General features: G+C 58.4%; 43 protein-coding genes and 1 pseudogene (1 of these 44 running past the window's edge). 14 read left to right on the top strand and 30 right to left on the bottom strand.

Features of this window, described 5'->3' with window-relative positions; translation table 11 throughout:
* From AC5ZFO_RS38915 to AC5ZFO_RS38925, 3 genes are all read right to left on the bottom strand, one after another.
* On the bottom strand, positions 1-5,222 hold a 5,222-nt coding region (locus AC5ZFO_RS38915; protein WP_496123490.1), incomplete at its 3' end, for an amino acid adenylation domain-containing protein.
* Positions 5,223-5,806: 584 nt separating this feature from the next.
* Complete coding sequence (locus AC5ZFO_RS38920) at positions 5,807-6,193, bottom strand: ectoine synthase (protein WP_282525242.1); 387 nt, start codon at positions 6,191-6,193, stop codon at positions 5,807-5,809.
* 812 nt (positions 6,194-7,005) lie between these two features.
* Positions 7,006-7,215 carry a hypothetical protein gene (locus AC5ZFO_RS38925; protein ID WP_496123491.1) on the bottom strand — a complete coding sequence of 70 codons (210 nt, stop codon included), beginning with the start codon at positions 7,213-7,215 and terminating at the stop codon, positions 7,006-7,008.
* 382 nt (positions 7,216-7,597) lie between these two features.
* Here AC5ZFO_RS38925 and AC5ZFO_RS38930 point away from each other — a divergent pair, with 382 nt between their 5' ends.
* Positions 7,598-7,801: a hypothetical protein gene (locus AC5ZFO_RS38930; protein ID WP_496123492.1), complete on the top strand. Its 204-nt coding sequence runs from the start codon at positions 7,598-7,600 to the stop codon at positions 7,799-7,801.
* 397 nt (positions 7,802-8,198) lie between these two features.
* On the opposite strand, the gene AC5ZFO_RS38935 is transcribed toward AC5ZFO_RS38930, so the two are convergent.
* Positions 8,199-8,399 carry a hypothetical protein gene (locus tag AC5ZFO_RS38935; protein WP_164939567.1) on the bottom strand — a complete coding sequence of 67 codons (201 nt, stop codon included), beginning with the start codon at positions 8,397-8,399 and terminating at the stop codon, positions 8,199-8,201.
* A gap of 1,297 nt (positions 8,400-9,696) precedes the next feature.
* Between AC5ZFO_RS38935 and AC5ZFO_RS38940 the strand changes: the two genes are divergently transcribed.
* Positions 9,697-9,900: a hypothetical protein gene (locus AC5ZFO_RS38940; protein WP_496123493.1), complete on the top strand. Its 204-nt coding sequence runs from the start codon at positions 9,697-9,699 to the stop codon at positions 9,898-9,900.
* Positions 9,901-10,140: 240 nt separating this feature from the next.
* Here AC5ZFO_RS38940 and panC read toward each other — a convergent pair whose 3' ends face one another.
* From panC to bioB, 8 genes are all read right to left on the bottom strand, one after another.
* Entirely contained in the window at positions 10,141-10,992 is an 852-nt protein-coding gene (gene panC / locus AC5ZFO_RS38945; protein ID WP_496123494.1) for a pantoate--beta-alanine ligase, read from the bottom strand.
* Between the two features lie 13 nt (positions 10,993-11,005).
* Positions 11,006-11,878, bottom strand: a complete 873-nt coding sequence (gene panB, locus AC5ZFO_RS38950) for a 3-methyl-2-oxobutanoate hydroxymethyltransferase (protein WP_496123495.1) — start codon at positions 11,876-11,878, stop codon at positions 11,006-11,008.
* Between the two features lie 862 nt (positions 11,879-12,740).
* Positions 12,741-13,025: a hypothetical protein gene (locus tag AC5ZFO_RS38955; RefSeq protein ID WP_496123496.1), complete on the bottom strand. Its 285-nt coding sequence runs from the start codon at positions 13,023-13,025 to the stop codon at positions 12,741-12,743.
* A gap of 145 nt (positions 13,026-13,170) precedes the next feature.
* Positions 13,171-14,436 (bottom strand): adenosylmethionine--8-amino-7-oxononanoate transaminase, encoded by a 1,266-nt coding sequence (locus AC5ZFO_RS38960; RefSeq protein ID WP_496123497.1) that lies wholly within the window; start codon positions 14,434-14,436, stop codon positions 13,171-13,173.
* Positions 14,433-15,068 carry a dethiobiotin synthase gene (bioD, locus tag AC5ZFO_RS38965; protein WP_496123498.1) on the bottom strand — a complete coding sequence of 212 codons (636 nt, stop codon included), beginning with the start codon at positions 15,066-15,068 and terminating at the stop codon, positions 14,433-14,435. The genes AC5ZFO_RS38960 and bioD overlap by 4 nt, the downstream gene beginning before the upstream one ends.
* A complete protein-coding gene (locus tag AC5ZFO_RS38970) occupies positions 15,068-16,219 on the bottom strand; it encodes an 8-amino-7-oxononanoate synthase (protein WP_496123499.1) in 1,152 nt (383 codons plus the stop codon). The genes bioD and AC5ZFO_RS38970 overlap by 1 nt, the downstream gene beginning before the upstream one ends.
* Before the next feature lie 76 nt (positions 16,220-16,295).
* Positions 16,296-16,649, bottom strand: a complete 354-nt coding sequence (panD, locus tag AC5ZFO_RS38975; protein WP_183246843.1) for an aspartate 1-decarboxylase — start codon at positions 16,647-16,649, stop codon at positions 16,296-16,298.
* A 50-nt stretch (positions 16,650-16,699) separates the two neighbouring features.
* Complete coding sequence (bioB, locus tag AC5ZFO_RS38980) at positions 16,700-17,695, bottom strand: biotin synthase BioB (RefSeq protein WP_496123500.1); 996 nt, start codon at positions 17,693-17,695, stop codon at positions 16,700-16,702.
* 111 nt (positions 17,696-17,806) lie between these two features.
* Here bioB and AC5ZFO_RS38985 point away from each other — a divergent pair, with 111 nt between their 5' ends.
* The 4 genes from AC5ZFO_RS38985 (at position 17,807) to AC5ZFO_RS39000 (ending at position 21,037) form a co-directional block, all read left to right on the top strand.
* The gene (locus AC5ZFO_RS38985) at positions 17,807-18,442 is read left to right on the top strand and encodes a GntR family transcriptional regulator (RefSeq protein ID WP_496123501.1); all 636 of its coding nucleotides are present in this window, start codon (positions 17,807-17,809) and stop codon (positions 18,440-18,442) included.
* A gap of 135 nt (positions 18,443-18,577) precedes the next feature.
* Entirely contained in the window at positions 18,578-18,895 is a 318-nt protein-coding gene (locus tag AC5ZFO_RS38990; protein WP_496123502.1) for a Dabb family protein, read from the top strand.
* A 154-nt stretch (positions 18,896-19,049) separates the two neighbouring features.
* Positions 19,050-20,444 carry an aminodeoxychorismate synthase component I gene (gene pabB, locus AC5ZFO_RS38995; RefSeq protein WP_496123503.1) on the top strand — a complete coding sequence of 465 codons (1,395 nt, stop codon included), beginning with the start codon at positions 19,050-19,052 and terminating at the stop codon, positions 20,442-20,444.
* The gene (locus tag AC5ZFO_RS39000) at positions 20,441-21,037 is read left to right on the top strand and encodes an anthranilate synthase component II (protein WP_496123504.1); all 597 of its coding nucleotides are present in this window, start codon (positions 20,441-20,443) and stop codon (positions 21,035-21,037) included. The genes pabB and AC5ZFO_RS39000 overlap by 4 nt, the downstream gene beginning before the upstream one ends.
* Positions 21,038-21,135: 98 nt before the next feature.
* Here AC5ZFO_RS39000 and AC5ZFO_RS39005 read toward each other — a convergent pair whose 3' ends face one another.
* Positions 21,136-21,504, bottom strand: a complete 369-nt coding sequence (locus AC5ZFO_RS39005) for a hypothetical protein (RefSeq protein WP_282525256.1) — start codon at positions 21,502-21,504, stop codon at positions 21,136-21,138.
* Positions 21,505-22,224: 720 nt separating this feature from the next.
* Here AC5ZFO_RS39005 and AC5ZFO_RS39010 point away from each other — a divergent pair.
* Positions 22,225-23,176 (top strand): annotated as a pseudogene (locus AC5ZFO_RS39010) (IS5 family transposase); the annotation flags it as partial.
* 539 nt (positions 23,177-23,715) lie between these two features.
* Here the strand turns inward: AC5ZFO_RS39010 and AC5ZFO_RS39015 are convergent.
* Together AC5ZFO_RS39015 and AC5ZFO_RS39020 are read right to left on the bottom strand one after the other, a co-directional pair.
* Positions 23,716-24,876, bottom strand: coding sequence for an IS110 family RNA-guided transposase (locus AC5ZFO_RS39015; RefSeq protein ID WP_496123505.1), 1,161 nt, complete (start codon positions 24,874-24,876; stop codon positions 23,716-23,718).
* 294 nt (positions 24,877-25,170) lie between these two features.
* A complete protein-coding gene (locus AC5ZFO_RS39020) occupies positions 25,171-27,429 on the bottom strand; it encodes a T3SS effector XopP-like protein (protein ID WP_496123506.1) in 2,259 nt (752 codons plus the stop codon).
* A 979-nt stretch (positions 27,430-28,408) separates the two neighbouring features.
* On the opposite strand from AC5ZFO_RS39020, the gene AC5ZFO_RS39025 reads away from it, so the two are divergent.
* Both AC5ZFO_RS39025 and AC5ZFO_RS39030 read left to right on the top strand, forming a co-directional pair.
* The gene (locus AC5ZFO_RS39025; protein WP_282525258.1) at positions 28,409-28,723 is read left to right on the top strand and encodes an IS1096 element passenger TnpR family protein; all 315 of its coding nucleotides are present in this window, start codon (positions 28,409-28,411) and stop codon (positions 28,721-28,723) included.
* Positions 28,724-28,762: 39 nt separating this feature from the next.
* Complete coding sequence (locus AC5ZFO_RS39030) at positions 28,763-28,999, top strand: hypothetical protein (RefSeq protein WP_496123507.1); 237 nt, start codon at positions 28,763-28,765, stop codon at positions 28,997-28,999.
* A gap of 495 nt (positions 29,000-29,494) precedes the next feature.
* On the opposite strand, the gene AC5ZFO_RS39035 is transcribed toward AC5ZFO_RS39030, so the two are convergent.
* From AC5ZFO_RS39035 to AC5ZFO_RS39060, 6 genes are all read right to left on the bottom strand, one after another.
* The gene (locus tag AC5ZFO_RS39035; protein WP_496123508.1) at positions 29,495-30,832 is read right to left on the bottom strand and encodes a glutamine synthetase; all 1,338 of its coding nucleotides are present in this window, start codon (positions 30,830-30,832) and stop codon (positions 29,495-29,497) included.
* Entirely contained in the window at positions 30,832-32,118 is a 1,287-nt protein-coding gene (locus AC5ZFO_RS39040) for an ATP-grasp domain-containing protein (protein ID WP_496123509.1), read from the bottom strand. Before AC5ZFO_RS39040 ends, AC5ZFO_RS39035 begins: the two co-directional genes overlap by 1 nt.
* Positions 32,115-33,017 carry an EamA family transporter gene (locus tag AC5ZFO_RS39045; protein WP_282525262.1) on the bottom strand — a complete coding sequence of 301 codons (903 nt, stop codon included), beginning with the start codon at positions 33,015-33,017 and terminating at the stop codon, positions 32,115-32,117. Before AC5ZFO_RS39045 ends, AC5ZFO_RS39040 begins: the two co-directional genes overlap by 4 nt.
* A 126-nt stretch (positions 33,018-33,143) precedes the next feature.
* The gene (locus AC5ZFO_RS39050; protein WP_496123510.1) at positions 33,144-33,929 is read right to left on the bottom strand and encodes a gamma-glutamyl-gamma-aminobutyrate hydrolase family protein; all 786 of its coding nucleotides are present in this window, start codon (positions 33,927-33,929) and stop codon (positions 33,144-33,146) included.
* A gap of 29 nt (positions 33,930-33,958) precedes the next feature.
* Positions 33,959-35,017, bottom strand: a complete 1,059-nt coding sequence (gene rtxC, locus AC5ZFO_RS39055) for a dhydrorhizobitoxine desaturase (protein WP_496123511.1) — start codon at positions 35,015-35,017, stop codon at positions 33,959-33,961.
* 31 nt (positions 35,018-35,048) lie between these two features.
* Positions 35,049-37,460: a 2-aminoethylphosphonate--pyruvate transaminase gene (locus AC5ZFO_RS39060; RefSeq protein WP_496123512.1), complete on the bottom strand. Its 2,412-nt coding sequence runs from the start codon at positions 37,458-37,460 to the stop codon at positions 35,049-35,051.
* A 1,267-nt stretch (positions 37,461-38,727) separates the two neighbouring features.
* On the opposite strand from AC5ZFO_RS39060, the gene AC5ZFO_RS39065 reads away from it, so the two are divergent.
* Positions 38,728-38,928 carry a hypothetical protein gene (locus AC5ZFO_RS39065; RefSeq protein ID WP_496123513.1) on the top strand — a complete coding sequence of 67 codons (201 nt, stop codon included), beginning with the start codon at positions 38,728-38,730 and terminating at the stop codon, positions 38,926-38,928.
* A gap of 802 nt (positions 38,929-39,730) precedes the next feature.
* Here the strand turns inward: AC5ZFO_RS39065 and cysN are convergent.
* From cysN to noeE, 3 genes are all read right to left on the bottom strand, one after another.
* A complete protein-coding gene (gene cysN / locus AC5ZFO_RS39070) occupies positions 39,731-41,608 on the bottom strand; it encodes a sulfate adenylyltransferase subunit CysN (RefSeq protein ID WP_496123514.1) in 1,878 nt (625 codons plus the stop codon).
* Positions 41,608-42,564 (bottom strand): sulfate adenylyltransferase subunit CysD, encoded by a 957-nt coding sequence (cysD, locus tag AC5ZFO_RS39075; protein WP_282525287.1) that lies wholly within the window; start codon positions 42,562-42,564, stop codon positions 41,608-41,610. The genes cysN and cysD overlap by 1 nt, the downstream gene beginning before the upstream one ends.
* A gap of 220 nt (positions 42,565-42,784) precedes the next feature.
* Positions 42,785-43,885 (bottom strand): nodulation protein NoeE, encoded by a 1,101-nt coding sequence (gene noeE, locus AC5ZFO_RS39080; protein ID WP_496123515.1) that lies wholly within the window; start codon positions 43,883-43,885, stop codon positions 42,785-42,787.
* A gap of 864 nt (positions 43,886-44,749) precedes the next feature.
* Between noeE and AC5ZFO_RS39085 the strand changes: the two genes are divergently transcribed.
* Entirely contained in the window at positions 44,750-44,977 is a 228-nt protein-coding gene (locus AC5ZFO_RS39085) for a helix-turn-helix domain-containing protein (RefSeq protein WP_282525267.1), read from the top strand.
* Between the two features lie 884 nt (positions 44,978-45,861).
* Here the strand turns inward: AC5ZFO_RS39085 and AC5ZFO_RS39090 are convergent.
* From AC5ZFO_RS39090 to AC5ZFO_RS39105, 4 genes are all read right to left on the bottom strand, one after another.
* The gene (locus tag AC5ZFO_RS39090) at positions 45,862-46,239 is read right to left on the bottom strand and encodes a hypothetical protein (RefSeq protein ID WP_404979901.1); all 378 of its coding nucleotides are present in this window, start codon (positions 46,237-46,239) and stop codon (positions 45,862-45,864) included.
* Positions 46,240-46,799: 560 nt separating this feature from the next.
* Entirely contained in the window at positions 46,800-47,111 is a 312-nt protein-coding gene (locus AC5ZFO_RS39095; RefSeq protein ID WP_496123516.1) for a hypothetical protein, read from the bottom strand.
* Between the two features lie 1,325 nt (positions 47,112-48,436).
* Complete coding sequence (locus AC5ZFO_RS39100; protein ID WP_282525269.1) at positions 48,437-48,655, bottom strand: hypothetical protein; 219 nt, start codon at positions 48,653-48,655, stop codon at positions 48,437-48,439.
* A 771-nt stretch (positions 48,656-49,426) separates the two neighbouring features.
* Positions 49,427-49,654: a hypothetical protein gene (locus tag AC5ZFO_RS39105; protein ID WP_496123517.1), complete on the bottom strand. Its 228-nt coding sequence runs from the start codon at positions 49,652-49,654 to the stop codon at positions 49,427-49,429.
* 1,328 nt (positions 49,655-50,982) lie between these two features.
* On the opposite strand from AC5ZFO_RS39105, the gene AC5ZFO_RS39110 reads away from it, so the two are divergent.
* Positions 50,983-51,321, top strand: coding sequence for a hypothetical protein (locus tag AC5ZFO_RS39110; RefSeq protein WP_282525271.1), 339 nt, complete (start codon positions 50,983-50,985; stop codon positions 51,319-51,321).
* Between the two features lie 331 nt (positions 51,322-51,652).
* Here AC5ZFO_RS39110 and AC5ZFO_RS39115 read toward each other — a convergent pair whose 3' ends face one another.
* Entirely contained in the window at positions 51,653-51,931 is a 279-nt protein-coding gene (locus AC5ZFO_RS39115) for a hypothetical protein (RefSeq protein WP_282525291.1), read from the bottom strand.
* A gap of 135 nt (positions 51,932-52,066) precedes the next feature.
* On the opposite strand from AC5ZFO_RS39115, the gene fixJ reads away from it, so the two are divergent.
* The gene (gene fixJ, locus AC5ZFO_RS39120) at positions 52,067-52,672 is read left to right on the top strand and encodes a response regulator FixJ (protein WP_282525272.1); all 606 of its coding nucleotides are present in this window, start codon (positions 52,067-52,069) and stop codon (positions 52,670-52,672) included.
* 1,232 nt (positions 52,673-53,904) lie between these two features.
* Entirely contained in the window at positions 53,905-54,504 is a 600-nt protein-coding gene (locus tag AC5ZFO_RS39125; RefSeq protein ID WP_282525273.1) for a hemerythrin domain-containing protein, read from the top strand.
* 1,199 nt (positions 54,505-55,703) lie between these two features.
* Here AC5ZFO_RS39125 and metE read toward each other — a convergent pair.
* A protein-coding gene (gene metE / locus AC5ZFO_RS39130; protein WP_282525274.1) for a 5-methyltetrahydropteroyltriglutamate--homocysteine S-methyltransferase crosses the window boundary here: on the bottom strand, positions 55,704-57,671 show its 3' portion. It continues 378 nt past the right edge of the window; only the last 1,968 of its 2,346 coding nucleotides appear in the window; its start codon lies off the right edge, out of view; the stop codon is at positions 55,704-55,706.

Below are 57,671 nucleotides of genomic sequence, written 5' to 3' on the forward strand. Positions count from 1 at the left end.
TACAGCCGATCGCCCTCGACAAAGGGACTGGCGATGAACCGCTCCGCTGTCAGCTCAGGGCGGTTCAGGTAGCCCCGCGCCACCCCCGCCCCGCCAATGTAGAGCTCGCCTGCCGCGCCGAACGGCACCAGCTCGCCGTGACCATCCAGCAAGTAGACCCGCGTGTTGGCGATTGGACGACCGATCGGGACCAACGACCCATTGAAATCAGTCGGGCAAGTCCAGATCGTCGCACAGACTGTTGCCTCGGTCGGGCCGTAAGCATTGACAATTGATGCTGGAGCCAGACTTCGGATGAGTTCTGGCTTCGGCAGCTCTCCAGCAAGAATGAGAACTTGCACAGCCAAACCTTCCGGATCCTTGCGTGGCTGAAGCAACGCTGGGGGTAATGTCGCGTGGGTGATGGCTTCGCTTTGGAGATAATCCGATAGCTTGTTACTTGCTTGACGTATCTCTTCCGCAGCCAAGTGCAAAGCGGCTCCGGAGCCAAACGCCATAACAAGCTCCCAAGCGCTTGCATCAAAAGCAATGGAGGCGAACTGCACGACGCGGCTGTTGGAAGAAGCGCCAAAGAGGCCGACCTGAGCCGACAGCAGATTGACCAACCCCTGATGCTGGACCATGACCCCCTTTGGGGTTCCTGTTGAGCCTGAGGTGTAGATCACATAAGCGAGATGGCCCGATGTGAGGCCAAGGGTGCGCCGGTCAGGGTTTGAAGCCGCCCGTTCGGCCCAGGCGGCCGTGGCCGTCTCCAGATCGATGACCGTCACATCGGTCAGCAACTCGGGGCCGAGTGCTGCGCGACCGATGACGTCGCAAAGCAGCAGCCGCGGCGCGGCATCGTCGACAACCTGATGCAGCCGCTGGCTGGGATAGGCTGGGTCCAGCGGCAGATAGGCACCGCCCGCTTTCAGGATCGCCAAGACACCAACCACCATCGCCGGACTGCGTTCGAGGCAGATCGCAACCGGCTGGTCCGGCTTGACCCCGAGCTCGATCAGATGATGCGCCAGGCGGTTGGCCCGCGCGTTGAGCTCGCCATAGCTCAGCCGCTCATTTTCGCAGACCAGCGCCACCGCCTCCGGCGCCTTTTGCACCTGCGCCTCGAACAGCTCATGGACGCACAGGTCCGATGGATAGGCCTCCGCCGTCCGGTTCAGATCCTCCAGCAGATAGGTGCGCTCCTCAGCCGGCAAGATGTCCAGCTCGCGTACCGGCGTATCCGGCGCATTCTCCAGCGCCTTTGCCAGCTGCTCGAGCCCCCGCTGCATGTAGCCGCAGATCCGATCCGCCGAGATTGGCTCCGCCACCTGCACAGTGAGGCCCAGCGCCTCGCCAAAATCCTCCACGGACAGGGTCAGGGGATAGTTGGTGCGTTCCTCCCCACCCAGCCATTCCATGCCCGACAAGACATCATTCGTCCCGGAGCCGGGCACAGCCGGCGCCGTGTTGTGACGGTAGTTCAACAGCGTGCTGAACAGCGGTGCCGACGCCGCAACAGCGCTGCAGCGCTGTGCCAGCGCTAGCGAGGCATGCTCATGTGCCAGTAGGTCGGCCAGCCGGGCGTGCGTCATCCGCACGCTCGCCTCGACGGCGGTCTCATCGAGATCAAGCCGCAGCGGCAGGGTGTTGATGAACAGCCCCATGGCGCGGTCGGCGCCAGCGCTGCCCTGCAGGCGGCCTAACAGCACCGTGCCGAACACCACCTGCTCGCGGCCGCTGCTGCGCGCCACCACCTGTCCCCACGCCAGATGGCACAGGCTCGCCGGACTCACGCCCAGCCGCCGCGCCTGTTCGCGCAGCCGCTCATGGAGCGCTGACGGCAGCATCCGATGCGCCTCTCGAACCCCGCCGCCGTCGCCACGCACCTCGCTCAAGTCGAAGGGCGTGGTCGGCTCGTCGATGTCGGCCAGCAGCTCCCGGAAGAACGCTTCATCGGCCTTGGCATCACCGCGTAGATGCGCCTGGGCCACCAGATTGCGGAATGGCTGCGGCGCGGTCAGCTCATGCTGGCGCCCCTCCAGCTCGGCCCGGACCTCAGCATGCATCACGTCCCGCGTCGTGTGATCCCCGATCAGATGATGCTGCAGCTCCAGCAGCAGCCAGCGCGCGCTGCCGGGCTCGCGCGCAATCACAAACCGCAGCAGTGGCGCCCGGCCAAGCTCGATGCGGTGCCGACGTGGGTCAAACCGCTCCCTGAGCTGCTCGGCTCCAGCGCCATGAGCGCCATCGAGCTGGACCTCTATCACCTCCAGTCGCGCCTCCCGCCACACTACCTGGGCCGGCCGCGACAAGCCCTCCCAGACAAACGAGGTACGCAGGATGTCATTCCGATCCACCACCCGCTGGACCGCGGCAAGATAGCGATCGAGCAGCCCACGCTCGGCAAACGCCATCTGCGACACCAGTAGGTATGGATCGCCCTTTGCCGCTAGCAAATGATGGAACAGGATGCCGTCCTGCAGCGGCGACAGGCCGTAAATGTCCTGAATGTTGCAAACCCCGCCGGGTACCGTGGCGATGATCCGGTCGATCTCGTCCTGCGTCAGCTCGATCAGCGGCAACATCTGCGGCGTGATCGCCGCACTCCGCTCGGTGATCAGGTTGGCCGGGACCGCCACCTCGTGATGGCGGCCCAGGCTTGCTGCCAGATCCGCCAGCACCGGCTTGACGAACAAGGTGCGCACCTCGATGCGCAGTGACCGCCGCCGTAGACGCTCGATCATCTGCACCGCCAAGAGCGAGTGCCCTCCTAGTTCGAAGAAGTTGTCGTCCCGTCCGACCCGCCCCAGCCCCAGCAGCTCGGCCCAGATCTGCGCCAGCACTGTCTCCATCTCGCCCTGTGGCGGCGCGTAGGTCCGGCGCGCATACGCCTCGTCGCCTGGGGCCGGCAGCGCGTTTCGATCGAGCTTACCGTTCAGCGTCAGCGGAAGCGCCGCCAGCCGGACGAACGCACTCGGGACCATGTAGTCCGGCAGCCCCGCACTCACATGCGCCCGCAAACCGCCTGCAAGATCAGATTCCTCAGCCTCTGTGGCAACGACATACGCAACGAGGCGCTGCTCGCCGCGACCATCCTGGCGCGCCACCACCACCGCCTCGCGCACCCAGGCGTGCTCGCAAAGCCGCGCGACGATCTCGCCCGGCTCGATGCGATAGCCGCGGATCTTCACCTGATCGTCGTTGCGGCCCAGGAACTCAAGATTGCCGTCCGGCAGATAACGTGCAAGGTCGCCGGTCCGGTACAGCCGATCGCCCTCGACAAAGGGACTGGCGATGAACCGCTCCGCTGTCAGCTCAGGGCGGTTCAGGTAGCCCCGTGCCACCCCCGCCCCGCCAATGTAAAGCTCGCCCACCGCGCCGAACGGCACGGGCGCGCCATGGCCATCCAGCAGGTACACCCGCGTGTTGGCGATTGGACGACCGACGTGAGGCATCTGGGGCCAACATGACGGATCAGCTGCAAGGTGGTGTTCGGAAATGACGCTGATTTCCGTGGACCCATATTGATTGATCAACCTCGCGTTCGGGTGTGCTTCGAAGAACGCCCTAAGCAGTGGAGTGGCCTGCAATCGCTCGCCGGCTGTATAAAGCTCTCTTAAAGAGGGCAGCTGCGCGCGCTGCGTGCTCCAGACTTCCGCAAAATGATTCAATGCCACGAACGGGAGGAAAAGCCGCTCGATCGCCTCCCGCTCTACAAATTCCAGCAGGTCGGAGAAGCGCCTCCGGGTCTCTTCCCGCACGAGCACAAGCGCTCCGCCGTCCTTCCAACAGATGAACAATTCCTGGCAGGACACATCGAAGTTCAGGGTCGCGAATTGAAGTGTGCGCAGTTTTGACGTGCCAATCCCCGCAAGCGAATTCACAAGCGCGCCATGGGACATTTCAACGCCCTTGGGAATTCCGGTTGAGCCGGAGGTATAGATGACATAGGCGAGATGGCGCGATGTGAGGCCAAGCGTGACTGGGTCCGGGTTCGAAGGCGGCCGCTCGCCCCAAGTCGGGGTCGCCGTCTCCAGATCGACCACCGTCACATCGGCCACGGCTTCGCCGCCCAATGCGGTTCGACCGGCGACATCGCAAAGCAGCAGTTTCGGTTTTGCATCGTCGACAATCTGCCGCAGCCGCGCTGACGGATAAGCCGGATCTAGCGGCAGATAGGCGCCGCCAGCCTTCAGGATCGCCAAGACACCAAACACCATCGCTAGGCTGCGTTCCAGGCAGATCGCCACCGGCTGGTCCGGCTTGACCCCGAGCTCGATCAGATGATGCGCCAGCCGGTTGGCCCGCGCATTGAGTTCGCCATAGCTCAGTCTCTCCTTCTCATGGACCACCGCCACCGCTTCCGGTGCCTTTTGCACCTGCGCCTCGAACAGCTCATGGATACATCGCTCAAACGAATAAGGCGCCGCCGTCCGATTCAAATCCTCTAGTAGATACGCGCGCTCGTCAGTCGGCAGAATGTCGATTCGGCCGACAGGCTGCCCCGTATCGTCCATCACGCCGCGTAACAAAGCTTGCAAATGCTGCGTCATGCGGTCGATCTGCTTGGGCGCTAATCGAGTGGCATCAAAATGCCAGCGGAAGCTCCCGTCCAGAGCGCGAACCTCAAAGGTCAGCAAATCGCCGCATAAGGCTTGGCCAGCCTTGTGGCTTGTCGTCAGATCGTCGGCGACGGAGCAGCTCTCTGCGGTGATTGCAATGCCGATCGGCCAAGGCCGGCGCGCCCGTAGCGCCTGCACACTTCGCAATGTCGGGCAGCGCGCGATAAGATCTCGGGCAAAGCTAGCGTGCGCCCTCAGCTGAGCGATTTCGGCCGCTACGGTTTTGCGCACTTCCTCAAAATCGAGACCAAGCTCAATGCAAACATCCATCGGCACGACGCAGGCGATCAACACCTCGTCGAGTTTGGAGCCAGTTTGCAATCCATCCCTTGCAGGCTTCCATCCCAGTTGAAACTCTTTTTCCCCCGTCATCCGAGCGAGATAGATCAGCCAAGCCGTTACCAGATATTCCGACCGATCTTGTGGGGAAAGTTTAGCCAAAGCGCTTGGGCTGAACCACGAACTCGACTGCCATCGGGAAGGCGCCGCAGCCACGGACGATGACACGAAAGGAGGATGCAATATTCTAAACTGCTCGAGCCGCCGTCGCCAAAACTCCTCCCGGCGCGCCAGCAGTTCATGTGCGGCAGATATGCTCTGCACCTGTTCATCGCTCAAGATCGGAAGGCGACTTCCTTGATTCACGCAAATCGCTCACACTGGTTCGAATCTGTTTTGGGGCTTAGGCTGGTCTGCATTGATGTGGCGAAACCCGCCGAAGCAGATCACGCAATCTTCCAACCCGCCGCATCACCAAATATGGTGCCGGCAGTATCGCAGCTGCCACTCAACCGCGTCAGAGTTTCTGGTAAGCGTTCCCATCGAACGACTTCTCCTCTATGGCGCTCTTTAGAGGATTACGCATGTATCGTGCCAAAGGTGAAATCGAGTGCAATCAATGCGATAGCCACAGCAGAGCTATGTCAGCTGTCCAACAGCGTCGCCAGACATCGTACAACTGAGCGCGCTATCAATCGGCACAAGCCTCCGCTCGCCTGGTCTTCCGGACAGGGGAAAATGGATCTGGAATGCCAAAGCAATTTGTAATCAGCCGAAGCGCATCGCGTGCGCCTTTGGTAAAACCGTGACAAAGACTTTTTCTGAGGTCCGCGCGTGCGGTACCAGGCAGTGCTGGATCGCTCGAGTAAATGTCTCTCGGAATTAGCGGCAGTTCATGCTGGATTGGCGTTTATTCGAATCGCTCAATATGTGGAGCCTGCCGGGTCGTCGAGCTTGTGGCGCTCGGTTCCGGTCAGGGGCGGGTTGAAGATGCTAACGAGGATCATGTCCTTGTCCCGTCCCCCGCGCAGGAAATGCTTGTCATGCTTGTCAAGCACATACATGTCACCCCTGCGAATGGGAAAGACATTGCCGTCCATGTCCTCGACCTCGCCCTCTCCGCCGATACAGTAGCAGGCTTCGAGATGATTCCGGTATTGCAGAAGCGAAACGGTGTTAGCGCGCACCACGGTGTGGCAGATGCTAAAACCCATGCCGTCCTTATCCGTCAGAAGGCGGTGGCTAGTACCATTGCCCCAATCGACGAAGTGATCGGTTGCTTCGAGGTCGTGCAGGCTACGCACAATCATAGTGTTCGATTGCCCGGTGCAGGTTGAAGTGATTGATCCAAAAGCTGGAGGCCGTTGTTCTGCCTCGGAACTGCGACTTCCCTGCCGCGCAGCCGACGGCGGGGTCCGTCGAAACAACCAACAGTCGGTCGCGGAGAGCCCGTGCAGTAGTCCTATGGGATCGGCTACACGCAAAAGGCCTGCCATTTGCCCGACGGCGACTAGTGAAAATATCGGCGCGAGGGTATTTCGCAGCCGAGCCCGATCGGCGCGTACCAAATTGATGTTCCACCTTTCGCGTGGTGCCGCCGCTTACCGTTGTATTCCCCAGAATGCTGATGGAGATATTGCCGGCGACATAAACTGTCTCCAGTGGCAGATTTGGCAAGTCGTTTCCCTTCCTTGCTGTGCCTCTCGCCGCGAATACGGTTCCGCAGCGTCTCAGCCAGTAGAGCAAATCTCATGCCGCGGTCGCAGACCGATGAAAGATGAAGTCGTGGCTGTCTCAGCTGGCTAGCGAGTGAGAACGATTGGCTGGGCGTGTAGCCAATCTAACAAACTGCCGAGATATGGCCGAATACAAACAGGTCCGCGAGCGAGAACCGGTCGAACAGTCCGGCTTTTTAATCTCGCTATGGGCAAATGCCGATACAGATTGAGAACCTGATACCCGAGCCGAATGAACTCACGTGCAGGTCAGCAGATCAGGTCCTCCGGGCTAGGCCAACAGCGGGCGGATATCATCGATTATTTGCCGGGCCGCGAGCTAATGATGATGCCGTCGGCGAGAAATCGCGTGGCCCCGAATGCGCGCGTCGTTCGCGGCTCCGCGCCTAGCTTGCCGACATGTCCGCCCCCTTCCGAAGGCTAAACGCGAGCGGAAAGGTCTCGGCCGAAAGAGACTCGAGCGCGGTCTGCTCTTCGGTGAGGCGTCTTTCGATGAACTGACGTTCGACATCCGACATGTTCGACTTCAGCAGGCGACGATAGCGGTGGATGTTGTTACGGTGAGCACGAATGCGGGCCAAATATTCATCGAGCATCCTGGACACGCTCCTGAGGTTGTCGCAATCTCTACGAAGAGATATTCAGGCGAGCATGTCGTCGATGAACGCGCCGCCTGTCATCGCACCTCGGAAGCAGCTCGGTAGGCGGATAAGCACCATGGCAGCTCGTGATATTATTCGTTCGCCTTGCCTAGCATTTCCATCGCGACGATCCGCAGCGTTTTTGGCTCGCCATACGCCGTCTTTCTGCTCGGCTAGTCGCTCAAACAGAGCTGGACGCTCGTAAGGCGCAAGGAATAGTCGGTCACGCCCCGCTTGTCCCGAACAAGCTCGCCCGTCAGTATTCTTTCCCGACGAGCTGAACATCATTTGCCGATGTGCTATACGGATCTTCGAACAGCTTTGTTTGAGAGTTTCGATGTCTCTTTCGATTGGATTGATTGTCGACGGCTATGTGAAACTAAACGACCGCAGCGCGCTGGAGGACCTTCTGGCGCATCGGCGGGAGCTACTGCAGCAGTTGAACTGCGTTACCGGAATTGATCCGAAGCCAGCGATCGCTCAGGTCAGGCAAGACATCACAGTGATCGAAAGGGCACTTGCGGCGCTCGCACAGGAGTAAACAGCAACGGCGCACCGGCTCGCTTGAGTTGATGGCGCTCCGGCGCCGAACACTGAGTTCGCCCCGTCTCCGGACGAAGGTTATTAGCGCGACGCCTCACCGGCATCGTGGCGCGCAAGGGTGCGTGCGCCAAGGCTTGGATGCGCTGCCTGTTGTGCGAGCTTCTCTCTCGTTTCAACGCTCGGCCTCGCAGCGAGCAACGCGCCAACCGGTTCACATCGGATAACGCCGGGTCTTGGGTGACGTTAGGCCGCCATCGATTTGCGACCACGATACACCTCTGCGAGCTGGCCGGATCGCTATGCCGCAGGCGACGCGACGGCGCGCGCGTTAGCAGGCCAGGATCTTCAGCACCGTGACTTGGAAATTCACCTCAAGGACAAGCCATGTCCTAAATCTATCGCCACATCGTTGGTGCTCTGGAAAGAGCTTCCTGACCGATCTGTTTAAGCAGATCGGGGCGCGTCTCACCCCTGGTGGCGGCCTCCAGGATTTTGGAGGCAACGTAGGCGCGGACGCCCGCGTCATACGGTGAGACGCTCTCGCAAACCTCATCCAGGATCGTGCGCAGAAGCGCGGTCGTGGCACCGTCCAGCATTGGGAGATCTCCCTCATACCATCGAGGAAGATAATGGGCACTTGCTGGACCGCAACTCAAGTACATCAGATCGTATGAGCCTCCGCGACTGCCGGTCAGCAGATTTCCAGCGCGGTCCAATGTCCAGCACCTCTGCGATCGCTGATCCATTGCGGCAGCTCGCTTGATCGGCCTGCTTTTGTCTTCTCGTCGGCCGTCTCGGCTTAACAGACAAGCTTGCTAGAGCTCGGAGGCCAATGTGACGTCCTGCGATCATGCTCTGCGATTATGCACGGCATGCTCGGCCATCTATTGCTCGCCGGACTGATTGGGCGGATGCGGCAGGCCAATGCTCGGACGGTGCTAGTTCGTTGCAGCCTCATGAGGTTCAATTGCGGCAGAGGATTTGCCGTTTATCGCGCCCGCCGCGTCCAACCAATGCTTCGGCATACCTGCCCAGATGGAGTTGGTAGAGATAGCTTGCCACTGCCCTGCTCCGATGTCGTTTCACAAGACGGCACCTATCGGCTCCAAACCCGATCGGTTCGCATCCTGCACTGTAAAGGGACATCGGATCAATTCTTGCCGTGAAGCATATCTTTGCGTCAAAAGCCAGCGCCCGTCCACGTCTGGCGACGAAATCGGCCCAGGATCCGGCGCCCGCGCTCAGTGCCCCTTGACTCGCCCCCTGGCCGCTCTTGAGGGAACTTCGGCTTTATGCAGCTTAGGAAGTTGTCTGCGCGATCGTGACGTAATTTCATGGTCATGGGCGTGTGGTTATTGATCCATAATCGCATCGTATTGGCAGCACAGGATTTTGAGCGAACCTCCTTTGGCAATGCCCGCTTGCAGGCGGATGATCTCGGTAGCGACTTGCGTTTTGGACATATAAGCCTGGTGTAGCTGAAGGACCCCAGCACGGACACACGAACGTCGCGTTAAAATTCATCGGGGGCGCTGTCGTAATGCAGGATTTGAGCGCGAGAGCGCGGCTCGTTGCATTAATCGATATTGCCATTTTGTTACGGTCTCCGCCCAGAGCAATCACATGCAGCCGGAGGGCGGCATATTCCGCGGCAACATTGTTGGGGCCATTACTGCAACTGAGCATGAGCGACGAGCGAGATAGCGTCGCCAAAAGTGCCGTCGCATCTGGGAGATGGGCGCGAGCCCTTTGCAGGGAGGGAGCTAGCAACCAGCGCACCGCGGGCTGCGTGTGAAACGCTCCGATCTGACGCCGAGGCGCCTCGTTCAGGGAGAGAAGCGACTGGGCTGTTCAGATTATCTGCTGTGTTTGTCGAATCGGAAAGGGAGCTACATGAATCATCTCGGCAGCAGCCATCGTCGCACAACATCTGTGATGACAGACGAACAGCACGAGCTGGAGCGCTGCAAGGAGGAGATTGCGCGCCTCAAACAGCTGGTTGTACGACTTTCTGAAATTGTTTTGCGCTACGTCGTAAAAAGCGCGCCAAGCGGTCGGAATGTCCCGGAGCGCTTGAGCGAGCCGCCGAAGTCATAATGCGGAAAGTGAACTCGCACTTGGCTGCTCTTGGCAGCGTGGGAGCAGCCCCGCCTCGCTCCACCCCGTCAGCGGCAGAGCCAATCTCCGACCGACATCATGAGCTCGAGCGTGGGGCAGTTGTTCAGAACGCAAAGGGCAGTTCCGGATCGCCTTCGAGAGTTCTTCCAGGATGTTGAGGATTTCAGGGCCAATCCATCCGGTTCGACTGGTTCTGAGCGCAATCACTTGCGGATCTGGCTACGATGGCGACCAGGACAAGGCTACATTGTCGATCAACCGAGTCGAGCCGACGTACGCTGCGACACAAAGCACCGCCGGATAGCGCAGAGGGCTCTCGGCAATCCTTAGGGTCCCAGTGTCGACAAGCTCAAGGTACTGCAGTCGATCGACCCTTTCCAAATGCTTTCTTGCAAGCGCAATCAGCGTTGCCGCGTCGCGCTCCCCTGAGGCAAACTCTTGCGCTGCGGCGAACAAGCCACGGCTGATCGCAAGGCTTCGACCACGTTCTTCCGGGCCCAGATAACGGTTGCGACTGCTCATTGCCAGCCCATCTGGCTCCCGCACGGTTGGCACAGTGACGATCTCGATCGGAAGATTCAGATCAACCGTCATGCGGCGTATCACGGCGCATTGCTGAAAATCCTTCTGTCCAAAGTACGCGACGTCCGGGTGCACCATGTTGAATAGCTTGCAGACGACAGTCGCTACACCACGAAAATGTCCAGGCCTGAAAGCTCCGCAGAGCGGTTTTGCGAGTTCGCCCGGCTCGACAAAGCTCTCAAATTGAGCCGGATAGATCTCCTCTGCACTTGGCGCGAAGATGATGGAGACCCCGGCCCTGCGGCACAACGCTTCATCGCGCGCGAAGTCGCGAGGGTACCTGCTGAGATCCTCATTTGGGCCGAACTGAGTGGGGTTGACGAAGATGCTAACGACAGTGACGTCGCAGCGTCCCCGGCTAGCCGAGATCAGGGCCAGGTGGCCGTCGTGCAGGTATCCCATCGTCGGAACGAATCCGATGCGCTTATCGGCATTGCGAACGTCTGCAAGGGCGCGACGCAGCTCAGCGACCTTCGTAATTACTTGCATTTCTTACCTTGATTCAGGTTGAATTGGAGGGCACCCAGTCGGCGATGGCATGCCGAAGCTGATCAGGAAGCCGATAGCACTCCTCTGAGCCCGGGAATGCACCTTTGCGGATATCGGCAGCCCAGCGCGACAGCGCCTCCTGGAACAGCTGGAATCCGTTTGTATAGGCACGAACGAATTTGGGACGATGGCCTTCGGTTAGCCCCAAGACATCATGAAACACGAGCACTTGGCCCGAGCAATCGGGTCCTGCTCCGATCCCGATGGTGGGTATCGTTAGAAATTCAGTCGCTCGCGCCGCGAGCTCGGCAGGAATGCCCTCCAGGACCAGCGCGAAGCAGCCGGCTTCCTGCAGACGGTGCGCGTCATCGAGCAGCCGCAAGGCGGTATCCGTTGTCCTTCCCTGCACCTTGAATCCACCCATGACGTTGACGCTCTGCGGGGTCAGACCGAGATGTCCCATCACAGGAATTTCGCAATCGACCAAGGCACGTACCATCTCGATGCGTTTGGCGCCACCCTCGAGTTTCACAGCATCGGCGCCACGCTGCAGAAAACCTCCTGCATTGCGAATCGTATCCTCAGAACCGACATGAAAGCTCAGAAAGGGCATGTCGGCCACAAGCAGGGCATGAGGCCTCGTGCGCGCAACAGCCTCCAGGTGATGATTCATCATGGCCACGCTGACGGGCAGCGTGTTGTCGAATCCCAGGCAGACGTTTCCAACGCTATCGCCGACCAAGATGATATCGACAATGGGATCTGCGATGCGCGCCGCAACCGCATCGTAGGCGGTGGTCATCACGACACGCCGCCCTTTATCCTTCCACTGCTGCAGTGCCGGAATCGTGACACGTTCTAGAGGCTGCTCTGAACTGTGGCTCATATTGGATCCGCTCCCCACACACCGTCGGCGCTTCCTAGAGAAGGCGGGAGAAACCTGTCAATGGCATGGAGGATGGAGATCCCAGTTCTCTAGAATTGGAGAACAACGCAAAAAACAGTCCAACGGTCGCGCAACCATGAGGCAAGACCTTCCTCATCGCGATTTCACCACCCGATGGCTCGTCTTCCCCTGGAGTTTCAGCGGCTATGCCGGCCGCGGCCTCAACCGAGGAGCGGCGCTCGCGACGTCCCACCATCTGCACGCGTTTCTGGGCTGATTGCAGTCTCTCCAAACGGTGACGGCTCGACCGGACCGAGCTGCAGATGCACGCAGTGGGGACTTCGTCTTTAGGACACATCTCCGTGTCTGCCCCCTAGGGGTACTCGTGAGACTTCTGCTTCGGCGCTGGCGCAGCGAGCAAAGCAAACGGATGGCAGGCCAGGAACGTCCAAACGTGACAGGCCGCTGTAAGGGCAGCGAGAATCGCGGTCGAGTAGATGTCGTCGTGAAGGCGCTCAGACCGAGCCAGCCTGCCGGCCCTGTAGGTCCTGAAGTCGATTATTTTTGCCGATGTTTCTGTCACTTGATTTCCACGCGCTCTAGAGGGCCACTCGAAGCCGCAACAAGTCTGACCAGGGCGGTACCGGCACAGCTCGGTCTAGTGCTAAGCCGCTCGCAACCATCGAAGCCATTTCTGATCGGCCTCCCGCCGCACCTTGAAGCGGTTGACGCATTTCGTGGAGCAAAGGGCCGTTCGCCAGCAGTAATGGCGGATCAGCCCAAACTTTCCGCCGCATATGGCGCAGCATGTGGCTGAATGGTCGAGGGAATTACGGAAGCCAATCTGCATTCTCGCCTCCTGTCAGACATTTACTTGGGAAGCCTCGCTGCCCTCTGAGCACAGCACCACGCCCGCACCGAAGGTGCGGTCGCACGGCGGTCCGTCTTCCTGGTTCTTGCAGCCATCAAGAGCCTTGACTCTGATGTGCGGCTGCCTCGCGAAGCAGTACTTTCCGCAGAAGGCCTCGCCGAGAGTTTGCTCAAGATAATGGATTTCTCTAATCGTGATTAACGCAATTGGCTCGACATTTCGGCCAAATGCTGCGCCTTTCTTGGCTAGCCCGCAGGATTGCTGCGGCAGTTGCATCGGGAGCGCTTAAAGCAAGTGCTTGGAGCACGATCAGCCTGCGAGCCGTGGGTGCTGCATCCTCGTCGCACTCAAGCGGCAGCAATACGGACATTTTGCCTTGCAAGATGCTGTCACTGCAGACGATTGCACAGTCTGATGCAGCTCACATCAGCAAGTCAGCAGCGTCACGTATGGCAGCATAGATTTCATCCAGGTCGGCGGCCGTAACGCAGTAAGGCGGCATCACATAGATCGTGTTACCGAGTGGGCGTAACAGCAGATTCCGCGCTTGGAAGAAAGCCAACAGCTTCAGCCCGATGTCCGCGAGATAGCCGGCATCGCTCGTGTTGAGTTCAAGCGCCGTGACTGTTCCTGTGCGTCGGACGTTTGCGAACCGCGAATCGGCACGCAATGGGGCGAGTGCCTGTTCTTGCATACTGGCCAAGGATGCCAGCCGCCCGCGATATTCCTGATCCTGCCATAGCTCCAGATTAGCCTTGGCCGCGGCACAGGCCACTGGATTGGCCGTATATGAGCTCGAATGAAAAAACGTACGCGTGCGATCTTTAGAATAATGCGCATCGAAAATATCGGCACGACAGAGTGTGACGGCGAGCGGCAGCGCCCCAGCCGTGAGGCCTTTCGAATAGCAGGCAATATCGGGCGTGACATCGGCCTGCTCACACGCAAACAAGGTACCCGTCCGGCCCCAGCCGGTCATGACCTCGTCCGCAATGAACAGGACGTCGAAGGCTTCGCAGATCCGCTTCATCTCTCTTAGCACCGAGGGAGAATACATCAGCATTCCACCGGCGCCCAATATCAGGGGTTCTACGATAAAGGCTGCCGGATGTTCGTTTCGGCACGCGTTTTCAAGCGCATCGAGCGTTATCTGCTCACGATCTCTTGCCGGGAACGGAATCGAGGCCACCTCGAACATCAGCGCCCCGTAGGCCGCATTGAAGACGCCACGGCTACCTACCGACATCGCCCCGATCGTGTCGCCATGGTACGAGTGCTGCATCACCACAATTTGGGTTCGCTGTCTTCCGGTGTTGTGCCAGTAGCCGAGCGCCATTTTCAGCGCAACTTCCACGCTGGTCGACCCGCTATCGGAGAAGAACACATGCTCGAGCGCCGGGGAGGTGACCTTCAGTAGTTCCGTCGCAACTTGCTCAGCCGGCTCGTGAGTGTACCCGGCGAAGATGACCTGGTTGAGCTTGCCTGCCTGTTCTCGGATCGCGTTCACGATGCATGGATGGCAATGGCCGTGGGTCACGACCCACCAGGAGGAGATTGCATCGATAAGGCGTCGGCCATCTTCGGTGTAGAGACAAGCCCCCTCTCCCCGCAGCACCTTCGTCATGTCCCGCTGTAGAGCATGCTGTGTGAACGGGTGCCAAATCGGCGACCTCTTGGCTATCTTCATAGGTTCAGGAAATCACTGCTAACAAAGCAGTCTTTGAAAGCTGCCTGCAGCCTTTCGTCCGTGAGGGGAACAAGCCACGGGAGCCGTCCCAACCAACGCACTCTCCCGATCTCGCAAATTGCGCTTTCAGTTTCGGCGTTTCTTTCGCCAATGAACGCAATTCCAAGGATTCGAATCTGACGCTTCCGCAGAGCCTCTATGGAGAGCAGGGAGTGATTGATTGTGCCCAGTCCCGTCCTTGCGCAAAGCACGACGGGAAGCTGCCAGCGCTCGAAAATGTCGATGTAAAGAGTTCGCGCTGTCAGCGGCACCATGAGTCCGCCGGCGCCCTCGATCACGAGTTGCCGCTCGCCGCTGTCCGGCAGTCGAAGCGTCTCTGTATCTACGCGAATGCCGTCGATCTCCGCAGAGTAATGGGGCGACGCAGGCGTCCGAAGTCGATAGAGCTCCGGGACAATTCGATCGGACGAGAGGCCGCCGAGGCGGCGGACGCACTCGGAGTCGGTCTCTTGTTCGAGTCCCGCCTGGACCGGCTTCCAGTAACTCGCGCCGAGAAGGCCAGCGAGCCCTGCGGAAAATACCGTTTTGCCGACCCCAGTGTCCGTACCAGTCACAACGATCCGCGTACTCATCAAAACGAGCCCCTCGTCACCTCAACCAGCGCATCGAGCATTGAGCGCACGTCCGCTTCCCCGACATTGAGTGTCAATGAAATTCGCAAGCGGGCGGTGCCTGCAGGGACGGTTGGCGGCCGAATTCCGCGGATATCGAAGCCGCGCGCCTGCAGAGCAGAGGCAAGTCGCATTGCGTGAGCATTGTCACCTACGATGTACGGCACGATCTGAGAGGTCGATGGTGTGCGCAAACCGAGCGAGGTGATCTGCCGATGCGCAAAAGCAACGAGTTTGGCCAGCTGTCGCTGCCTCTCCGGCTCTTGCTGCAGGATGAGGAGTGCCTCTCGAACGGCGACGGCCATCAATGGTGATGGGGCGGTGGCAAAAATAAACGGACGGCAGCGGTTGACCATGAAATCGCGCAAGATGCCGGAGGCCGTAACAAGTGCACCCGCCGCACCGAGAGCTTTGCCGCAGGTATGAACGACGATGAGATTTTCGCGCCTGTCATAAGGGGCCGTGAGCCCTCGTCCCTGATACCCGTAAGCGCCTGTGGCATGAGCCTCATCCACGATCAGAAACGCGTCTTGGCGATCGGCGATTGCCACCAGCTCTTCGAGTGGAGCGAAGTCGCCATCCATACTGTAGAGACTTTCCGCCACAATCCAGACGCGGCCCGCCCCACCTTTGGTTCGCCAGTCGCGAATTGCGTCTTCGACCGACTGGGGATCATTGTGCGCGTGAATTCGACACTCTGCGCGGCCGGCCCGCGCCCCCTCGTGAATACTAGCGTGCACGAGCGAATCGAGAACCAGCAGATCGCCGCGCTGCGGCAGCGTTGTCAGGAGGGCAAAATTTGCGATATAGCCGCTTCCAAAGAAAAGCGCTGCCTCCGCGCCAAAGAACTGAGCCGCTTCCGTTTCGAGCCGTTCGTGCTCCTCGCAATTGCCGCGCAGAAGTCGCGATCCCCCGGCTCCGACCGGAGTGCCCGCCTCGAGCGCGGCGACCATCGCCTTTTTGATGCGCGGGGCGCTCCCGAGCGCCAGATAGTCGTTCGATGCAAAATCGATCCCCACGCGCGGCTTGAGGCAGCGCAGCCGCTTATCTTCGTTCAAGGCATTCAACGCTGTGACATAGGGACTAAGTCTAGCTGTTTGGATTGACCGCATTCACCACTCCCATCGATCGCATCAAATCACGAAACACTGCGTTGGCCGTTTAAGAAGGAAGGATGACCCGTTAGGATCAACTTGCCAGGATGCGATTGTCTCCGTCCACACGCACAATGCGTGGCTTGAATATCTTTGCTTCGGCCTCGTCGAATGAGGCATATGCAACGATGATTATTTTGTCTCCGGGCATCGCAAGTCGTGCGGCCGCACCGTTCAGGCTTATCGTGCCAGACCTCGGCGGCGCCTCGATCACGTAGGTGGCAAAGCGCATTCCTGTTTCCACATTGTAGATTTCGACGCGCTCGTTGATCACCATTCCTGCTGCCTCCAGGAGCGTACGATCTATTGAGATCGAGCCTTCATAGTGCAGATCAGCTTCGGTCACCGAGGCGCGATGGATTTTGCCCTTCATCAAAGTTATCTGCATTTCTCACCTAGGCTGGATGTAGGGGCAACATATTGCGCGCACTGCTTTCGTCAGGCGAGCCCGGACGAGATGCCGAGCCGGGCCAGCAGATCCGCATCGCGATCAACTTTCGGGTTTTTGGTGGTCAAGAGCACGTCGCCGATGAAGATTGAATTTGCGCCGGCCAAGAAGCAAAGCGCCTGCAATTCATCGGTCATGTATTGCCGCCCGGCGGACAAGCGAACCACACTCTTCGGCATCATGATCCGCGCGGTCGCCAGCAGCCGGACCAGCGCGATCGGATCGGGAGGCTCCGCGGTGTCTTCCACCGGCACGCCCTCGATCTTGTTCCACAGGTTGATCGGCAAGCTTTCGGGATGGTTGGGTAGATTGGCGAGCACCACGAGCATACCTAGGCGGTCCTCGACGCGCTCGCCCATGCCGATAATCCCGCCGCAGCAGATCTTGATGCCGGCGTCGCGCACATGCGCCAGCGTATCGATGCGGTCCTGCAGGCTGCGGGTGGTGATGATCTTGCTGTAAAACTCGGGCGATGTGTCGACGTTGTGATTGTAGAAGTCAAGGCCGGCCTCGGCGAGGCGCGCGGCCTGCTTCGGCGTCAGCATGCCGAGCGTCACGCACGTTTCCATGCCGAGTCCTTTGACCGCGTTGACCATGTCGCAGACGGAATCAAGATCGCGATCTTTTGGCGTACGCCAGGCCGCGGCCATGCAGAAGCGCGTGGCGCCGGCATCCTTCGCGCGCTGGGCGGTCGCAATCACATCGGCGCAACGCATCAGACGGGTCGCTTTCAGGCCGGTCTCGTAATGCGCGCTTTGCGAGCAGTAGCCGCAGTCTTCCGGACAGCCGCCGGTCTTGATGCTGAGCAGGCTCGCAGTTTCGACGTGGTTTGGATCGAAGTTCTTGCGATGAGCGCGCTGCGCCTGAAGCATCAGGTCGGCAAAAGGAAGGTCGTAGAGCGCCTTAGCCTCTTCGACGTTCCAATCGTTACGAGCTTGCGCCCCGTTGCTTGCTTCCTTCCGTTGGACTTTCGCAGCAGCATCCATCACCCAACCCCCAATTATAGATAATCGCGTGAATTATCTATAGTCATTGCCGTCGAAGAGATGCTAATCGAGCTGTCTCGCAAATGCATCGGTTATTGCGGTAGATAATCTATGATCACTGCTGACAACGTTACGACGGTGGCGCGCATCGCGGACTCAATCGCTGAGCGCATTATCAGCGGCGCCTTAGGGCCAGGCGCGCCACTCCGTCAGGATCACGTTGCTCGAGAATTCAATTCGAGCCACGTCCCCGTGCGCGAGGCCTTTCGGCAGCTGCAGGCACAACATCTTGTTGTCGCTGTGCCGCGTCGCGGTGTTCGGGTTGCCCCGCTCGATACCCGTTCAGTGAAGGAGATCGCCGAAATGCGCGCCGCGCTCGAAGTGGTGGCATTGCGCCATTCGGCGCCAAGGCTCACGACAGCTCATTTGGCTCGGATCGAGCTCGCCTTGATCGAAGGAGACAATGCAAAGACGATCGAGGAGTTTGAGACGGCCAACCGCGCTTTTCACCAAGCCTTGGTCGCGCCGTGTGCAATGCCGCGTCTGCTCGCGAGCCTCGATGGACTGCAGCTTGCCAATTCTCGTTTGGTGTTCGCGATGGCGCGAACGGTGGGCTGGCGACCGCGCTCCAATCAAGATCACCGCCTGATTCTGCAAGCCTTGCGAACGCGCAACATCGATCAAGCCTGTAACCTGCTTACGCGGCACATTCAAACCATTGAGCGCCTTGCCCTTCCGGCGTCTTGAGCAAATCTGGCAAGCTTCATTGCGGATCGCTGACGATCGCAAGCGACGATCATGCGCCAAGCGACTAGCCTCATTGCAACGGACTCTATTCCCAGATAGTTATGGCACCCGCTAGCGACATCTCCACGGACAGCCATGATTCGTCACATCGTCTTCTTCAGCGCCAAGGACGAGGCGCATATCGACCAGATCATCGAAGGTCTTTCGCTTCTCACCACGATACCACATGCGCGCCGGCTTGAGGTTGCCCGCAACCGCAAGACCGATCAGCTCGGCAACGATATCGACATCGTGGTCTATGGTGAATTCGACAGCGAGGCGGAGCTCGCAGCGTACAAAGCGCACGATCTCTACCAGGAGTCGATTAAACGGGTCCGACCGCTCCGCGAGCTGCGGTTCGCGGCCGACTACAATGTATCAACAGATACCCCTTTCGCCTCCACGGCAGGATGATCCAGGTGCTGTCGCAGCAAAAAGTCCACGGCCGGGTTAACTTGGCAATGGGCCCCAAGTTTCGGTCCATCGCAGACAAGCGTCGTTCTCATCGGGTGGGGCAACAGATGGAACGGCACTTTCACGACGTCAGCCGCCGGTGACCGATAACCAGATGTACGTTCGCGAGTTGCAGTGGGTTGAACCTGTCACAGCGATGCGACGTCTTGGGCATCGATCCCATCTCACGTTTCTCGATAGCGCAGCAAGGCACGAGCTGCTTGGGCGCTACTCATATCTAACGTGCGATCCGTTCAGCACCTATAGGGTCGCGAACGGCCAAGCCAGTTGGAACGGACTGACTCTCGAGGCCGATCCATGGAAGGTCCTTCGCACGCTACTCGCGAAGTACCCGCAAGAGCATCGTCCCGATCTCCCGCCGTTCCAGGGAGGAGCGGCAGGCTACGTTGCCTACGACATGAACAGGACATTGGAGCGATTGTCTGCGCCGGCAATTGCCGGTCTGGGTTTGCCCCAATCCATCCTGCATTTCTATGACGTGGTCATCAGCTTCGACCACCGGGATAGCAAATGCTGGATCGTCTCAACCGGATGGCCGGAGCAGGATCGCGTGCGACGGAGCGAACGAGCGCGTCGTCGAGCCGACGAGTTCGCAGCATTGCTTGCCGGTCCAAAGGCGCCACAGAATGGTTCTCCCAGCAAAGCGGGCGCATGGCGCTCGAACTTCAGCCGCGAGGGCTACATCGCGGCGGTGCAACGCGTAATCGACTTGATCCTGGCGGGTGACGCGTTCCAGACGAATATTGCGCAGCGTTTCAGCACCCGCCTGTCGACATCGTTTGATCCGCTCGCCTTCTATTGCCAGCTACGATCATTGAATCCGGCGCCTTTTGCGGCCCTGCTGCGATGGGGAAAGCTGACCGTCGCATCAAGTTCGCCGGAACGATTCCTGAAGCTTGAGGGGCGACAAGTCGAGACACGCCCCATCAAGGGCACGATCGCGCGTTCGCCTGATTCCAAGGAAGACCACCGCCGTGCGGCTGTTCTCCTCGCTTCCGAAAAGGATCATGCCGAGAACACGATGATTGTCGACCTTTTGCGAAACGATCTGTCACGCGTTTGCACTGCGCATTCGGTCGAGGTTCCGGCCCTGTGTAATCTCGAGTCCTATGCCTCGGTGCACCATCTCGTGTCGATCGTTACGGGGGAACTTGCCGGAGAGGAAGATGCCGTTAGCCTGCTCCGTGCTTGCTTTCCCGGCGGCTCCATTACGGGAGCGCCAAAGCTGCGGTCGATGGAAATTATTACAGAAATCGAGCGCATAGCGCGAGAGGTCTATTGCGGGGCGGTCGGCTTCATCGGCTTCAATGGGCACATGGACACAAACGTTGCGATCCGCACTGCCACGATCGATGGCGACCTGGCTGTGTTTCATGCGGGCGGCGGTATAACGGCCCTGTCGGAGCCCGAGGCCGAATACGAGGAAACGCTCGCCAAGGCAGAGCGAATCTTTGATGCATTTGGTTCTGAGCCAGCTGGTGCATTTTGATTGTCATCATCGATAATTACGATTCCTTCGTGTTCAACATTGCCCGCTATTTCCACAAGCTCGGTGAAGCAACGGAAGTGATCCGCAACGACGCTATCAGCGTCAACGAGCTCCTTGGTCTCAACCCGCGCGCGGTGGTGATATCGCCCGGCCCCTGTAGCCCAACTGAGGCAGGAATATCGACAGCAGTCGTCCGCGAGCTTTCAGGACGGGCAACAATTCTCGGCATCTGCCTTGGCCATCAGTGTATCGCGAGCGTTTTCGGAGGACGGGTGGCACGCGCGCAACGGCCCATGCACGGTCGGCGCTCATCCGTTGCGCATGACGGCCGAGGGTTATTCAAGGGGCTGCCAAACCCGCTTGACGTCGGACGCTACCATTCTCTTATCGTCCAGCTTGATCAGTCATGTGCGCAGAACCTCATAGTGACAGCGCGTTCGGAGGAAGGCGAGATCATGGCCCTCACGCACGGCTATTATCCAACCTTAGGGGTCCAGTTCCATCCCGAGTCGATACTTACCTCACAGGGGCACGTCCTGTTTATGAACTTCTTGCGACTGACAGAGCATTTCCGAAACCACGCGGAGCAATGAGAGGTTCGGCCTGCCGATCAAGGTGGTGCACCGTTGGTTTCCAACGTGGTTGGAAGGTGCAGCGTCATAATGGCAAGTATTTTGTGGCAATATCAGCGCTATTCAGTCAGCGGCCCGCCTCCGACAGAAACCGGACCTTGCGGCTTCAAGGGCCGGACGTCTCTCTTAACCGGCTTGGATGTGGTGCGCACGGGTGGCGAAGAAGCAGCAGGAGCAGGAGAAGCAACAGGCGCCGGATTCTGCAGGCCCTCGATTCTTTGGGTCAGGGCTGCGATCTGATCCGAGATCCGCTTTAGCTCGACTTGCTGCGCATCGACGTTTCGATTGAGCTCGGCAATTTCATCGGCTGTCTTCTGCTGCCCCGTTTGGATCCCTAAAAGGACGTCCCTATCCTCAGGTGACAAGCCAAGCGTGGGAGGCACGACTTCATGCGCCGACGGCGCCTCGGCAAACGTTTCGATATTCATCAAAAAATAGGCTCCTCCGGCACAAAGAACCAGCAATCCGGCTAGAAGAGCAAAGATCCACCGAAAGCCTTTCGACGGTCTCTGCAGGACCGGCGGCAACTCCGATGCTTGGGATTGATCCGTCACAGCCACACCCCGCTCTCATCATCTCGATCTGCTTTGGTTGTTCTCGTTGCCGCGATAGCAGAGGATGGTCAAGAGCTGCCGCGAGCCGCACCCCCCCACTGCATCATTTTCAGCAATGTTGTCCCCAAGGCCGGGTCTTGATTGCATCAGGGTTTTTACGAGCTACGCACTGCGCTGCAGGTGGTGAGTTAAATAATGAGGCCCGGTAGAGGGGATTACCCGTGAAGCAAATTCATACCTGCTTGCTCTCGAGAGTGCCGCCTCACGTAAAGGCTGCGCGCGTCGGGGATTTGCTAGGTGACGCTTTCAGCGCGCCTGTGCCTGATTATTTTAGGATCGATAGTTGTACGCGCCGAAGTTCACTTGGCTCAAAATACTGCGCACGCAAAAAGCCCGTGATGGGAGCGCAACCATAAGACTAATTATATCGTTCGATGGAGCGGGATTGCGTTTTTAGTGGGCAACTGCACGAAGCCCAGCCAGGAGATCAGGTCGGCCGTTCAGAAAGACGGGCACTACATGCGAACGACGAAACAATTAGAAGAAGCGGATCTACCGATGCCTGAGCAGTGCGACCGCTGAGTTCACGACCTAGAGTTCTTCCAGCACGCTTTCACGCACGAGCGCTCGGACCTGAGCCATTGGCGCAAGCGGCTCGGCGACAAGCTAGAGCTGCTGCTGGCCGAGAGCCTGCGGGTGGCGCACGGGGCCGGCACGTTACGCAGCCAGGACCTCAAGCGCGTCACGGTCGCGGTGCAGCCGAAGGCCATCACCTTTCCGACCGATGCCGAGCTGCTGCATGCGGCCATCAAAGGCCTCAATCGCCTGGCGAGAAGGCACGGGGTCAGGCTCCGGCAATCCTTACGCTCGCGTGGCCAAGGCCGCCGCGATGATGGCTTCCCGCTACGCTCACGCCAAACAGTTCAGGCGGCATGAGCGACAGTTGCGCATCCTGCGTAGCAGGCTCGGCCGGATCATTCGCGACGTCCGCCGCAACATCGAGGGCCAGCCGGCACTGGAGGAGGCCTTCGCCGTTCCGCTCGGCCGGGCCGCGCAGATTCGTTCGCGCAGCAGCGCCAGCGCGGCTGGAAGCTTTATTCCTTCCATGCTCCGGAGGTGGAGTGCATGGGCAAAGCCAAGGCCGCCGCGCCTTACGAGTTCGGCGTGAAGGCCTCCGTCGTCACCAACAATCGCCGCGCTCGGGGCGGCCTGTTCGTGCTGCACGCGAGCGCAATGCCCGACAATCCGTATGATGGGCACCCCCTGCGGGACGTCATCGTGCGCAGCGAGAAGCTCACCGGCTGTCCGATCGAGCGGGCCTATGTGGACAGGGGGTACCGCGGCCACGATGCCCAAAATCCCCGTCGCGTCTTCATCTCCGGCCAGAAGCGCGGCGTCTTCGGTCATCAAGCGCGAGCTGCGCCGTCGCTCTGCCATCGAGCCCATCATCTGGCACATGAACGCCGAAGGCGACCTCGGCCGCTGCTACCTCAAAGGCCGCGCCGGCGACGCCGCCAACGTCATCCTCTCAGCCGTCGGCCACAACTTGTATGGGGTGTCTCCTGTCAAGAGCCTTAGTTAGCGACTCTTCTCCTTGCGCGGAGGGTGCAGTTGTGTGCATCGAGCTTCAGCAAATTGATCGTGGGGTCCGACGAAGCCATCCCCTCGGAGCCGCCGTCGCTCGCTTGCCCCACGCGCAGCGCTGGCGAGCGACGGCGGCGGAGAGGGGTGGCCCATCCTCTTGGGGCCTGAGCATGACAGGCGGGAAGGCACGGACCTTGACGATCGCCTTCTTCAAGCCCGGATGGTCATCAGAGATTACGAACTCCATGGCATGGCGCGACTGAGAGACATTCCGAGGGAGCTTGCAATATCCGGCGGCCATCGCGCCGCATACTTGTATGCGGTCGAACGCAATCTTCGACCATGATGCAGCAATGCGCATCTCAAGCGAAGCTCGGGCAGCGGGCCCATTCTTCCGCGAGGTCATATGGACCAAGTTGTGGCGCGGGTCACCGCCACCTCGGAGTATCAGGGTTCAGCGATTGCTTCGCCAAGCCCCAATTGAGGTGTCTCGTCGCGCGTTCATGCTACCGGGCGTAACTTGATCCCGACAGGTATTTCGCCTGTCGTCGTCAGGCGCCAGAACGCAATGAGCAATTTGCGCGCCAGCGCCACGATCATGGTCTTGCGCGTACCGCCGCGCGCGTCGGCCGCGCGAGTGCGGAACCATTGGGCTAATGCGCTGTCCTTTTGGAAGAGGAGAAAACGCCAGGCCAGTTGGATCATCCCACGCCGTACCCGGGCATTGCCAGCGCGTGCGAGGCCTTTCTCCCGTCTTCGCTTGCCGCTCTCATCGGGAGCGCCCGTGAGGCCCGCGTAACGCGCGACCGCTCTGCGATCTCTCAATTGCCGAGAGAGGATCTCATGCACGAGCATGTCCGCTGTTTCGACTCCAACGCCAATAATCCGCGCTAGCAATTTGACCATCGCGTTCGCACCGCTCTCGGAAACCTGCAAACGCTGTAATCGAGCCGCCTCGATCTCCCTGATCTGCTCCCTGACGAGGCGAAGGCGGACCATGTCCCGGCGCATCTCGGCGACAGTGTTGGGCGGCAGAAGTACCCCTTCCGGCGTGCGCAACGTCTCGAGCTGCTTTGACGCATGACACAGCGTCGGCTTAAACTTGCGAATACCCAGGCGAGCGAGACATGCCTTCATTCGATTGACAATGCTGGTCTGCTGGCTGACAAGGTTCTCACGCTCGCGGTTCGGACGTCGGGCGTCCTCTTCATCGAGACTTGGGATTGCCGCCATTTGGCAATGGTTCGGCTCTCCGCGTAGCCAACCGAGAAGAGCGCGCTTCAAATGCTCGGTGTCGAGACGATCGGTTTTAGCCCGCCGGTGCTCGCGGGGGACGGCGACGCTTGTTGCGTGGATAACGAAGGCCTCAACGCCACGCGCTCGCAGCCACCGCGCCAGCCAAAAGCCATCGCGACCGGCCTCAAAGGCGACCGCTATGCGTGTGATCGCGTGCCCAACCTTTGCGGCCTCCTCGCGCCAGCGGTGTAGCAACCGGAGCAGCGCGTCTTCGTCGGCGCCAAGCTTCTTCAACGGATGACGATCCAATCCGGGGACGATTCCAGCGACGAGCCAGCTAGAGAGGCTCATCTCGATGACCGCGATCAGCGTACTGTTCTGTTCCAGGACCGTGGAAGACCGGCCAAGATCGTTTGCATTTTGCATGGGGGTGCTCCATTGCTCATGACCAGCCTCAATACTCTCACGGCTTTGCTGGTCACCCCATAGTATCTTCCGCCGCATCCTCGCCTGGCTCAAGAACTCTTGGGCCTCTTCCTGGAGTTGCGATAGCGAACGCTCGCCACTCCAACACAGCTCAATCTGGCTTATTAACTCAGGAGTTGGAGCCTGTGGAGCCCAAGGTGCGGTTCATTCGGCCACTGGATCCGGATGCGAAGAAGACCGATGCCGTACCACAAGCGGCACTCTATCGAGTCGCTTAACTAGTCTCGTATCGAGTCACCTGCGCGCCCCGCGCTCCGTTCCGGCAAAAGGAGACCCTGGATAGCCGCTAAAAGCGGAACCTAACAGGGACTTGCAGAACGCAGGCGTGAGCTTGCCGCGATGGATCACGACGTCTTCGTGACCCGCTGCAGCTCGAGCGTTCTGCCAGAGGCGATTGTAGCCGCGCTGTTCGTTGGATTTCACGTGGCAAGCGGCGAACTCGGCGTCATCCAATGTCGTTAACTGCCACGCATAGGCCGGCCGCTTCGTATGGATGTGCGCCCACATCGGATTTGGCACCGTACCATTGTCCAGTGGCGCAGGCTGCAGCTTGATCTCGAACAGCTTTCCTGGCTCGCCCTTCAACGCGTGCGGTGGCTCCAAGGGAGCCAACTCCTCGGCCGCCTGCAACCGTTCGAGGTACTTCTGCGAGGGAAACGCATAGGTCTTCATGCAATCGATCTCGATCGAAGCCTTTTGCGCCTTCGAAGTACGTGCCTGCCCCTTAACCTCCGACCACATCGCCTTGAGGCGGACTATTTTTTTTTGCACTTCGGGCACTTGCATAGGCGTGAGTAGGACGCGTCGGCGATGTTCGTCCAGCGCGGATACACAGGCCTCAATCTCCGCGGATTGGCTGTGCAGCCGCTCAACCACGGTGTCCACGACGTGCTCGGCATCTTCGGGTTTCATGTGGCGCGCTTGCGAAATGGCTCTTTGCTCACTGGGCAGATCGAATTGCAAGAGTTCGTCCAATCGCGCGAGCAGGCGCGTCAGTGTCTCCTTCGATGGCGCAGTCTGCCATATCGCCAAGTGTTCCCTCGCCGACGATGACATCCTTGTATGCGCCTCCTCCGCGCTCGCGAGTTTCTTCGTGCCCAGATCCGAGAGCACAATAACCTTGGTGGTTCGCGTCGTGTCGGCGTCGGGCCTAGCGAGCTGCGGCTCGGGCTGCCCGGCTGCCGAACTCCCCGCACCTCCGGCCTGCCTGCGCTTGCCCTTCCCTTTCCTTCGCGCTGGACTGCCTTCGGCCGCCGGGTCGTTGCCGGCAGCGTCGGCCGGTAACACAAGGCCAACCTCCGTTGGCGGTGCAATGATGGCAGGTGTCTTCGGCTGCACTGCTAGCAGGCGCATGACCTCATGGGCAGTGACCCACGATCCTTCCACGATCTGATCCAACAGATCCAACGGAAGCTCGGGACTTGCTCCCTTATTCCTTAGCTCGGCAACCATGTTGGGCAACGCCGACGCAAATTCCGATAGCCGCTCCATGACCCCTTCCAGAACGGCGCAGTGGTCTGCGTCGAGGGCTTGTCCTTTGCTGTTCAGAACAGCGTCGCCCGTTGAGAGGAATGCCGGAACAACATCGCCCATGAAGGTTCCGAGTAGACGTGCCCGACCGTTCTCACCCAAGAGGATTTGCCTGACGGCCGGGTCGAGCGTGCTCGCGTGCGACTCAATCATGACCCGCGCGAGAAGGACTTGCGATTGCAGATGCACGCACCTCGTATTCAGTGCCCAGCCGGTATGCAGCCGTAGTGTTGCCTGTTCGGCCTGTCGCATTTCGGCTGTCGCACTTGGCAAGTTGGCAGTGGCTGCGCAGACGGACTGCATCCGTTCAGAGCGCAATGCCTTCTTTTCCCACCACTCCGTGCAAGCCAAATAGTGTTTCGCCGCACTGGAAGCCACTCGGATCAGTTGGTCGGGCGGAGCATTGGATTGGCGCATCCGCTCGAGTATCTTTCCCGCATTCTCCCTACTCTGCTCCAAGGCGTAGATAGTCGGTGCGGCCAGCGCGTTGCATTCGTTCCCCGCATCCAGAGTCCGGTCACGAACTCGGCAAGCCTGATCGTCGGACAGAACGCTGCGCGCCATATCTGGAGACAGGCTCGCGTAGTAGTCCAGAACTGCTGCGCTTGCTTTGACAACTTGATCGATCAGCTCTTGCGCCTCAGACGAGGTCTGAGCGCCCATGGCAGCACTGTGGCAAGCATCAAGTTCCTCAAGCAGGCCGTCCATCTTCTGTTTCGCTGCCTTGATCCCCTCACCGCTTGAGGAGATGGGGACTGCCACACCCGAACCTGAGGGCAGGCTCGCGAGCGTCGCCATTCTATCTTCAGGCGCTAAGCGCATCCGTTCCACGACGGAGTTGAAAACTAGGTGGCCTTCCGTAGGGACAAAATTTGGCTCCGAACGCGCACTGCTCGATCCCGACGTGCTGTCGGCTCCTGCAGCCCCAACGTGCGGTTCACCAGGTCGGCCAATGCCCGTCATGTTCCATCTCCCATACGGTCAACAATGCTCAGCGCCCCTGGATAGGCCGTCTGGCTGACGGTTGGCTGACGAAGGATGCTCTCCGGATGCACAACCCCACCGTCCGAGTTCCAATTTCATGGAAGCTGTTGCGGTGCTGAGGCAGCAATATGGGATGGCCCATAAGGTAGGGGATCGTCGATTGTAGCGCCTGTCCGCATTCCGTTGCCTCGCCGTGACCAGTATGGAAATGTGCGCTGCCACCAAAGTCATTCCCGAATACCGAAAGCCGTCGAGCATGGCGAACCGAGGGTCGATTTTCAGACTTTCGGCAGCAGCAAAGCTCTTACTAACCGGGAGGACATGCTATTGTTCGACCAAAGAGTTTCGGGTCCAACAATGCGTAGATCTGGCTCGATGTGGAACGTTCCGTCAAGACAACCTCTTCTTCTCGCGTTCGAGTGAGCAGAACTTACGTTGTGCAAGTCCTATTCAGAATAGGACCTCGCCGAGGATGCTGCCCAGTTAAGCGCACTTAGAATACGCTCATAAAAATAACGCAGTGAGTGTGCCAAGCACACCGAGCGCCAATCCGATATCGGCGAACCTACCATTGGCCCGTCTCGAAACAGCAGAAGCGTGAGAATCGGTTACACCACCAAAATTGCTCCCACCGATATCGCGATATGCAGATATTTTCGAGATGCATATATCCCAGTGCATATCCGAAGACGAGAAGGATACCGCCGAAGGGTATCAGCAGAAACATCGGCAAGAGCGTTGTCAGGTCCCCGCCGGCCTTTCCAAACTGCTTTGAGGCAATCAACGCTGCGATTATCGAAAGCGTTACTCCAAAGAAAATGGCGACCACCGCTCAATCTTCAATGCTGAACTCATCGCCTGACGTATCGAAAGCGCTGTCAAGGTGGTTTCCAATCAATGGACTGCATCTCCTGGCTGCCTTGGACAGCTTGGACGTCGATCTACACGATGCATGCACATGATCCGAGGACGGCGGCATGAGCCTGAACACGACCGCGGTCCGGATCAAGGTGACCTCAAGGATGTGAAACCGAAGGTGATGCGATGCCTTGTCGTGCCGCTCACGCTGCGCCTTGATCGGCTGCATCTGACGCTTCAGGCGGCGTTTGGCTGGACGAACAGCCATCTCTTCGAGTTCCTAGCCGGCGAAGGACGTCGGGGTATCCCTGATTCCGAAGGAGATTTTGGCAATCAGCCCATCGATGCATCGCAAGACGCGGCTCTTCAATATCGTTCAGGAGACCGGCGCGAAGACGATCCACTATCTCTATGACTTCGGTGACAGCTGAGGCCAAGTGATCAAACTCGAAAAATGGTTCGACACCACGACGATAGAGGGACTTCCCTCCTGCTCGAGGACGTCGGCGGTGCACCCGGCTATGCCAAATACCTTGATGCCAGCGGCGACCTTACTCATCTGGAACATGAAAATATGCGCCGCCCCCCACAGTTCGATCCCAACGTCGTCGCCCCGAAGATGCTCGAGGCCGCCGTCAACGCATTGTCCAAAATTTGGAAGCCGCGGCGTCGCGGCACGCGGCTCAAATAGATGTCAAGCGTCAATCATCAAAAGGGCCGCAGAGCTACGCTTACAGTCCGCTTACCGGTCTGGCAAGCCAAAGTCGGCAATGAAGAGGCGAGGAACTTCAGCTCGCTCACTTCAGCCGGAGTGAGTTTCTGGCTGACGGACCGCAGCGCTTGTCTTGCCGCTTTGGGACCAACCCAGGCAAGCGCGCGCACGCTCGACGGCTTGCGAGGGATAGCTGCCAACCGGGCGCATGCTTGAGCTCCACCATCTGCTTGCCGATGTAAAGCTCACGAGAAGGACCGGACGTTAGATATAATCTAGCATCCCAACGGAGCAATCGCGGTTGCTGCCACAGACCAGATAACAGCAGACCTCCTCAGCATTCCCGAGGTCCTCACTTAACGAGTAACGCACATTTGCGCTGTATGAAGTCCAACATCAGCGGAACAGGCAGCCGCAATAGTGCGGCCGGCACCGGCCAGAGGAATCGAGTTCAGAACTGTCGAAGAGCTCAAGCTAAATGATCTCGAAGTATCTCCGACGTTCAAAGTCGGTGACCCGATGTTGAACGGCTTCCCACTCCCAACGGCGCGAGCAAGAAAACGCTTCAACAAACCTTTCTCCGAACACATCACTTGCCGCTGCAGACTCTGCAAACCGAGAAGTTGCCTCTGATAGGCTTTGAGGCAGTCTCGCGGACGGACGACACATTTCCGCGCTTGCATCACCGACGATCGAAGCCGGTAGTACCGGACCTGTCTCGACACCCAATATTCCCGAACCAATCGCACATGCGAGCGCGAGATATGGGTTCAGGTCTGCGCCAGGCAGCCTATACTCCAGGCGATGGGCAGATGGCTCTCCCGGAATGGCGCGAACCGCGCAGGAGCGGTTGTCAACTCCCCAGCTTGGACAGATTGGTGCCCAGCAGCCAGGTACCAATCTCTTGTAGCTGTTGAAGTTCGGCGCAGCGAGCACACAGAAGTCATTCATGTATTCTAGTTGTCCGGCGATGAATTGCCTCATAAGTTTCGAGACGTTGCCGAACGCATCACTGTCGTAAAACGCATTCTGACTATCCGAGGACATCGAGATGTGAATATGCCCGGACTGCCCGGGCCATTCCTCGGAAACCTTGGCCATAAATGTAGCCATCATGCCTCGCGTTTGCGCCCAGGCCTTTATCATCGACTTGAATATGGTTGCTCGATCGGCAGCTTCCAGCGCATCACAATGACGAAGTGACGCTTCGACCACGCCAGGTCCCGTTTCAAAGTGCAGTCCGCTGAGAGGTATTCTAGCCTTGTCACAAAGCGCCAAGATCTCATCGAACAGCTCATGTTGCGCGACAGAGCGCGCAATTGAGTAACCGAACGGGCCGCGAGTTAAAGGAGTCCATTCGCCGAACGGCCTTTCTTCAATCGTGTCTGCGTTCTCCTTAAACAGCATGAATTCAAACTCGAACCCGGCAGTGCAGTCGTATCCGTGTTCAGCAGCCCTTCGCAGGACCTTACGCAGAATACCGCGCGGGCAGATGTTCTCATGTGCGCCCGTGAACTCCGCGAGGTAGAGATATTGATCGCCAAGATGAGACACCGAACGGCCGGTGCCTGACAGAATACGCAGGTCAGCATCTCCGAACGCTGATAGCGGCTTTTGCGTGAAACTGGCCGGAATGACCCGGTCCGTACAATCCCACGCCAGCACCGCTTCAGAGAACTTGATAACTTTATCTCCCTCCGAGAGATCTTCACCCAAGACGTGTTTGCCTCGCAGAACGCCATCGAAGTCGCTTACGCCGACCATCGCCGCGCGGGCTGGATTCGCTCCGGTCAACCTGGGATCAGTTGGCATTAGTCGCAGTCCTGCATCACTAAATCGAACACCTGGTCCATCCGCATTGCTCGCAACTTGCGATAGTCACTCTCAAGCTGAGTCAAGTCGCTATTCACGAGATAAACGATGCCTGGTGTTGACGCCAAGTCGATCGTGGGAACTAGCTCTTGACCAATCGGAACGAATGCAATGGCGTCCGCGAAGCTCGGGAGCTTGCGGATGGCTTCGAGTCCCGGGTAACCGGCAACGACACCGCCCATATCTGAGATCAGCGAGACGCAAAGTGCGTGAGCCTGCCGCTTGTAGGGCCCGCGCAGCCTCATATGTTCAGCAAAGCCCTTGGGATCTGCGTAGCGCCAGGCCGTCAGGGTCATATGGTTGTGCCCCAACGACATCGTTCGTGCTTTTGCCGACATGGTCCCTTGAAGCCTCGCTCCGAAGTCCACCAGGACCGGTCCCCGATGATCGACGATGATCTCAGCATGAGCCGGTCCGTGGACGATCTGTAGTGCCTGCAACGCACGCACCAAGTAGTCGGACAGTTCCTGAACGATTGGTTCGCTGCCCTCCAACAATCTCTCAAGTGAGCAGACCGATGATGCCCTCTCAATAGGAACCGTGTCATAGGTCCAGGCCTCCGTAACGAAGGCTTCCCCGTCGATCGAGATGGCATTTACGGTATATTGCTGGCCGTTTATTTTTTCTTGCCCAAGGGCAAAACGATTCAACGCTCCGACACGGTTCGTCTTCCCGACAATTGCGCTTAGAGCCCGGCGAATATCAGCATCTGTTGAGCAAAAGAATACATCCTCGGTACCCGTACTGTTCAGAGGCTTGATCACGATCTGATCGAACTTCGCTTCGCGCTTCCAGCTCGCGATCTCTACAGGACTGTCGGACACGACTTGTCTGATCGATCGCACGCCCGCGGAGGTCAGCGCGCAAGACAATCGCGCTTTGTCACGCCGAGCAGCGGATAGCGCGGTCCCATTTGATGGTAAGCCCAGCCGCTCCGACAAAGAATCGGCGAGTTCAACTCCGGTCTCGCAGCCCGCGATAACGAACTCCAATTCCCGGCCATGGAGAGCCTGGAGATGATATTCAACGATGTCGTCGTACCCCATGCGCTCGCTGGGGCGAATGACTTCATCATACAGATCCGCATTAAAATGCGATTGGAATATGGGCGGAATCTGTCCAGCCGACATCACATGCACCGTTCCAATTCCATAGCGCTTGAACTCTTCCGGTAGGTATCGGCCGGTAGAGTATGCGTCTACGATTACACAATTCCGTTCTTTCATGCGGATCTCCGATACTGCACGTAGATGTTGCAGACAGCAACAGCGGTAATGAGAACATTTCCAACGAACGTATGTGACGAAGGCACGATGCGAGAATCGAAGTACTGGAACAGGAAGGTGATGATAGGGGCGGTGGACAGGACCATGTTGACGGTGAAGGGCTCTACGCGGCGAATGCCCTGCTGGATCAAGAGCAAAGGAACAAGGATCGTCGACAGCCCAATTGTTGCGATCGCAAACCAATGCTGCGAGATCTCAGGCACGATAGATGAATGGTCGACCAGTCCCAGCAGCAAGAGAATCGTTCCATAAAAGCGATGCGCCAGGACTTGTCGGCCAGAAAATCCACGGTCGAACAGTAGTTTGACAAGTATATTTGTAAGGGCCAGCGATAGGCCGGCTACGATGGCCAAGACGATGCCAAAGGACGATCGAGCCCCCCACTCCACGCCCGCGTTGCCGCTCGCCGATATCCAAATCATGTAGCTCCCGATCGTTGCGATCGTAACGCTAACGACAATATCGGATGCTGGAGGGGCACCCTGGCGCCTGATCAGTGCGTTTAACCACACTGTTGCGGCGGGCCCCAGCGCCACCATGAAGGCGACGACGATCGCAGGCTCAGCGTATTTCAGTCCTATAAATAGGCCGATCCAGCTGATTGCTGTCACGACATTGAGCGCGACGAAGACCAGGAGCGACGACTTCACCATCGTTGCCTCGCCTCGCTCGTGGCGAGCCAGGAGATTGAACATCAGACAAACAACAGCGAAGGACAGCAGGAGCGCGACGAACACATCCGCTTGCTGAAAATACGACGCCGCATAAACCTCGCCTGCCGCGCTCACGACGACATAAAGCGCCACAAAGAAAACTCCCAGAGCGAAGCGATTCGTCAATCGCTCAGTCTTCCTGTGCCCGCGAGGCGGCGCACGGCCCTCGCAGGACCAGGCGCGTGCATCGGATCCGAGGGACTGTCCTTTCGACCTGCGACCACGTTTGGTTTGAAATGTCACAACCCGCCTCTAGTTTTTCTTAGTTCGGTAGTACCCAACACACGCCTCTCCAAATGCCTTGAACAGTTGCTTGCTGAGAAGATCGGTTGAGACGTGCCATTCGGGGTGCCATTGCACACCGATTTGCAGGGTCGGGGCGCCAATGACCGAAGCCGCCTCGACCAAACCGTCAGGCGCCCACGCCTCCCGCCTCAGCGCCGGGGCAAGGGCCTCGATGCCTTGATTGTGCAGCGAGTTGACTTGCGCTTCGATCGTCCGCGCGATTGGAAAGAGCGCGCCATCGGAACAGATCCTGACGCTGTGCGCGGCGTCGTACTGACGGTCTCTTGGACGATCCGGCTTCTCGGCATGCATCGCGCCACCTTGCGGACTCCACTCCGCAAGCGATGAGCGGAGCGTGCCGCCGAAATAGACGTTGAGTTCCTGAAGCCCACGGCAGATGCCCAGAATAGGCATTCCGAGCGCGATGGCGCTCTCTATAGTTAGGGCAGAGAGCCTGTCCCGCGGACGGTCAAGGATCCCAACCGCAACGTCCTGCCGATCAGCCTCCGTCAAGGACGCAGGCGCTCTCAGGACGGCGGGGTCGATGTTCGATTCATCACCTGTCAACACCAAGCCGTCGAGCCGGCGCATAATCGCCGAGGGGACCTCCTCCGTCGCATCTTCGGTGTCGACCGTCGGCAATATGACGCAAGCCAATCCCGCATGACGATGGAGTGCCTGCAAGTACTTGCGCCGCAACCAGTCGCGATGCACACCATCGGCCATAAAACGATTCGAAGTGACGCCGACCACGGCTCGGGTGCTCTCTGGCCGTAGCAACGTCACGCGACCTGCCCTCGCGTGCGAACCTCGGCAACGGACTGCTCATACAAGCGTCGATTTCGCTCTTTTAACTGAGCTATGACGCTAGGTTGACCTTGAGGTCCCTTGACAAAGAGCCCGCCCCAGGTCGCGGCAACCTTCGCATAGTTGGGATCCTGCATTCGGATTTTCTGAGCTTTGCGCAACAACCAAAACGGGATACCCGGCGAAAGGTGATGCTCAAGGTGGTACTCATCCAGATTCTGCCCGAGGATGGCTCGCTCGAGGAAATTTCCTTTCCGATTCCTGGTGAGATAGACGTTCTGCGTCTCGGTTTCGCACATAGGTGAGTGCTCGGCTAGCTCGATAAACCAGCCGAGGACCTGGAACGTGGTGAGATAGGGCACGATCCAAAATAGGACGACGATATGGAGCAGCCCAACAGCATATGACCCGGCCAGGATGCTGATCCAGAAGAGATAGAAGCCATACTTGTCGATAAGTATGACTGAGCGACTCTGATCCTCGGCCTCTGTGATCGAAAATCGATTGGTCCAAAGATACCTCAGATACGCTACTGTCGCGCCGCCGAAGATCGGCTTCCAGATCATGTTGAAAGCGTACCGCTCCGGAGGCTGCACGTCGTAAACGCCGCTGGCCAGGAAGAACTTCAGGTCGGGATCCTTGTCCGGGTCTCCGAGATAGGGATGATGCAAATAGACGTGCGAGATCCGGTAGGCCCAGTGGCGCTGGAACAAGGGATAGGAAGCGAACAGAATGCCCAGGACGTAGTTCCAGGTCATGTTCTTCGCGAGCGTGCGGTGAGCCGCATCATGAGCGATGGTTGTCAATCCGCGCTGATAGGCACCAATTAGAAGGACGGCCAGCGGGTAGAGCCACCATGAGACCGACACAGTTGCGAGCGTGCACGCTGTGATGACAGCGTAATCTTTGGCAATATAAGCGGCTCCCGTTATGTTGTCTGGCCTCAGCTCGGAGAGCTGCCTATTGATTTCTCGGCTGAATTGAACGGCCTCATAGCGTGATGACCTCAATTTCCAAGCGTCTGCCTGATTCATGAGAACCTCCTCCTGATCGCCTTGCAGGTTGTCAGATTGCGGAAAGCGCCTTGTCCAGATCGCGCAGTATGTCGTTGACATCTTCGATGCCGACGCAAAGCCGGATCGAGCCGCCAAATATGCCGGCGGCTTCGCGCTTTTCCCGCGGGACGGTGGTGTGGGTCGTCGAGACAGGATGGGTCACGAGGGTGCGGGCATCGCCTACATTCGAAACGTGATACATCAAGTCGACGTTCTGGATGAACTTGCGCCCGGCTTGTTCGTCCTCCACTTCGAACATGACCATCGCCCCATGTCCGTATGCAGCATTGAGTGTCTGTTCGACGGTTTCCCGATCGGCGCCTTCAAAAAGCCCCGGGTAGAAGACACGGCGCACTTTAGGATGCTCTTTGAGAACGTCGGCCACGATCCTAGCATTCGCGCAGTGCTGCTTCATGCGAAGTGGCAGCGTTTCAAGCCCTTGGATGAGTTGAAAGCTCGCAAACGGGGCGATGGCCGCGCCGGTATCGCGCAACCAGGTCATGCGAGCCTTGAGAAGAAACTCGCTCTTTCCAAGATCGTCGACATCTCGCACCGCGTTATGCCAAACAATTCCGCCATGCGCATCGTCGGGACGGTTGAACAAGGGAAAGCGAGAGGCTCCCCGGTAGCTAAACTCGCCGTTGTCAACGATCAGTCCACCGAGCGTCGTGCCGTGGCCGCATATATATTTCGTTGCGGAGTACGTCGTAATAGCAGCGCCGAGATCTGACGGCCGGCATACCAGCGGCGTCGTCGTATTGTCTACGACCAACGGCACGTCGTACTTTCGGCCGATCTCGGCCAGCTGTTTGACGGGGAGCGGAATCAGACAAGGATTCGAGATCACCTCTCCGAACAGGCATATCGTGCGATCATCAATGGCACGTTCGAACGTCTCGGGCCTTCGAGGATCGGCCGTCCTCACGCTGATCCCAAGACGCTTTAATGTGTTGTGGAGCAGGTTCCAGGTATTGCCATATAGATACGGAGAGGCGACGACATTGTCCCCCACTTCGCCACTTGACAGGTTGACGATAGCAAGGAACGTCGCTGCTTGACCTGACGCAACGGCGAGCGAGTCGCGTCCCATATCGACGGCGGCGTAGCGCCTTTCCAGCGCGCGCGTCGTTGGATTGATGATCCTTGTGTAGGTGAACCCATCAGCCTTGACGTTGTAGACGTCGGCAATGTGGTTTAGATCGCCATCGAGTTCATAAGCTGTGTTCTGGTAAATCGGCACTGCGACGGCTTTCGTCGCTACGTCACGTCGATAGCCCGCATGCAAAACAGCAGTCTCGGCCGAAAACGGCAGCTGCGGGTCCCTAGCCGCTCGCGCCGGCATCCTTATGCGAGCCCCGCATGTCTCTTGGGCCAACATCGGCGCCGCTGACCGAGCCTGACGGGACCGTAGATATGTACGAAAAGCGCAGCCCAACCGCTCGATCCAGCTGGATTGGATTTCCCCAATGCAACCGACGCGGAAGCTCCGCGTCGGAAGATGCAGCTTCGAGTAGACGTAAAGGTTGTGGGCCGCTAAGTGGCGATACAGCCCATCGAATCCTGCTTGGTCCACGATTCCGGACGGCGCACTGAACGCGACGCAGACCGGCGACTGCAACTCCGTGGACAGCAGCGGAGACACCAGTCCTTCGAGTTCTTTGAGGAGATCGTCCCTGACCTTCTCATACCTGCAGCGCCTGGCATCAATGCCCTCCTCGTGCAAGATCTCCAAGGCCTTTGTCGTTGCCTGAACGATGTGGGTGGGAGGGGTCGATCGCCACTCACCGGTGCGCTCGAGCGAGCGCCATTGATCTCTCACGTCGAGCACAAACGACCTCGGTTCTTGAACCGCATTCTCGAGCAGTTCGCGAGACGCGATGACAAACGCTACTCCCGGTGGCCCTTCTATGCACTTATTGCTCGATGTGACCAGGACGTCAGGTCCACGCTGGCTCAGATCGATATTAAGGGCACCGAAAGAACTCATCCCATCGATGATAGTCTTTACGCCACGCCGCCTCGCCTCCTCCACGATCGCGTCCAGCGGATTGACGATTCCGGTTGTCGTCTCACAATGCACGAAACATAGATGCGTAACGCCAGGATTTCGGTTCAGATGCTCGCCAATTTCTTGAGGGTCCAAAGGATCGGTGGCCCGCTTGACAAGCTTTAGTGCTTCGACACCCCACAGCTGCAGAATTCGTAAAATGCGCTCGCCATAGATGCCGTTTATGCAAACGAGCGGCCTGTCGGCTCGGGACACAAATGAAGAGAGAGCGGCTTCCATTGCAAAGGAGCCGCCTCCCTGAATAGGCACCACCGAATAGTCTTCAGGATTTCCCAGCAAGCTGAGCATCAGCCGCCTCATGCAGGCGGTCACTTCATTGAACTCGCAATCGCGCGATGCGAGATCAAGCTGCATCTGGCTCCTGACTGCCAGCGATAACGACAATGGGCCAGGCGTCAGCAAAGAGCGCTGTCTTGTCAAACCAATCCTCCTCAGGTTGTAGTAGTCAATGGATCTGGAGAACGCCAAGCCACCAGGGGAGCCCCTTGGCGAGCGTCGACTTCCTCGTGTCAACAGCTTCGGGGCAAGCATCATAAATCGCGGGCGCGTTTCCGGGCCGGCGCCCAAAACACCTGCCGGATGGCACCCTCCATATCTCATCGCAGATACGGAGCGATCTCACATAAAGCTCATCACCGATGCCATTCACAACCGCGCCCTCGAACGTAAGTGGCGCCGACGCGCGCTCTCATCCCAACCATCACACATGCGCTGGCTTGAGCGCCGTCGGCTTCTTGCGTCGCGAAGCAGCAGCCCGGCCGACCGACTTACGCCGTGAACCTGCTCTATTCAGGCAAACTTGACGTTAGGAAAACGATGCAGTCGGATGTCATCGCGCCCGGATGCAGATCAAGACACGGCACACTTGATGATCGTCGTCGGCAGCGGGAGGTTGATGTGTGGACTTGAGCTTGATGCATTCGCACTCCGTCGTCGTTGGAGGGTTTCGGACGCTGATGACCTGTCGCTGTCCATATGAACATCGTACAACTTGACGTTAGGGGCGTTTCAACCCTCTCCGGAGATTTTCTCGCGTGAATTATTCCTGACCGTACTCGCATCTGCCCGCGACAAGCCGACGTAGACAGCAGAGTGCGGAGAATCACAGCGAGCTATAATTAATTTGAGAGTTCGACATCAGGACCGCCGGCCTTCCGCCTGCGAGCGTGCTACCTGCAGGTAAGTGATGGCGAAAACTTCCCGTTCACGTGCGATCCTCGCCATACCCCCAGATGGAGTACGTGCTTCTCCGCCGTGCCAGCGAGATCCCCCTGGATGGTGGTTCCTGGAAAGTGTACGCCCTCGTCGCAGATGACTGCCGGTATCACGTCGTTGCGCTTGAATGAGCGGCCTTGGCAGGCTGTGGTCGAGCCCGGCTTGAAGACAATTGAGCGACCTTTGAATGCTGGCCCTTTAGCAACGATCAGTTCGTCACCTTTCGGCGAGTCGCCGCGAAGCAGAATATGTCATCCTGCTTTGCTAGGACTACGTCGAGCCGACTCCAGATGAGTGGCGTGTCCTCTCTGCGAGCAATCGCTATGCTGGTAGCATCTCTCAGTTCTGTACGCCGCTTCGCGGCGAGAACGTCTTACGGATCAATCATCGGCTTTGTAAGCGTGCCGTGGTCGACGCGCGTGAGGCCCAAGGTGAGCCGGAGTTCCATCGCGTCGCGGCACTCAATGAGCGCAAGTACCTCGGGCATGAGGCGCTCTGGTTGGACGGATCGCACCTCCAAGCACTTCTGCTCGCGTTGGCTCCTCTGCAGCGCCAGCTCGTTGATGGCGAGCTCGCGTTCGACGCGGTCTACCACGCGGTCGAATAGGTCACGGTTGACCAGAGCCGATCATCAAGACATCGCCCTTGTCGCTTGCCATGGATGAACTCCCTTGCCTTTTCGGCCGCGCCCATCGCCGGCTTCATGGCGATCAACGGCGGCAGGCGGGACGGAGCAGAACCCGAAGCATGGCGGAGGCCCGTAGCGCAGCGCAGCATGGCTAGGGTTCGCGGCTGCTTTGTCGCGCGATGCGAAGGCGCGAGACGTACGCGGGCCGGATCGGTCGACGAGCGGCGGCCAAAAGGAAGCAAGCTTCCCGAAAGGCATAGTCGCGATAGGAGGGAGTCGAGGCCGACTGCTAAGTTCGGATTGGTCAATATACTGAAGCAAGCGCCCGCTCGCTGGAAGCGCCAGGCTCGGAAAACCGAGGCTCCACCCTCATACTGCGCGAAAGATCGAAGCCGGCCGAGCCGCTGCCTGGCTTGGCTTTGCGGGAGCTCGGCGTATCGCTGGCCACACGCGTAGCAAGAAGCGCTAAGCGAAACTCAACCTACTAGGAGTCGCACTTCCTTTCTGGCCTTTGTCATCGGGTCGTAGATTCTGATCTGGAGCATGGAACGGCGCTTCTTGAGCTCCTGCGCTCCCGCCCATGCTCCATCTCTGCTCGCGTACTCGTTCTTGAATTGACCATCCACTTCGAGCACGTAACCGGAAGTTGGCAGTCGAGGAGTGGGGGCGACAATTTTGTTCCTTTAGAGCGAAAATCCGATCGCAGGCCCGCCTGAGCCGAATCGCCTTGGTCAAGCCAGCAGGATATCGCTGCGAATCGATGGTGCGATGCGAGGGACATCTAACCATCAAGAATTGAGCGCGCCATCAAGACATCCACTACCGCTTCCGCTGAATGCTCTAGGGTCTGCTCCATGGTCCTGAGATGAATCTCCGGTGTTGTTGGTTCTTCGTAGCACGAATCGATCCCGGTGAAGTTCTTGATCTTGCCGGATTTCACTTTTGAATACAGGCCTTTTGGGTCTCGCCGAGCGCATTCCTCGATCGGCGTATCGACAAAGACTTCTATGAACTCTTCCTTGCCAACCAGGCCGCGCACCCTGTCCCGTTCGGCCCTAGAGGGCGAGATGAACGAGCAGATCACGATCAAGCCGCTGTCCGCCATCAACTTGACAACTTCACCGACGCGCCGAATGTTCTCCACGCGGTCCGTCTCCGAGAAGCCGAGGTCCGCGTTTAATCCGTCCCGGAGGTTGTCGCCATCCAGCAGCATGGTATGCCGCGACATGCCACACAGCTTTTGATCAACCAGGTTGGCAATCGTCGTCTTTCCCGCGCCAGACAGGCCAGTGAACCAGATGACGCAAGGCTTCTGATTCTTGAGCGCGGCGCGCTCCCTCCTGTCCACGGATAGCGCTTGCCTAGCAATATTGGTGTCCCGCCGTAGCGGAAAGGCGATCATGCCGGCCCCGACCGTACGATTCGTGTAACGATCGATGAAGATAAATGATCCGGTCTTTCGATTGAGGTCGTAGGGATCGAATACTGCGGGCATTGCGGTCGCAACATCGCAGAAGGCGATCTCATTGAGGGAAAGCATCCCGGCGGCCAGATGCTCACAAGTGTTGACGTCGATCCGATGCCTAATTGCGGTAATGCTGCCGGTAATCGTCTGTGATCCAATCCGCAGCACGTAATGGCGTCCGGGAGCGAGCGGCTCCTTGTCCATCCAGATCACATAAGCGGCGAACTGGTCGGCGACCTTCGGTCGGTCGTCCGGTCGGGACAGAATGTCGCCACGGCCGATATCAATTTCATCTTCCAGTGTAATGGTAACCGCATCGCCGGCTTCGGTGCCGACAAGGTCGCCATCGTGGGTCACGATCCGCTTGATGCGCGTGGTCCGTCCCGACGCGGCGACAACGATCTCGTCTCCTGCCGAGATCCTCCCGGAAGCCACCGTCCCGGCATAGCCCCGAAAATCCGGGTTTGGGCGGTTCACCCATTGGACCGGAAAGCGGAAAGCCTGGCCTGCGATGCCGGACGGGATGTCAATGCTCTCCAAATGCTCGAGCAGGCAGGGACCATGATACCAGTTGGCATGAGCAGAGCGGTCCACGACGTTGTCGCCGTAGCGGGCCGAGATCGGGATCGGAACGATCGAGGTGAAGCCGAGGCCGGAGGCAAAGGCCAGATAGTCACGGGCGATCCGATCGAAGCACTCTTTGTTGTATGCGACAAGGTCGATCTTGTTCACTGCCAGCACGACATGACGAATACCGAGCAGCGAACAGATAAAGGAGTGGCGGCGGGTCTGAACCATCACGCCTTTGCGCGCATCGATCAGGATGATGGCGAGCTGGGCATGCGAGGCGCCGGTAGCCATATTGCGGGTATACTGCTCGTGGCCGGGAGTGTCGGCCACCATGAAGGAGCGCCGCGGCGTCGTGAAGAAGCGGTAGGCGACGTCGATCGTGATGCCCTGCTCCCGTTCGGCCTCGAGCCCGTCCACGAGCAACGCGAAATCGATGTCATTTCCTGCGCTGCCGTGCTTAATGCTGTCGCGTTCCAGCGCCGTGAGCTGATCGTGGTAGATCATCTTGCTGTCGTGCAGCAATCGGCCGATCAGCGTCGATTTGCCGTCGTCCACCGACCCACATGTGATGAATCGCAGCTGATCCTTCGTCCTGGCAGGTTCCGTTGTCGGCTTTGCAATCATCAAAAGTAGCCTTCCCGCTTCTTCTTCTCCATTGAAGCGGCTTCATCGGTATCAATGAGGCGCCCCTGGCGCTCCGACACAGTCGCGGTCTGCATTTCTGCGACGATGTCTTCGATCGTCGTCGCATCGGATTCAACAGCCCCGCTCAAAGGATAACATCCAAGCGTGCGAAAGCGGATCATCCGCATTTCCGGCGTCTCCCCGCAGTTAAGCGGCAGTCGCTTGTCGTCGATCATGATCGTCGCACCATTTCGACGCACTGTCGGTCTTTGTTTCGCGCAGTAGAGCGGAACGACCGGAATCTTCTCGAGCATGATGTATTCCCACACATCGAGCTCGGTCCAGTTTGACATCGCAAACACGCGCATGGTTTCGCCCTGGCGGATCCGTGTGTTGAACAGGCTCCAAAGCTCCGGCCGCTGGTTACGGGGGTCCCATACGTGTCCGGCCGAACGGAAGGAGAGTATCCGCTCTTTTGCGCGACTCTTTTCCTCATCGCGCCGGGCTCCACCAAAGGCGGCATCAAATCCGTGGAGGTCGAGCGCCTGCTTCAGCGCGTCTGTCTTCATCACCTGGGTATGGAGCGTGGAGCCGGAATCGATCGGATTGATCCCGCGCGCGATGCCCTCCTTGTTGATATGGACGATCAAGTCGAGGCCGAGCCGCTTGGCTGTCGCGTCTCGAAAGCTGATCATCTCGCGAAACTTCCAGGTCGTGTCGACGTGAAGCAGGGGGAAAGGCATTTTTGCCGGATAGAACGCCTTGATCGCAATGTGCAGCATCACGCTTGAGTCTTTTCCGATCGAGTAAAGCATGACCGGCCTTTTGAACTCGGCGACCACATCACGCATGATTTCAATCGATTCAGCTTCGAGACGGCGCAGATGTTTCGGCAGCATATGTCTTCTTTTCGATGCAGGATCTCTGTTCTTCGCCGTTCTATGGCTCCAGCCCAGAGTGGGGAATATCCGCGGCGGAAACGGCCAGCCAAGAGGCAGGCTCGTCCATGAGGTCAAGCCCAATTGGACAGCAGACTTGCAGACGCGGCAACATATCGCATTCCGCCCCTGGTGCGGCCGGCGCCGACGTCACACCTGATCGGGAGATCAGCTCGTGCGGGTTAAGGATCTTGGCTAAATCAACCAGCGTGTTTTGATCGCAAGCATTCAGATCGCCCTAGGAGATATTGAGGATCTGCTCAAGCCGCGCGACCTCGCCTCGCAACATCTCGATAGCCGCGTCGCGGTTCTCCGAAACGTTCCAAGCAGTGTGGACCGGCTCTCCAGCGTGAGAGGGGCCGGATAATGCTCCTGCCTTGGTACTTCGCAAATCCCACCAGGTTCGGAATATCCGACGATAGAGTTCGGTTACCTGACCTCCCCTATCCAGCACTCCGGCTTTCTGTGCATGCAGCAGTTCCTGCTCATATCCGAGTTCCAGCAAAAGCTCAGCGCCGACCAAATCCGTCACGGTCTGCATCTCTTCGACGCTCAATTGAGATTGCCATGACTTGACAGAGCTTTCGTCGACGGCGTTTCGTTCCAGGATTTTTCGATCCCCAAAGCTGCTGGATCGAAGATAATCTGCTTGTCTCATCCCGGTCGATGCGACGGCCGCTGGGTCACAGCCGAGCCCCGTCAACAGACGCCGGGTTTCCTCGTCCGGATGCGCCACGAGCAGTTCGTATTGCACGAACTGTGTCTGCGGGCGAGTGCGGTGCGCGGCGAGCTTGGGAAGGCCCAGAACCAAATCGGCGAGTGAAGTTATGATGACGTCGGGCAGACGGAGCATGAGATCGGCGAGACCGGATACGCTAACCGAATGCGAGCTTTCTGTCCGCAGTGGGATGCCCCATGTCGACTTCAGTGAAGCGGCGATGGCATAGGGATTGCGCATCAGAAGGATGTGTGGCGCTTCTGGATAGACAGATTCAAGAAACTCAAGCACCGTCCAATAGCGTGGTGTCTTGTCTATGATGATGCGCTTGCCCGCTTCTGCCAGATACTGATCGTATGCTGCATCGGCAAAAGCTCGGCTGACGATCGTGCGATCTATCCGCCCCAGGAATTCGGAGGTCGCGGCCTTGATCAGTGAGCTGCCCGCCGGGTGACGCTGATCCACCATGCCAAACGCTTCAAGCGCCAACATCAACCAGGGTTCAGGCGGAGCCACGATGTCTGGATGGTGCTGGAGCAAGTGCGCCAGGAGTGTCGTCCCGGATCGCGGAAGACCGAGGAGAAAGCACACCTCAGGCGAACGGCCAAAACGTCCGCTCATCGTTCAGACCCTCCTGCTTGAAAAGCAACCCCTGTCCGCGCTCGCTCGATTGAGCGAAAATAGCCCGCCGCGCGATCACATGGGCAACCGCATGCGTACAAAGCGTCAAAACGACAAGAATTTTGTCTACCACTCATGACTTGAGAACCGTTCAGTTCGATCGATCGGGCGGGATCACGGAAGCATAACTGCAATTGCCTCCTCGATTGCTCGACAGTTGAAACGAAGTCAAGCGCCAGCTCAATTGCACGAAGGTTGATCGCGATATGGGAAGGTTGGGAAGAACTATACGAACGTTTGCCGAAGACCGCCCGCGGTACATGGAAGGTTATTACGTGTAGTCATAAGCTGCCCGTTGCTGGGGCATTGAAGCCGTAAATGCGACAGCACCTCGCTGATGTTCGGCGTACAAGAGCAGACAGCTCGGCGAGCGCGGCAAAGAAGCAGACCACATCGCGGACATCTCACTTGGCGGGGCGCAGCTATCGTGTCAGCGCGCATCGATCCTGACGCAACTTTGCCGTGAATGCTGCCGTGGTCCGTCAAGACACTGTGCCATAGCTCCGGCCCGCCTGTTGTTCGCAAGCCCATCCGTCCGAACTATACCAACTGTTTGATTTACCTGCTCTTGCAGCACTGCCGCTCCCCTAATCGGCCCTAAGGACGGTTGTAAAGAACAGAACCTGGCTTAAGATGCCACCGGATTTACCTGATCCAGCAAGCGAGCTTGGCCGCATCTATACTGACGGAGACGAGATTGTCCGGCCGTTCATGTGGGAGAGCAGACCATGCGTGTCTCGAAGAAGAACTTGCCAGATTTCCTACCGTTGTGCTGGGCATCACTAGGCCACGTGGACGATCCTGATGGCGGTGGCCTATTTGGGCATTGAAAAGGGTGTACCGGTCAATCTGGTGTCACGATTGATGCACGTCGACCCTTCCTTCGTGACGACCCACTCAAAGCTGCTAGAGAAAAACGGTTTGCTGCGGCATAAGTCCTCCGCAAACGATACCTGGATCCTGCAGATGTCGCTGACGGCCAAACGCGCTGCATCTCGCGACTTTGGCGCCACGACAGGCAGCGCAAAATGAGCTCACTTTTGATGAAAGCGACGTTGACCGATCAAGCGAGCTCATTGCCAAGGCTGCTACAATGAGGCATCGCCTGGAAAGGGCCCGCTCTGGCATTCAGAAGACTAAACGCACGACTGTCAGAAATGGAGCTCGCTAAGCATGAGTCTCCCATCCTTCGAATATGTCTTGAAGCAGCGCGGTCGAAGGTGGTTGTGGTCCGTGCACAACGCCGACGGCACGCAGGTGATGACGGGTACAGGACGTAACCGCTCCGCCGCCATCTACCAAGCCAACAGAGCGCTGTTTCAATTGCTGTTGAGCGCGCCATATCGCGTCGGAGCTCAAGCTAGCCAACAGGCTCGGCGCAGTCCGCTTACGACCAAACTTTAGCCTGGCGTGAGCTTCGAGGACGCCCCATTTGCGAGGTTGTTTCCATTTGGCTAAAGCGATCAGCCGATGTATTCGGCCCAGCGCGGCCAAGACTGCCTCGCCGAAGCTGAACAAGCTGCTGGCCGAACGGATGCTAGATTCGGCCCCTAGGGGAGTTCGTCTGAGACTGGTCAGCTTCTCGAAAGGTAACGCGCCCAGGACTGAGCGTTGTGGCTCCATCGCATGCGTTCCGGGACCGAGCGTTTCGGGATTTTATCTTCGAGACAGAGCTATGGCAAAGGCTATGTCTTCACTCGCGATCACACATCGCAAGCGGCCGTCGCCCCCCTTCCAAGAATCTTGATCAAAGATGAGGAGGCGCTGGAGCGCATTCCGCGACATTGAAGTCCAGCACGTGCGTGAAAGACTCTCTTATCGCGGATCGGCAAACCTAATGTGCGACAAAGTTTCTATGACCAAAGAGGGCGGCCCGCGAGCCGCCCTAACGCGCCATTAGGCACCGCTGCTCAAAATTAACGCTGATGTCCGAGTCCGATCCCGAGATTTAAGGCCTTCTGGCGTAGCGCGCCGGCGCTGCGTTTGGTCATTTTTGCTATCTTTATGACCGGGGTCCGAGCCTTCGAATGGACTTTGAGCTCTTTGATATCTGCCTTGGTCCACTCGCGCCGCTTAACGCGTTTCTTGGTTGCTTTTTTCACGATGAATGCTCCTTCTGAGAAGAGGGCTTGTAACATAGTTTTTTCGCGCGACGACAGTAAAAAAGGACAGTCGTCGGAACTCGCGCCGGGTATTAGCTCGGTCATGTTCTGGAATGGCCAATCGCGATGAACCTGAACAGCTGCATCTTGGAGAGGTTCGTGATTTATATTAAGCTTAGAGCGATCAAACATCGAGGTTCCTGTCATTCAACTATAACGAAGCCTCTCAACACAGAGTCTGTACGAAGTTTACAATTCCACTCCTGCACTAGTCCAGACGCCCTGTCTTCCGAAAGCCATGTTAGTCTACGTGCTTAACTTCGAATAGAAGGGCGTCGATTGGTGAAACATCGGAGCGGTCTCTTGCTATGGTCACCTTATGACGATTAGCGCGCTCGTTATCTAAACGCCAGAGACCCCTTGGGGCTTGCGCGAATACTAGATCGGTCACGTCTTCGTGTCGGTCGTCCGGGCTCGGCTCAACGCGTCGGAGTGCACGAAGACATCAGCTCCTCCATTCCTTAGGTTTGATGAAGCCATATCATCCCTTGGTCGCGCTGAACCACTTCACATACCAATAGCCACTGCATTATGTCCAAACTGAACTTGCGCGATCTAATCGGGTTACGTGGCCATCAGCAAGGGATTGAGCGGCAAGCCGTCACGCCGATAGCCCTTGCGCGGGCTCAATCGCTTGCCGGGGAGCGCTTTCTGCGCGCGCTCGTTCGTAGCTGGGAAGACACCAGGGGCGCCTACTCATCTTCGGGCTCTTGCGCGATCTCCCGCTCAACCTGACCCTGCTTAGCACCCAGATCTAGCAGTTCGAGCCTCTCAAGAGCCTTCCTTCCGTCGTCGGTGATAATCCAGCACCCGGCCTCTCGCTCGATCAGCCTTTGGCCAAAAATATCGAGTTGGGGCGCGCGGCTCGCGATGCGCTTCATACGCGCCGGCCACTCTGGGCCGCTGCTGTAATAGATGGCCAAATGCTGTTTAACGACTTCGATGCTCGCCCGTCCGTGCGGCTGGCCGGCAAGTATTTTCCGTATGGACAGCTGAAAACTCACGCGAGCACGCCATCGAGTCGAGGAAAAGCTCCATAATACTTATCCTGAGGGAAGTCGCAGCGCCGTGCGCCGCTTTTCAAAAGAAACCTTGCGCCATAAGCCTGATGAAGCAGGATATCCACCTGCCGTCGACGCGGTAAGCAAGGTTCTCGACGGCATCCTGCCCTGAGTGTTTTGGAGAATGGGTCAGCGGAGATAGCCGCGTTGGCTACGCGTGTGACGAGTTCTCCCCTGCCGTCTTCGACCGATTTGAGATCAAACTACGTCGGTGGTAACCGCGCTGTTGCACATCTTGGCGAATGACATCGCTCACTGAACGCACCGCCCGCTTCTTTCGCTTCCAACTGCCGGCCAACCCCGCAGGAATCGCAAACCCTCGCGGAACGACCAAAAGATCGCGTCTTCCGTTCAAATAAATATCGAACATGTCGTCCCTCGTTTGATACGAGCGTAGATCGCCGGTTCATACATTTGGTGACATCGAAGCAACAGTTGCGCTTTAAGACTCTACGCGAGTTTTCTCCGGATTTCGCCCGCACTTGAGCGTGCATGGCGCAATCCCGCTTCTCCTTCACGTGCTCCGCATTGCCGAGAATACAGGAGCCTTCGCACGCCTTACTGTCGCTAACAGATCCCCTTATCGGGGCGTCGTTCTCGATAAGGTAATAAGCTTTGCAGGCAACCGTTGGATCGACAACGAGCCGGTGAACTGAATTGTCCTTCAGTAGACAGAAGCCTGATCTGTGATGCGACGGACTTTTGCCGCTCGGACGAATTTGATTGACATTGTCTGGCGTGGCAATCTTCTTTTGTTCTGAGTTTATCCCTGACCGCGCGATCAAATCGCACTCGGGTGCTGCTGTTTCAATGTACGTGAGGACCGTTGCGGGCACGATGGTGCCGCCGGACGTGAACGTGTTCACATCCCAACTTACCGCCCACTGGTCACGGAACACAGACATGGCGTTCATAGCGCGAACGCGAGATTCGCCAGTCACAAAGTGCTACGCTCCTCGGTCCAACTTGTGCCCTTGACATCTGACCATTGGCCGACATGAGGTCGATATGGATCAGCCTTCGTCAGATCGACACGATAATGACCATCCGCGTTTTAGGAATATTGCCGTCCTTGTCAGGAATATGCGCCCGAGCAGGTGGAGCGCACTCACCATTTCTGTTGAGCGTCTTCATGCAATACGCCGCGCCCTTTAGACTGCATTTACTTTGTCTAGCGGCCACATCGCCGTTACCGAGGCGAATTTGATCGGACCGAGTTGTAGTTCGGCAGACCTATCATCTCCGCCTGCGGTAGTCGCGCCGGCCGTTCATAGCGGCGTGAGGATGACGGCCGCGGCGGCCAGGCTGGCGGCGAAAGCGAGCAATACGCAGAAGGTAAACGCCGAATCGTGTTCCCATCGCTGCGGCAAAGAAGAAAACGTAGGCAGAAACAGCGAGTACAGACATAAGGACTGCTTCACCCATGCCGTGGATTTCGAGGCGGCAATGAGGCTTGTCCTGTGTCGGCCCTCTTTGAATGCGGGCATGCTCGGGAGTCAAGATCTTCGGCGAGGAACTGTTGAGCGCAATCAATCGCGAAAGGGGAGGATATCTCACGACCGAGCGCGCAGGGTCTGTTCATTCGGGCAGTCTTTGAGCGGACTTGCATGGTTTTGCCTCTCGAGGTCGGCCGGCGCAGCGGACTTTGGTCTGACATAGGCCGCTCACCCGCTGCAGATCGCGCAATATGTCTCCATAGCGGCAGCAAGCGCATTCTCGGAAAAACCGTCAAGTGCGAGGCGCTTGCTCAAATGTTCAGGAGAGCGCGCTCTTTGCGCCATGGTTTGAAAGGCAGATGCGGACAACACGTGCGATCGCATCGATTTGCCGCGGGCTCAAGTAAGCCCGGTTCGGATGTCCGGGACAGGCTCGCGCGCAACCGGCTGATCAGATGCCTTAACCGTCAAGGGCATTAATGTGTGCAGATTGGCCAACCACGCATACCCTTTGAAACAGCCATGGCTGCCAGAGGCAGACTTGTGCTTGACATGAACCAAACAAGACCGACTTGTGGGAGCGGATCCTTCCGGATGGCCCTGCCGGTACGACGCTTGACGGAGCGCTGCAGAGCCAGTTGAGCGGCAGGCGGCAAACTGCGAGGTCCGCTAGGTGTCGTGAGACAACAGCGCGCTCGCCGATTTGACGCCAGCATCACCAGTTCTTCTCGAATCGACGGTCAACGCGATCCTGTCCGGATCACGCTTAGATTACAGATTGACCCACAATTCAATTCGCAGGCTTCCCCCGCCAAAGTCAAGCTAACCAGCCCATGCCGGCGGCAATGCAGGCGGGGTTCGGAACTCTATCACATCGGCGAAGACTGTCCAATCGCGAACACTCTTTTGCTTGCAGAAATCGCTCTCCGCCTGCTGTGCAGCAGCACTCAGCGAGGCGGCATCAACCTTGAACGCTGCCTGACAGGCACGATGTTCGTGCCCGGTATCGTCACAAACGGTCTTAATGAACCGAACATTAAATGAAGGCATGGCATCCTCTTCTTGTGGGTTTGCTTATCCACCATTCTGCCATTCGCGCCACAAGTGTATTTGAGCTGCCTCAAGCAGCATCCCCAAGAGCTTGTCCGCTCCTCCATCGAGATAAGGTCGAAACTTTGGCACCGCGGCTCGAGCGCTCCTGTTGTGCCGCAGACCACGCGACCTCTATTTGTCCAGCTTGGCGGATCGCACTCTGTTTTGGGCCGAGGGATAACGCCTTCTGGTCTGCTCATGCCCTCGACTGACAAAATTGAGTCGCCGATGAATCGAGGAATGTCTGAAGAGATGATTGAGAGCCGCATGCGCCGTCACGCCCGCCGGCTATTGATCTCTATCGATCCCATACTCAACCGCTGGCAATATGGGGACTTGAGAGGCCGCGAACTTTACACGCGATACTTGATGGTCTCACGAGGCATTGCCGCAAACGCCAAGTCATTGCGCCAATCACCGGCAGAGCCATTTCTGACGGGCGCCGGCGGCCGGGGCTATCGATGGCGAGACCTACGCCCACGTGATCGTGGGCCAACGAGGCGAACCGCCCCTGCGGGCGCGACAGCAAAGCCGATGATCACGCTTGCCGCAGCCAACGTTTCGATGAGCCCAGGGTTCAGGACTTCAGCGCCAAAGCCTATGGCTGGGGATCGGCCCGGCAAGGCCACCGATAATGCGAGGCGAGCGATCAATTGACCATCTGCTTGCCGGTATCGCAGCATCGAGGACAAATGCTGTCGTGGCCCTCGCGAGCGGTGCGCCTCAAATCAACCCCGCTCCACGCTGGCGTGTTGCGGACCAACGCGAAGCCCTGGCGGATCGCCCGACTTGGACATGTCGCCTGCCAACGCGGGCCTGTGCGGCTCGCAGCAGCCGCTCGAGGTCGGCCATTCTGGATGCGCATCAACTCTTTTTGACCTGCATCAAATACTACGGCGACGGCCTACTGATAGAAGTGAGCTTCCCGTCCTAGGTCACACACATGGCAGACAGAAAGACTTGGCGCCCCTCATCTTTTCATGTCCAGATACCGGCGACCGAGTTCAAGAACTTCTGCCGGACGTCCCCGAGCCGCGTGCCGATGACATGCACACAATAACCTGCGCCGCGTGCGAAGGCGTCCACTTCATCGACCCGCGGACGGGCGCGATGATCGACGCCGAGCGCAGCTAGGCCCGTCCGAATGGGGTCAAGCGAGCTCCGGCGTCTTCCGGGTCTCGGGGATGCCGCCCGCTTCCAAGGGCGCGGCTGACGTCATCACAACCCAATGCCCCACGATGACGCCGTGGGACAAGGAGATTTCCCACCAACGAAGGATGTTCGACATGACAGACCACGGGGACATTAGTCCCGCCGGGGGCCAGATTGCGGGAGCGGCAGTCCAGTTCAACTTCTGCAGAACGGCGGTTAATACCAACCGCCGGGGTCTTGAGCTGATCCAGATCGATTCGACCGAAGCCCGGAAGTTGTTTCGCAGCGCCAATCCTAATATTTCGGTTGGCGAGCCGATCATGTCCCGGCACGATAGGTTCAACGGCGCCACGGCCGATAAAACCCCGGCCGCGACTGGCGCAATCGAGACCACGCCGCCTGGGCAATATTGGGCTGAGCCTGCTCGCGCGGCGGCCCAAGCCATCTCGTCCGTAGTTCAGAAGGTTGCCTGAATTTGTCAGCCAGCAGCGATGAACACCGTCCAAGATCTACTGGCGACCTGACCTGGGAGCGGCTCGAGACGGCGCCGCCCTTTGATCGGGATCTGGAGATTGCCGTGATCGAGGGTAATACCATTCACCGGGTGGTCTTTCCTTGCCGCCGGACCTTCGGCGGCTGGATCAAGGCCAAGACCGGAGAACACGTAGCCGTGCAGCCGACGCACTGGCGCATATGGCCAGATAGCGGGGGCCATCCTGCACAATAGATTGGTGTGAGTTGAGGCCTGTTCTGGTCCGGTGGCCTCTCGTGGGAAACAATGTAGAGTCGATCGAATGAGAGGGTCTACCAGGAAACATGTCCGACCACGTCTGGTAAGGCTATGGCACCGCCGCGCTGGCTCTCGTGCTGTGCCCGGCGCGAACTCCATATCTTCAGGACCTCACGTTCACGAACATCTACCTTCCAGTACAAGATCCATATCCAGAAGGTCGAGGCCATGGCTTCCTGCCCGCGCTGCGAAGTTGCCACGTCGACAGGTTCACCGTTGCTGATAAGGGCCCCGGCATCAGCGCTGATATCGCCGACCGACTGTTCCAGCCCTTTGTCACGATTAAAAGGCATGCCATGGGTTGTGGGGCTATCAATCTACCGGACGATCATCGAGTCACATGGCGGCCATATCGTCGCGGAAGCGAATCCGGGTGGCAGCACGATCCCTCAGTTCAGCGCGCCATTTGCGGAGCTTAGTGAAGAGACATGATTGGGCGGCGCATTCTTGTGATCGACGATGACGCCGCAATGCGGGACTCGCTCGCGTTTCTTCTTGATGTAAACGGTTTCTACGTAGCAACCTATGAGACGGCGACCGCGTTTCTTAATGACGCCGCGAGAGGTCCAGTTGATTGCATTGTGTCAGACATCCGTATGCCGGGTATGAGCGGTCTCGAACTAGTCAGTAAAGTGAAGGCCAATTGCGTCAACTGCCCAGTCGTCTTGATAACTGGTCATGGCGACGTATCGCTCGCAGTCGAAGCGATGAAAGCGGGTGCGGTCGACTTCATCGAGAAGCCGTTCGTGGAGGAGGTGCTATTGCGTGCGATCAATAGTGCATTGGAAGCGCGGCCAACGAAACCAGCCGATGACGCAGCGAAACTGGAGGCGGAAGCCCGCCTCGCGGGCCTCTCGTCGCGCGAGCGTGACGTCCTGCAGGGACTATTAGCCGGCAAGATTAACAAGGTGATCGCCCATGATCTCGGCATCAGTCCCCGGACAGTCGAGGTTTACCGTGCAAACCTCATGGCCAAGACCAATGCCCGCAGCATGTCTGAGTTGATGCGGATCGCCATTACTGCGGGACTCTAGCAACCAGCGCAAATGGCGCGAATGGCTTATTCATGCATCCAAGCTGCGCAGTCCAGACGGCGAACGGAGGGTTTTCAGGCGTACCGCACCGAGCCGATCATGTTTTCGTGACGGCTACTAATGCACACACGCTGCTGGTTTCTTGAATCACGACGGCACATGAAGCAGATCAATTACGTGGGCCCACATTTGTGCTCCGATGGACAGCAGGTCTGTCACCCCGGAGGACGGCATAGTTCGGCAATATACTGGTCCATCCGCCAACGGAGCTCCCGGTGCGGGCTGCCGTGAACGGTTCGACTTCCATCGCATTGGGCACAAGTGCGCATCTTGACGCTGTGGCAATCGGCTACGAGAGGACCATCATTCGCTCATTGCGCCCGGCTGGGCGACAGTCACTTCAGTCGCCGAAATTAAACGGTCGCGTGCGCTGGAGAGAGCCGAAGCGGCACTGCGGGCACGGAACGCTGGCATACCAACGCGCGCAGAGTGCGGTTCTGGCCGAGGCGCGCCGCCCTAACCATCGTCACACACCACTAAGGGGGGCTACGACAGCGTACCGCATGATCATCAAGCGCGTCGACCACGTCGGCCAGCGTACATCGATCGGGATGCCGTTAATATCCGCCTCGTCACCTCCGCGGCCGACCGATGCTGACGGGGATCAGAGCCAAGGCCCCCGAATAGATTCCCTGCGCCGAGCCGAAAGTGGCGGTGGACGACAACTTTTCGGCTGGCTGGAGCTCTTCACTGGTGCGGCCGTGCGCTTCCGACTGTTTCCATGGACGCGGCCGACGAGCCAGCATGCAGCTTTCTAATCCGATTTGAACATGTTTGAGCAAACAAGGGACCGCGCCGCCCCCATTGAAGACGCCCTGCTCATGGCACCTACGTGTAAATACTTAGTGACTTCTACCTAGGGAAAACATCCAAATTTTCCAGTTCATCAGGATCAGCCAATCTGCGTCCCATCGACGTTCGCAAGATAGGGTCCGCCATGCAGGCCCAGGCCGCCAGTTTTACCGAGACCAGCTGCTATCCGACGAGCGCCTTGCGTGGGAAACCTCAACACTTCGGCTAAGTTGATTTACGCCAGCTCAAGTCAAGCGCGCTGCTTTTTTGCGTCGAACAGCGCGGAAAATTGCAGCGCAAAGGACACCGAACTCGGCTTGGGCGAACTTGCAAGTGGCAGAAACGCTTCCGGCCTACATTGTGCCTCCAGGAGCACCGCAATGATCATCGATCTTTTGCTTCGAGAGCATCGCAACATTGATCTGCTTCTGGCCGCTCTCCAACGCGAATTGGAGATTTTTGAGAAAGGGATCCGTCCCGATTATGAGGTCATTCGCGCGATTATCAGCTATTTCGAGGTTTACCCCGAGGTGTACCATCATCCACAAGAAGACTTGATTTTTTCCAAGCTCAAGGCCTGCGATCCGGATGCAGCTGAAATCGTCGGCGATCTCGCGGTTGAACACCAGGAAGTCGTCGACCGTTTGCACCGCTTCGCGCGAGCTATTGACGCCATCCTCGCGGATTGTGAGCTCTTTCGGCAAGACGTCGGCAGTATCATACGCGACTTTATACTACGCGAGCGGCGCCACATGATGTGGGAAGAACGAGATTTCTTTCCGGTCGCACTGAAGGCTCTCTCGGCACAGGAATGGACCGAAATCGCTTCCGCCGTCACCGATCTTGGAGATCCGCTGTTCAGCGAGACAGCGGCAGCCACTTCCGATGCGCTAAGAGCGCATATTCTGAAATTGGAGCAAGAAGCTGAGGCCGAACGGAGCTCGGTCGCGTTATTCGTCCACCAAGGCCGGCCCCCCTGACACGGCGCCGAGACGGGAGGGGCCGTATTGATCGCTGCCGTTTTACAGCAGGAATAAGACCTCATGCTCATCCTGTCGAAATGAAAATGGGGGTGTTCGCTGGCACGTAGGCTGCCGTACCGCCAAAATGGCTTCTGCGCACTATGATCGCTTCCTCGACCACCGGCGCAAACGCCATGGCCGAGCCTTCCTGAGCTCTGGTTCCGGCACGTTCCACAATGTGACCGTCGCAGTCTAGCAGTTGCGCAGTGACATCGCGGGAAGCGGATGCCTCTCATGTCCGGCGCCCCATAAGGACGGACGATTGCGGCCGCGCGGTGCGGCGAAGCACTCCCACTCCTTCCCAGCCCGGCACGCTCTGAATGATCCGACCGCAGCTGGTTCGACCCATAGCACGCCAACTGCGAGGCATGCTCGCCCGGGTACGTTTAGCACGAACGGCAAGGTGCTGGACGTCCGGTCTAACTGTGCGCGGAGCCGAGTCGTGTCGGATCCGAGATCGCCATCACTTAACTGGCCAATGTTGAGGGCAGGACCACGCTGACCGCTGAGGAGCACCCTATCGGCACCGTGCCATCTCCAAGCTCGCGACATCCTCCGCGTGGTCCGCTCATAGACTCTCAAACAGAGGCCCAAGCCGAAGCCCGACTATCGGGTGGAACCGGTCGACCAAGGACTGCCTTAAGCAGGGTTCAAATCAATAGCAGCCGCTCATGCATTCTCCACGCTTGCGAGATCCTTGGAGCCGGGTTTTTCGTATCGTCGCGCTGATCGAGCATAAGGTTTCCAGGAGCGAACCGAGTTTGCGGCTCATCCCCTGCGGTGACCGCCCGGCATCACTGCCCCTGATCGCTGTCGTAATCGTGGCCCACGTGCTCTTGAGCGACAAACCTTGGTGTATATTTATACACTTCAGGCTAAACAGTCGCATACCACGGCATAATTGAGCTACGCTGAGCTTGGGCTTCAACTGGGCTCAGATTTTCGGCGAATGTCCTTGCCGTGATCGAACCGGCGGTTGTCCTCTCTTCCGCCGATGGCAGTCCGCGCGATGCGTCAGCGTCGCTCCTCCCAGACTTTCGCCCGGCCCGCTAAAGCGCGGGGCCGGGCTTTTTTGTGTTCCCAAGGCTCCATGGATTATCGAGTGCGCAAATGACCGCAAGAGGATCAGCTTTGTCGAGAATAGACCCAAGCCCGCATCAACGGCCTCGCGGATCGAATGCAGCGCGCAGTTGGCGGGCGGCAGCGACCATGTTCGCTAGCGCCGGCCGAACCTCCTCCCATTTGCGCGTCTTCAGGCCGCAGTCCGGATTGACCCAGAGCTGCGAATCCTGCAGCCGGGCCCGAGCCAACGCCATCAGCTCCGTCATTTCGCCCGTCTCGGGAACGCGTGGAGAGTGGATGTCGTAGACGCCCGGCCCGATCTGATTTGGATATTCGTAGTTCCTGAACGCGTCGAGTAGTTCCATTTTCGAGCGCGACGTCTCGATCGAAATGACATCTGCGTCCATTGCAGCGATCGCACCGATGATGTCGTTGAACTCCGAGTAGCACATATGTGTATGAATTTGCGTTTCATCGGCGACGCCCGATGAGCAGATGCGGAAGCAATCCACGGCCCAGTCGAGATAGGCCGTCCACTCCGATCGACGCAACGGCATTCCTTCGCGCAGTGCGGCTTCGTCGATCTGGATCATGGTCGCACCAGCATTCTCGAGATCGCGGACTTCGTCTCGGATCGCGAGCGCAATCTGGCGGCAGACCTCGCTTCTGGGAACATCATCGCGAACAAAGGACCAGTTCAAGATCGTCACCGGTCCGGTCAACATCGCCTTCATCGGCTTCCTCGTTAGTGATTGCGCGTAGCGCCACCAGTCCACGGTGATAGGCTTCGACCGCACTACATCGCCAAACAGGATCGGTGGCCTGACGCAGCGCGAGCCGTAGGACTGCACCCATCCGTTCCTGGTAAATGCGAAGCCGGCGAGCTGCTCGCCGAAGTACTGCACCATGTCATTGCGCTCGAACTCGCCGTGCACGAGGACGTCGAGACCGATGTCCTCCTGCCAACGTACGGCGCGCGCAGTCTCGTCCTTGAGGAACCTGTCGTATTGCTCGTCACTTATCGCGCCTCGCGCATGCGCCGCACGAGCATTCCGGACCTCTGTGGTCTGCGGAAACGATCCGATCGTCGTGGTAGGAAAAGCCGGTAGTCCGAAACGATTGCTTTGGATCTCGGTACGGCGGGGAAATGGGCTCGCGCGCCGACGCGTGGTCTGATCGATCGCTTTCATCCGGACAGCGACATTGGCATCACGGATTTTCGGCGAAGTTCGGCGGATAGTCGCGGCACATTCCGACTCGGCAAGAGCTAGCGCAACATTCTGGTTGCCTGCGAGTGCCCGCGCCAGGATCGCGAGCTCCCGCATCTTCTGGACTGCGAAAGCAAGCCAGCTCTTGACGTCGGAAGCGAGCCCGGTTTCGAGTTCAACATCGACCGGCACATGAAGCAGCGAGCAGGATGGGGCAATCTGTACACGATCCTTGCCGAGCTTCGCAATCGCGGGTCCGAGCCGCTGGCGCAGCGAGGACAAATTCGACCGCCATACATTCCGGCCGTCGACGACACCGAGCGACATGACGAGATCACTTCGGCCGCCAGCGATGACCTGGTCCAACAACTGTGGCGCCCGAACGAGATCGAGGTGCAGTCCGGCAACTGGCAGGCTCAAGGCGGTGTCCAGATTGGCCCCGAGGTCGCCGAAATAGCTGGCAACTAAGATGTTGATGGCTGGCCCCTCCTTTTCGAGCCGGTCATAGGCATGTCGCAAAGATTGTCGCGCCCTCTCATCCAGATCAAGAACCAGGCAGGGCTCGTCGAACTGAACCCAATTTGCCCCACGTTGGGCCAATTCCTGCAGAACCTCGATATAGGCCGGTATCAGTTCATCCAGTAGTGAGAGTGGCTGGAACGCAGGATCGGGACTCTTGCCGAGCTTTAGGAATGTGACAGGCCCGATCAGGACAGGGCGGGTCTGAAAGCCAAGGGCCTTGGCTTCCTCATACTCCTCGATCGGCTTGCGAGAGCATAGCCTGAAAGTCTGTCCCCTGTGAAATTCGGGGACCATGTAATGGTAGTTGGTGTCGAACCACTTGGTCATCTCCTG

It is taken from the genome of Bradyrhizobium sp. Unk1, from assembly GCF_059512345.1.

What these genes read in the sequence shown, in the direction of transcription:
- AC5ZFO_RS39125 (WP_282525273.1), top strand. Translation starts at nt 53,905, where the DNA reads ATGATCATCGATCTTTTGCTTCGAGAGCATCGCAACATTGATCTGCTT.
- AC5ZFO_RS39030 (WP_496123507.1), top strand. Translation starts at nt 28,763, where the DNA reads ATGGTTCGACACCACGACGATAGAGGGACTTCCCTCCTGCTCGAGGAC.
- panC (WP_496123494.1), bottom strand. Translation starts at nt 10,992, where the DNA reads ATGCAAGTAATTACGAAGGTCGCTGAGCTGCGTCGCGCCCTTGCAGAC.
- cysN (WP_496123514.1), bottom strand. Translation starts at nt 41,608, where the DNA reads ATGATTGCAAAGCCGACAACGGAACCTGCCAGGACGAAGGATCAGCTG.
- AC5ZFO_RS38985 (WP_496123501.1), top strand. Translation starts at nt 17,807, where the DNA reads ATGATCACTGCTGACAACGTTACGACGGTGGCGCGCATCGCGGACTCA.
- panB (WP_496123495.1), bottom strand. Translation starts at nt 11,878, where the DNA reads ATGAGCCACAGTTCAGAGCAGCCTCTAGAACGTGTCACGATTCCGGCA.
- AC5ZFO_RS39005 (WP_282525256.1), bottom strand. Translation starts at nt 21,504, where the DNA reads ATGAATATCGAAACGTTTGCCGAGGCGCCGTCGGCGCATGAAGTCGTG.
- AC5ZFO_RS38940 (WP_496123493.1), top strand. Translation starts at nt 9,697, where the DNA reads ATGAATCATCTCGGCAGCAGCCATCGTCGCACAACATCTGTGATGACA.
- bioB (WP_496123500.1), bottom strand. Translation starts at nt 17,695, where the DNA reads ATGGATGCTGCTGCGAAAGTCCAACGGAAGGAAGCAAGCAACGGGGCG.
- AC5ZFO_RS39020 (WP_496123506.1), bottom strand. Translation starts at nt 27,429, where the DNA reads ATGACGGGCATTGGCCGACCTGGTGAACCGCACGTTGGGGCTGCAGGA.
- AC5ZFO_RS39100 (WP_282525269.1), bottom strand. Translation starts at nt 48,655, where the DNA reads ATGCCCGCATTCAAAGAGGGCCGACACAGGACAAGCCTCATTGCCGCC.
- AC5ZFO_RS39060 (WP_496123512.1), bottom strand. Translation starts at nt 37,460, where the DNA reads ATGCAGCTTGATCTCGCATCGCGCGATTGCGAGTTCAATGAAGTGACC.
- AC5ZFO_RS39035 (WP_496123508.1), bottom strand. Translation starts at nt 30,832, where the DNA reads ATGCCAACTGATCCCAGGTTGACCGGAGCGAATCCAGCCCGCGCGGCG.
- bioD (WP_496123498.1), bottom strand. Translation starts at nt 15,068, where the DNA reads ATGAGTACGCGGATCGTTGTGACTGGTACGGACACTGGGGTCGGCAAA.
- panD (WP_183246843.1), bottom strand. Translation starts at nt 16,649, where the DNA reads ATGCAGATAACTTTGATGAAGGGCAAAATCCATCGCGCCTCGGTGACC.
- AC5ZFO_RS39090 (WP_404979901.1), bottom strand. Translation starts at nt 46,239, where the DNA reads ATGTTTGATCGCTCTAAGCTTAATATAAATCACGAACCTCTCCAAGAT.
- AC5ZFO_RS39115 (WP_282525291.1), bottom strand. Translation starts at nt 51,931, where the DNA reads ATGCCTTTTAATCGTGACAAAGGGCTGGAACAGTCGGTCGGCGATATC.
- pabB (WP_496123503.1), top strand. Translation starts at nt 19,050, where the DNA reads ATGTACGTTCGCGAGTTGCAGTGGGTTGAACCTGTCACAGCGATGCGA.
- AC5ZFO_RS39110 (WP_282525271.1), top strand. Translation starts at nt 50,983, where the DNA reads ATGACAGACCACGGGGACATTAGTCCCGCCGGGGGCCAGATTGCGGGA.
- AC5ZFO_RS38920 (WP_282525242.1), bottom strand. Translation starts at nt 6,193, where the DNA reads ATGATTGTGCGTAGCCTGCACGACCTCGAAGCAACCGATCACTTCGTC.
- AC5ZFO_RS38970 (WP_496123499.1), bottom strand. Translation starts at nt 16,219, where the DNA reads ATGCGGTCAATCCAAACAGCTAGACTTAGTCCCTATGTCACAGCGTTG.
- AC5ZFO_RS39025 (WP_282525258.1), top strand. Translation starts at nt 28,409, where the DNA reads ATGATCCGAGGACGGCGGCATGAGCCTGAACACGACCGCGGTCCGGAT.
- AC5ZFO_RS38935 (WP_164939567.1), bottom strand. Translation starts at nt 8,399, where the DNA reads ATGCTGGACGGTGCCACGACCGCGCTTCTGCGCACGATCCTGGATGAG.
- rtxC (WP_496123511.1), bottom strand. Translation starts at nt 35,017, where the DNA reads ATGAATCAGGCAGACGCTTGGAAATTGAGGTCATCACGCTATGAGGCC.
- AC5ZFO_RS38925 (WP_496123491.1), bottom strand. Translation starts at nt 7,215, where the DNA reads ATGCTCGATGAATATTTGGCCCGCATTCGTGCTCACCGTAACAACATC.
- fixJ (WP_282525272.1), top strand. Translation starts at nt 52,067, where the DNA reads ATGATTGGGCGGCGCATTCTTGTGATCGACGATGACGCCGCAATGCGG.
- AC5ZFO_RS39040 (WP_496123509.1), bottom strand. Translation starts at nt 32,118, where the DNA reads ATGAAAGAACGGAATTGTGTAATCGTAGACGCATACTCTACCGGCCGA.
- AC5ZFO_RS38990 (WP_496123502.1), top strand. Translation starts at nt 18,578, where the DNA reads ATGATTCGTCACATCGTCTTCTTCAGCGCCAAGGACGAGGCGCATATC.
- AC5ZFO_RS39015 (WP_496123505.1), bottom strand. Translation starts at nt 24,876, where the DNA reads ATGCAAAATGCAAACGATCTTGGCCGGTCTTCCACGGTCCTGGAACAG.
- noeE (WP_496123515.1), bottom strand. Translation starts at nt 43,885, where the DNA reads ATGAGCGGACGTTTTGGCCGTTCGCCTGAGGTGTGCTTTCTCCTCGGT.
- AC5ZFO_RS39085 (WP_282525267.1), top strand. Translation starts at nt 44,750, where the DNA reads ATGGCGGTGGCCTATTTGGGCATTGAAAAGGGTGTACCGGTCAATCTG.
- AC5ZFO_RS38930 (WP_496123492.1), top strand. Translation starts at nt 7,598, where the DNA reads ATGTCTCTTTCGATTGGATTGATTGTCGACGGCTATGTGAAACTAAAC.
- AC5ZFO_RS39105 (WP_496123517.1), bottom strand. Translation starts at nt 49,654, where the DNA reads ATGCCTTCATTTAATGTTCGGTTCATTAAGACCGTTTGTGACGATACC.
- AC5ZFO_RS38955 (WP_496123496.1), bottom strand. Translation starts at nt 13,025, where the DNA reads ATGCAACTGCCGCAGCAATCCTGCGGGCTAGCCAAGAAAGGCGCAGCA.
- AC5ZFO_RS38960 (WP_496123497.1), bottom strand. Translation starts at nt 14,436, where the DNA reads ATGAAGATAGCCAAGAGGTCGCCGATTTGGCACCCGTTCACACAGCAT.